The following is a 57,671-nucleotide window of genomic DNA, read 5'->3' as shown; positions in this document are numbered from 1 at the left end:
CGCGTCGTAGACATCCGGAATCCGTCGCCGGCTTGCGAACCGCATGCAAAAGAGCCGGCATCGCTGCCGGCCTGCTTCACTGAATGTCGAGAACGGAGGGCGTGTCCATTGCATGGGCAGCGCCGCTTCCGCATACCGCATGCCGGCACGGTTCGCGAGGCCGCAGGAGCGCTCCCGCGAACGGAGCGTGAACCGGGCGCAGTCGCTCAATACCTCCGCACCGACGGATCGACGTTGAGGCTCCACGCATCAATGCCGCCGACGACGTTCCAGACATCGGTGAAGCCGCGCTGGGTGAAGTACATCGCGGCCTGCGCGCTGCGGCCGCCGTGATGGCAGAGGAACGCGAGCGGCGTGTCCTTCGGCAGTTCGACGAGGCGCTCCAGGCCGCCGTCCTCCAGCGCCTGGAACGGCGCCTGCACCGAAGCGATGGCGCGTTCGTCCGGCGGACGCACGTCGACGAGGGTCACGGCGCCGGAGCGGGCGCGGGCATCGGCATCGGCGACGGAAAGATTGCGGAAGGCCATGGCGGTCACGGGTCGGGAGACGGGCATGGCATCATGCCGCGATGCCGCCCGTCCCCGCCAGTCCGCCCGTCGCGCCGCATCGCGTGCCGCGGCATCCGCATGCCTGGATCGGGATGCTGGTCGTCTCGCAGGCGCTGGTGATCGCGATCTGGTGGCGCTGGGGCACGGCCGCCGGGCTGCCGGCGATGCTGCTCAGCCACGTCCCGTTCTGGTGGGGCACGCTGTGGCCGCGCTCGCGCGTGTTCGGGCCGGCACTGGCGCGGCTCCCGACGGCGGAGCGCGTGGTCTGGCTGACGATCGACGACGGCCCCTCCGACGAAACGCCCGCGGTGCTCGATCTGCTCGATGCGCACGGCGCGAAGGCGACGTTCTTCCTCGTCGGCGAGCGCGCGGCGCGGCGTCCCGATCTGGTACGCGAACTCGTGCGTCGCGGCCACGGCATCGGGAACCACAGCGCGACCCATCCGGCGGCGTGGTTCTGGGCGCTGGGTCCGGCGCGGCTGCGCCGCGAGATCGCGGAGACGCAGCGCATCCTCGCAGGGATCACCGGCGAGGCGCCGCGCTGGTTCCGGTCGGTGGTCGGCATGACCAATCCGTTCGTGCATGCGGCGCTGCGTGCGCACGGGCTGGCGCGCGTGGCGTGGAGCGCGCGCGGGTTCGACGGCGTCGCCGGCGATCCGGCGCAGGTGGTGACCCGGATCGAACGCAACCTCGCGCCGGGCGCGATCGTGCTGCTGCACGAAGGCGCACCGCATGGCGGCAATCTCGCGACGCTGCGCCTGATGCTGCAGCGGCTCGATGCGCTGGGCTATCGCGCGGTGTTGCCGGTGGCGGGCTAAGGCGCTTCGCAAAGCTCGGCTGTGGTTCGTCGCGACTCCCATCGCTCCCACAGGATGTGTCGCCATGACCGAGTTCGCAGAGTGCGGCAGGCGTTTCCTGTGGGAGCGACGGGAGTCGCGACGGAATTTGCGGAAAGGCATCCGCAATCGGCATGCGCAACAGGCACCGGAAAGTCAGTCGCGTCGCGGCTCACGCCGCTCCCACAAAAGCGAGGCGCTTCTGCACGCACTCAACGCCGCGCGACGATCAGCCAGTTGTTGAACGGCGTGCGGCCGTACAGCGGTGTGCAGTCAACGTGCAGGCCATGCGCTTCGAGCATCGCGCGCAGACCGTCGAGGGTCGGGTAATCCTGCGGCCGCGTGCGCATCCAGCCGATGCGATGCGCGAGGCGATCGGCGAGGCGCGTGGTGCGCGAGCGGCCGCCGTCGTCGGCCACCGGGCTGCGGATCACCAGCACCGCATCGGGCACCAGCATCGCCGCGACGCCCGCCAGCAGCGTGCGCTGGGTGTCGGCATCGAGGTACTGCAGCACGTCGAGCAGCGCGACGCTGCCGCGATGTGCCGGCAGCGTGCGCGCGAGATCGACCACCTCGAACGCGACGTCGGGGAGTGCCGCACGTTGCGCGGCGCGTGCGGCACGCGTGATCTTTGCCGCGTCGGTGTCGACGCCGCGATACGCCATCGCCTGGCCGTCATCGCGCAGCGCGTGCGCGAGCAGGCCGAGGCCGCAGCCGAGGTCGAGCAGCGGCGCGGTGCCGCCGCGCAGTGCGGCCAGCGCGCCGGGATACAGCGGATCGCTGCGCAGCTTGCCCTGCACGTAGTAGTAGTCGTAGCGGTTGCCGAGCGCGAAGTCCGGCAGGAAGGCGATGGCTATACGCTTCGCTTCGCCGGCCGCGAACGCGGGCGCGCTCACGGTGCCGACGCGTCCGTCAGCAGGCGGCGCACGACCGGCAGCGCTTCCCGTGTCCATTCGGCGTACAGCGCAGCGGACGGATGCAGGCCGTCGTCGGCCAGCATCGCCGGCTTGGCGCCCACTGCACGACTCACCGGCGCGATGTCGACGAAGGCGACGCCGCGTTCGGCGCACACACGTGCGGCCGTGGCGTTGTAGGCATCGAGCGTGCGCGCGATGGCGGCGCGGTCGCGGCCCGACGCCGCGGCGAACGGGGTGACGCCCCAGTCTGGGATCGCCAGCACCACCACGCGGTCGGCGCGGCCGCCGGCGTAGCCGATCGCGCGCTCGAGCAGCGCGGCGAACGCGGGCGCGTAGTCGTCGACCGGGCGACCGCGGTACTGGTCGTTGACGCCGATCAGCAGGCTGACGAGCTGCCAGTCGCGGCCGATCGGTTCGGCGGCGTCGAGGGCGGACGACAGTTCGTCCGTCGTCCAGCCGGTGGTGGCGACGATGCGCGGCGCGTCGACGGCGAGGCCGGCCTCGCGCAGGCGCGCGGCGAGCTGCGCAGGCCAGCGCCCGTCGGCGGGCACGCCTTCGCCGATGGTGTAGCTGTCGCCGAGGGCGAGATAGCGCAGCGGCGGCGACGCGGCGCGGCCGTCGTCGTCGCCGGTCGGCGCGGCGGCCGCCAGCACCGCGGCCAGCAGCGCCGGCACCGCGCCCACGGCTCAGGCCACCGCGACGCGCGCGGCGCGGGCCTGTTCGGCGCGGCGCGACAGCACGCGGTCGATGCGCGCGAACACTTCGCGCAGCACCGGCGCTTCCGGCAGCAGGGTCACGCGGAAATGGTTGCGCTCGGGCACGTTGAAGCTGGAGCCCGGCACGATCAGCACGTCCTCGGTTTCCAGCATCTCCAGCGCGAAGGCGTGGTCGTCGAAGCCCTTCGCGGCGTCGCCGACGACGGCCGGGAAGCCGTACAGCGCGCCGGCGGGCGCGACCAGCGACAGGTGTTCGCTGGCGTCGCAGCATTCGATCAGCGCGCGGCGGGTCTCGTACAGCCGACCGCCGGGCGCGGTGAGCGCGCTGATGGTGTCGACGCCGTGCAGCGCGGCATGGATCGAGAACTGGCCGGGCACGTTCGCGCACAGGCGCAGCGCGCCGAGCAGGTCCATGGCGTGGTGGAACTCGCCGCTGGCGAGCGGATCGCCGCTGAGCACGGCCCAGCCCACGCGCCAGCCGCAGGCGCGGTGCACCTTCGACAGGCCGCCGAACGACAGGCACGGATGGTCGCCGGCCAGCGGTGCCAACGGCTGGAACGACGCGCCGTCGTACAGGATGTGGTCGTAGATCTCGTCGGCCATCAGCAGCAGGTCGTGCTTCTGGGCGATGGCGACGATGCGTTCGAGGATCGCGCGCGGGTAGGTCGCGCCGGTCGGGTTGTTCGGGTTGATCAGCACGATCGCGCGGGTGCGCGAGGAGACCAGTGACGCGATCTCGTCCGGGTCCGGCAGGAAGCCATTCTCGGGACGGCAGCGGTAGTACACCGGGCGGCCGTCGTTGAGGATGGTCGCGGCCGACCACAGCGGGTAGTCCGGCGACGGCAGCAGCACTTCGTCGCCCGGGTTGAGCAGCGCGCGCAGCGACAGGTCGATCAGCTCGCTCACGCCGTTGCCGACGAACACGCGCTCGGGCGACGCGTTCGGCGTACCGCGCTGCTTGTGGAAGGCGGCGATGGCCTCGCGCGCGGCCGGCAGGCCCTGCTGGTGGGTGTAGGGATCGGTGGCGGCGATGTGGTCGGCGATCGCGCGCTGGAGATGCTCCGGCGCGCGGAACCCGAACGCGCCCGGGTTGCCGATGTTGAGCTTGATCAGCTGCCGGCCCTGGCCTTCCAGCTCGCGGGCTCGCCGGGCCAGTTCGCCGCGGATCTCGTAGCGGACTTCGGACAGGCGTTCACGGGTCTTGAGACTGGGCTTGGGGCTGGAAGGCGACATCACGGCGGGCACGGAAAAAAGTGCGGAAAGACTAGCGGAAATCGCCCGGCGCCGCCTGTCTCCGGCGGTGCGCCACGCCCGCCTGATCCCCTCGACGGCCCGGTGCGGCATAGAATCCCCCGATGCCTGCCCGCCCCCGCACCGCTTGACCGCCCCCGCCCCCGGCCCGGACGCCCTCGGCGCGATCGGCTGGCCCTTCGCCGGCCCCGGCGCGGGCGCCGTCGACGACCCGGCCTGGGCCGCGGTCCTCGCCGCCCACCCGCAGGCCCGCCCGGCCCGGGTGATCGAACAGCACCGCACCGGCTACGTGGTGGCCGAGGCCCCCGGGCACGCGCTGGCGGTGGAATCGCCGCCGGAATGGGCCCGCCGCCGGTTCCCGCCGCAGGACCGCGCCGCGGTCGGCGACTGGGCGCTGGTCGAGGACGCCAGCCCGAAGCCGCGGATCGTCGCGCTGCTGCCCCGGCGCACGGCGATCAAGCGCGCCGCCGCCGGCGAGCACTACCACCAGCAGCTGATCGCCGCGAACATCGACACCGTGTTCGTGGTCTGCGGGCTGGACGCCGACTTCAACCCGCGCCGGATCGAGCGCTACCTGCTGCTGGTCGGCGGCGGCGGCGCGACCCCGGTGGTCGTGCTGACCAAGGCCGACCGCGACGGCAGCGACGCCAGTGCCGGCCTCGCCGCACTGGCCGAACTCGCCGCGCAGGGCATCGTCGCGGTGGCGGTGAACGCCAAGGACCGCGCCAGCGTCGCCGCGCTCGACCCGTGGCTGGGTCCGGGCCGCACCGCGGTGCTGGTGGGCTCGTCCGGCGCCGGCAAATCGACGCTCACCAACACCCTGCTGGGCATCGAGAAGATGAAGACCGGCGAGGTGCGCGAAAGCGACGCCCGCGGCCGCCACACCACCACGTTCCGCACGCTGATCCCGCTGCCGTCCGGCGCCTGCCTGATCGACACCCCGGGCATGCGCGAGCTGAAGCCGACCGGCGAGGAAACCCTGGCCGACGGCGGCTTCGCCGACATCGAGGCGCTGGCCGGCACCTGCAAGTTCCGCGACTGCCGCCACGCGAAGGAGCCCGGCTGCGCCGTGCGCGCGGCGATCGAGGCCGGCACGCTGGATGCCGCCCGCTTCGCGAACTACCTGAAGCTGCGCGACGAGGTCGCCGGCGCGGCCGACCGCCTCGCCACGCGGCTCGCGCAGAAATCCGACGCGCGGGTGCAGGGCAAGGCGCTCAACAAGCGGCTGGACGACAAATATGGCCGGCATTGACGCCATGCGTCCTTGCCGTTGTCATCCCGAGCGCAGCGAGGGACCTGCTTCTGCTTTTCCGCAAGCGCAAGGACCAAGCAGGTCCCTCGCTGCGCTCGGGATGACAGGAACATCAGCATGACCGAGGCGGACGCCATCGCCCACCACGTCGCGCTCGACGCGCGGCTGGTCGCGGCGGTGCGCGGCATCCGCCTGCTCGACACCGTCAGCTGGCCGGCCAGCGCGCAGGAGACCTTCCTCGCGGCGTGGAAGATCGGCCGCATCCACCTGCCGAGCGTCGCCTACGCGAAGACCGACTTCACCGACGTGCGCGCCGAGCTGGAGGCGATCGCGCAGGCCGCCGACGCCGACCATCCGCTCGGCCGCTACCTGCTCGCCACCGCCGAGAGCTGGCGCATCGCCACGCGCCTGCTCGATGCCGCCGGCACCTACCGCATGACCGCGTATTCGACGCGGCTCTACGGCCGGCCGGTGGAAATGCTGCCCGGCGACGGCCCGACCAACCTCGAAGCGGCACAGCATTTCATCGGCCTCGCCGACGACATGGACCAGGAGCTGCGCGACATCGAACCGGAAGCGGTGATGTCGGCCGAGGCCCTGCGCGACCTGCTGCAGCCGGAGATCGACGCGTTCTTCGTCGACCATCGCATCCAGGTCGAACTCGACCCCGACCTGATCGCGAAGGCCGCCGCCAGTTCCACGCGCATCCGCATCCGCACCAACACCGGCTTCAGCGACTACGACCACCAGCAACTGCTGGTCCACGAAGCGTTCGTGCACACGCTCACCGGCCTCAACGGCCGCGAACAGCCGCAGCTACCGTCGCTGGCGCGCGGTTCGCCGCGCACGACCGCCACGCAGGAAGGGCTGGCGACGTTCGCCGAGCTGATCTCCGGCTCGATGGACATCGAGCGCATGAAGCGCATCAGCCTGCGCATCGTCGCCATCGACATGGCGATCAACGGCGCCGACTTCGTGCAGGTGTTCCGCTTCTTCCTCGACGCCGGCCAGACGCCCGAGGACAGCTTCTCGTCGACGCAGCGCGTGTTCCGCGGCGCGCCGCTGGGCGGCGGCGCGGCGTTCACCAAGGACACCGTCTACCTGCACGGCCTGCTCAGCGTCCACACGTTCTTCCGCTGGTGCCTGCGCCACCGCAAGCTGTCGATCGCGCGCCAGCTGTTCGCCGGCAAGCTGGCGCTGGAGGACGTGTTCGCGCTGCAGCCGATGTTCGACGCCGGCGTCGTCGCGCCACCTCACTACGTGCCGCCGTGGATGCGGCGCGCGAACGGGCTCGCCGGCATGCTCGCGTTCTCGCTGTTCGCCAACAAGATCCGGCTGGACCGCGTCGACGCCGATGACCTCGTGCTGGGGCTCGGCGTGTGATGCGCAGTGCATGCCGACACGGAGTCCGGCCCTCATGACCGCCACCGCATCCTCCGCAGCGCCCCGCGCCGGCCGCCTCTACCTCTGGGTGATCGCCGCGATAGCAATAGGCGGCACCATCGGCCACGTCGCGCCGGCGACCGGCGTCGCGCTGAAACCGCTGGGTGACGGCTTCATCGCGCTGGTGAAGATGCTGATCGCGCCGATCATCTTCCTCACCGTCGTCGCCGGCATCGCCGGCGCGTCCGACCTGCGCGGCGTCGGCCGCATCGGCGCCAAGGCGATCCTCTACTTCGAGGTGGTCTCGACCTTCGCACTCGCCATCGGCCTGCTGGTGGTGAACCTGTGGAAGCCCGGCGCCGGCTTCGGCGTCGACCCGGCGACGCTCGACGCCGCGGCCGTCGCCGACTACGCGCAGAAGGCGCACGAGCAGACCACCGTCGGTTTCCTGCTGCACATCATCCCGAAGACCTTCGTCGACGCCTTCACCGGCGACGGCGACCTGCTGCAGGTGCTGCTGCTGGCCTGCCTGTTCGGCTTCGCGATGAATGCGCTGGGCGAACGCGCGCGACCGGTGCACGCGCTGCTGGACGCGCTGTCCGAAACCTTCTTCCGGATGATGGCGCTGATCATGCGCCTGGCGCCGATCGGCGCCGGCGGCGCGATGGCCTTCACCATCGGCAAGTACGGCCTCGACAGCCTCGGCCCGCTGGCGAAGCTGATGCTCGGCTTCTACGCCACCTGCGCGCTGTTCGTGCTGCTGGTGCTGGGCACCGTCGCGCGGCTGACCGGCTTCTCGATCCTGCGGTTCCTGCGCTACATCCGCGACGAACTGCTGCTGGTGCTGGGCACGTCGTCGTCGGAATCGGCGCTGGTGCCACTGATGCAGAAGCTCGAGCGCCTGGGCTGCCCGAAGCAGGTGGTCGGCCTCGTGGTGCCCAGCGGCTATTCGTTCAACCTCGACGGCACCAACATCTACCTGACGATGGCCGCGCTGTTCGTCGCGCAGGCGATGAACATCGAGCTCACGCTCGGCCAGCAGCTCAGCCTGCTGCTGGTGGCGATGCTGACCTCCAAGGGCGCGTCGGGCGTCACCGGCGCCGGCTTCATCACCCTCGCCGCGACACTGGCGGTGGTGCCGTCGGTGCCGGTCGCGGGGCTGGCGCTGATCCTCGGCATCGACCGCTTCATGAGCGAGGCGCGCGCGATCACCAACCTCATCGGCAACGGCGTCGCCACGCTGGTCGTCTCGCGCTGGGAAGGCGGGCTGGACCTCGCGCGGCTGCGCGCGGAGCTGGCCGCCGGCCCGCCGCCCGCGGGCGCGCTGCCGCCTGCGCCGGAGCCGGCCTTCCATACGCCGGCGCAGCGTACGCTCGACGACGAGGATTGACTGCCTCCACGCCCGACCCCTTCCACTAGAATGGCCCCCCGGCCCCTGGATCCACCGCGATGTCCGACCACGACGCGTCCCAAGACCTGAAAGAATCCGCCCTCGAGTACCACCGCCAGGATCCGCCGGGCAAGATCAAGGTCGCGCCGACCAAGCCGCTGGTGACGCAGCGCGACCTGTCGCTGGCCTACTCGCCCGGCGTGGCCTACGCCTGCGAGGCGATCGTCGCCGACCCCAACGCCGCCAGCGAGATGACCGCGCGCGGCAACCTCGTCGCGGTGATCACCAACGGCACCGCAGTGCTGGGCCTGGGCGACATCGGCCCGCTCGCCGGCAAGCCGGTGATGGAAGGCAAGGGCGTGCTGTTCCAGAAGTTCGCCGGCATCGACGTGTTCGACATCGAAGTGAACGAGCGCGATCCCGACAAGCTGGTCGACATCATCGCCTCGCTGGAACCTACTTTCGGCGGCATCAACCTCGAGGACATCAAGGCGCCGGAGTGCTTCATCGTCGAGCGCAAGCTGCGCCAGCGGATGAACATCCCGGTCTTCCACGACGACCAGCACGGCACCGCAATCATCGTCGGCGCCGCCGTGCTCAACGCGCTGGAGGTCGTCGGCAAGCAGATCGGCGAGGTGAAGCTGGCCACCTCCGGCGCCGGCGCCGCGGGCATCGCCTGCCTCGACATGCTGGTCGCGCTGGGGATGAAGCCCGAGCACATCCTCGCGGTCGACCGCGACGGCGTGCTCTACACCGGTCGCCCGCACCTTGATCCGGACAAGGCGCGCTACGCCCGCGACACCGACAAGCGCACGCTGGCCGACATCGTCGCCGGCGCCGACATCTTCCTCGGCCTGTCCGCCGGCGGCATCCTCAAGGCGGAGATGGTCGCGACGATGGCCGAGCGGCCGATCATCCTCGCGCTGGCGAATCCCAATCCCGAGATCCTGCCCGAAGACGCCAAGCGCGTGCGCCCGGACTGCATCATCGCCACCGGCCGCAGCGACTACCCGAACCAGGTCAACAACGCGCTGTGCTTCCCGTACATCTTCCGCGGCGCGCTGGACGTGGGCGCGACGGAGATCAACGAGGCGATGAAGCTCGCCTGCGTGCGCGCGATCGCGAAGCTCGCCCGCATGGAAGCCTCCGACCTCGGCAGCGCCTACGGCGGCGAAGTGCCGCGCTTCGGCGCCGAATACATCATCCCGCGCCCGTTCGACCCGCGCCTGCTCACGGTACTGGCGCCGGCGGTGGCGAACGCGGCGATGGACTCCGGCATCGCGCAGCGGCCGATCGTCGACATGCCGGCGTACGAGGAGAAGCTGGCGCAATTCATCTACCGCACCGGCCTGCTGATGAAGCCGGTGTACGACCGCGCCCGCCGCGATCCCAAGCGCGTGGTCTACGCCGAAGGCGAGGAAGAAACCGTGCTGCTCGCGGTGCAGACCGTGATCGACGAAGGCCTGGCGCGGCCGATCCTGATCGGCCGTCCGGACGTCATCGACGCGCGCATCCAGCGCCTCAGCCTGCGCATGCGCCCGGGCGTCGACTTCGACCTCACCAACATCCACGACGACCCGCGCTTCAACGAGTACTGGCAGCAGTACCACGCGCTGACCGAACGCCGCGGCGTCACCCCGGCGGCGGCGAAGAACCTCATCCGTTCGCGCTCGACGCTGATCGCAGCGCTGATGGTCGAACGCGGCGAAGCGGACGCGATGATCTGCGGCCTGGTCGGGCGCTTCCACAAGAAGCTCGGCTACCTGCGCAGCATCTTCAACTTCGACCGCGGCGTGTCCGGCACCGCGGCGATGACCGGCGTCATCAACAGCCAGGGCGTGTGGTTCTTCCTCGACACCCACGTGCAGGTGGACCCCAGCGCCGAACAGATCGCCGAGGCCACGCTGATGGCGAGCTACCGCCTCAAGCTGTTCGGCATCGAACCGCGCGTCGCGCTGCTGTCGCACTCCAACTACGGCAGCCACGACAACCCCAGCGCGGCGAAGATGCGGCAGGTCTACCAGATCGTGCGCCGCCGCGCGCCGAAGCTGGAGATCGACGGCGAGATGATGGCCGACACCGCGTGGGACGAAGGCCTGCGCCGCCGCATGTTCCCGCACACCACGCTGAGCGGCCGCCCCAACCTGTTCGTGATGCCCAACCTCGACGCGGCCAACATCACCTACAACATGGTGCGCGTGATGACCGACGGCGTCGCCATCGGCCCGATCCTGATGGGCCTCGACCAGCCCGCGCACATCCTCACCCCCGCCTCCACCCCGCGCCGCGTGGTCAACATGACCGCGATCGCCGCCGTCGACGCCCAGATCCGCCAGCAACGCGGCGACATCGAAGCCTCCAACCGGCGGGCGATGCGGGAGGATTGAGGGGCCGGCGAGCAAGCGATACCTGCAACCTGTCGCGGCTTACGCCGCTCCCACAAAAAAGCGCCATCACGAGTGGCGTGCCATGGAAGTCCTTCCTCTGTGGGAGCGGCGTAAGCCGCGACAGCTCTTGCCGCCCCTCGCCATCGCCCGACATCCCGATCGGCTTTTTCCGAATCGGGAATGCGATCGATTCCGACTGAAGCGCGATGCCGGCTTCCGGACGCTTGCCGGCGCGATGCGAAAGAATTGAGGCAATACTGGCAATCAAGCGATGGCAGCAGCCTGTCGCGGCTCACGCTGCTCCCACAGGAACACCAGCACCGTGCACTGTTCCGCCGCAGCGTTGTTTGTGGGAGCGGCGTGAGCCGCGACAGCTTTTTGCCGCCCCTCGCCATCGCCCGACATCCCGATCGGTTTTTTCCTAATCCGGAATGCGATCGTTTCCGACTGAAGCGCGATGCCGGCTTCGTCATGCTTGGAGCATGACAGTTCCGCTTCACGATCCCGGCTATCGTCGCCTGCGGGCGGGACGACGCTCACTTCCACACCATGCCTACCTGATCACGACCGTGACCACGGGCCGTGAACTCCGCTTCGCTCACCATGCGACCGCGATTGCCACGGTCGATGCGCTCATCCAGGAAGGCTTGTGGCTGGAATCTCGGCTTCTTTGCTGGGTCCTGATGCCGGATCACCTGCACGCCCTCATCCATCTCGGCGCCACCGAGTCGCTCTCCTCCATTGTGCGGCGGATGAAATGCATCACCGCCACCGCAGCGAATCGGGTCGACATGCGCCGAGGGGCGGTCTGGATGCCCGGCTTCCACGACCGTGCTGTCAGACATGTGGATGACCTCGACCGCATTGCGCGGTACGTCCTCGACAATCCGGTACGAGCGGGGCTGGTCGCCGAGGCCTCCGACTACCCGTACCTGAGTTACGCACGGGAGCAATCTGCGGCGCGCGGCCCGTGAGCACGACAGCATCTCAATACGCGCCCTGCAATCGAATTCCCGCAACCACCCGCGCCCACCGCACGCCCCCGTACGGAGCGGGGCCGGATGCCGCTGATAGAATCGATGCTCTAGACGACGAACCCAACAGACGATCCCCCATTCGGCGGCCCCGGGCCGCACGCGGAGCTTCCATGAGCTGGTTGAACGAACTGCTGCAGAACGACCCCGATCCGACCGAGACCCGCGAGTGGATCGAGTCGCTGAAGGCCGTCATCGACGCCGACGGCGCCGATCGCGCGCACCAGCTGCTTGAAGGCATGGTCGAGCTGACCCGCCGCGCCGGGGCGCACCTGCCGTTCGCGCCGACCACCGAGTACATCAACACCATCCCGGCGCACCTCGAACCGCGCATGCCGGGCGACCCGCACATGGAGTGGCGCATCCGCTCGATGATCCGCTGGAACGCGATGGCGATGGTGGTGCGCGCCAACCGCAAGCCCGGCGACCTCGGCGGCCACATCGCCTCGTTCGCCTCGTCGGCCACGCTCTACGACGTCGGCTTCAACCATTTCTGGCGCGCGCCCAGCGCCGATCACCCGGGCGACCTCATCGGCGTGCAGGGCCACAGCTCGCCCGGCGTGTACGCCCGCGCCTTCCTCGAAGGCCGCCTCTCCGAATCGCAGATCGACCACTTCCGCATGGAAGTCGACGGCCGCGGCATCAGCTCCTACCCGCATCCGTGGCTGATGCCCGATTTCTGGCAGTTCCCGACCGTGTCGATGGGCCTGGGCCCGATCGGCGCGATCTACCAGGCGCGCAACTGGAAGTACCTCGAAGCCCGCGGCCTGATGCCGAAGTCCGACCGCAAGGTGTGGTGCTTCATGGGCGACGGCGAGTGCGACGAGCCCGAGAGCCTCGGCGCGATCTCGGTCGCAGGCCGCGAAGGCCTGGACAACCTCGTCTTCGTCATCAACTGCAACCTGCAGCGCCTCGACGGCCCGGTGCGCGGCAACGGCAAGATCATCCAGGAACTGGAAGGCCAGTTCCGCGGCGCCGGCTGGAACGTGGTCAAGACCGTGTGGGGCAGCTACTGGGATCCGCTGCTGGCCAAGGACAACACCGGCCAGCTCAAGCGGCTGATGATGGAAACCGTCGACGGCGAATACCAGAACTGCAAGGCCTTCGGCGGCGCGTACACGCGCGAGAACTTCTTCGGGAAGTATCCCGAGACCGCGGCGATGGTCGCCAACATGAGCGACGAGGACATCTGGCGCCTCAACCGCGGCGGCCACGATCCACACAAGGTCTACGCCGCGTACCAGAACGCGGTCGAGACCAGGGGCATGCCCACCGTCATCCTCGCCAAGACGGTGAAGGGCTACGGCATGGGCGCCTCGGGCGAATCGCTCAACCCCACGCACCAGACCAAGAAGCTCGACGACGACGCCGTGCGCGCGTTCCGCGACCGCTTCAAGATCGACATCCCGGACGAGCAGTTCAAGGACGGCGCGGTGCCGTTCTACCACCCGGGCCCGAAGTCGCCGGAAGTCGAATACATGCTGTCGCGCCGCGGCGCGCTGGGCGGCTTCCTGCCGCAGCGCCGCCGCAAGGCCACGCAGTCGCTGGAGACGCCGAAGCTCGAGGTCTTCGACCGCCTGCTCAAGAGCACCGGCGACCGCGAGATCAGCACCACCATGGCGTTCGTGCAGGCGCTGAACGTGATCCTGCGCGACAAGGCCGTCGGTCCGCGCTGCGTGCCGATCGTCGCCGACGAAGCCCGCACCTTCGGCATGGAAGGCCTGTTCCGCCAGATCGGCATCTACGCGCCGCACGGCCAGAAGTACAAGCCGGTCGATCGCGACCAGCTGATGTACTACCGCGAAGACGCCGCGGGCCAGGTGCTGGAGGAAGGCATCACCGAGGCCGGCGCGTTCTCGTCGTGGATGGCTGCGGCCACCAGCTACAGCACCAACGACCTGCAGATGCTGCCGTTCTACATCTTCTACTCGATGTTCGGCTTCCAGCGCATCGGCGACAGCGCGTGGCAGGCGGCGGACATGCGTGCGCGCGGCTTCCTGCTGGGCGCCACCGCCGGCCGCACCACGCTCAACGGTGAAGGCCTGCAGCACGAGGACGGCCACTCGCACCTGCTCGCGGGCGCGATCCCGAATTGCCGCGCCTACGACCCGACCTTCGGCTTCGAGGTCGCCGTGATCCTGCAGCACGGCATGCAGCGCATGCTCAACGAACAGCACGACGAGTACTACTACCTCACCCTGATGAACGAGAACTACGCCCATCCGGACATGCCGGAAGGCGCGGCCGACGGCATCATCAAGGGCATGTACCTGCTGAAGGACGCCGGCAAGCCGAAGAAGGGCGAACTGCGCGTGCAGCTGCTGGGCAGCGGCACCATCCTGCGCGAAGCCATCGCCGCGGCCGAGCTGCTGGACAAGGATTTCGGCGTCACCGCCGACATCTGGTCCTGCCCCAGCTTCACCGAACTGCGCCGCGACGGTTTCGACGCCGAACGCTGGAACCGCCTCAATCCCGAGGCCAAGACGCCGCGCAAGCCCTACGTCACCGAACTGCTGGAAGGCCGCCAGGGCCCGGCCGTCGCCGCCACCGACTACGTCCGCGCCTTCGCCGACCAGATCCGCGCCTTCGTCCCGATGCGCTACACCGTCCTCGGCACCGACGGCTTCGGCCGCAGCGACACCCGCGCCAACCTCCGCCGCCACTTCGAAGTCGACCGCTACTACATCGCCCAGGCCGCGATCGACGCCCTCGCGAAGGAAGGCAAGATGACCGGCAAGGACGTCGCCCGCGCGATCAAGCTCTACAAGATCGACGTGGAGAAGGGGAATCCGCTCGGCGCTTGATGCGAGCGATTCTCGCGAATCGATGTGCGACATGAGGAAGGCGGCCGAAGGGCCGCCTTTCCTTTTGTCGGCTTGCCTCGTTGCAAGCGCTCCGCGCCTTTCCATCGCCCGCGCCGACGCGCTAATGTCCCGAAATATCCGGCCGCCGCCACGGCGTCGTGGCCGATGCCCCATTCGTCAGGATGTGACGGGAGAGCGCGATGTCACGAAGACACCCTACCGGCTGGGCGCTGTGCCTGACGGCCGCCATCGCCGGCCTGTCCCTGCCCTCCTGCGCAGGCATCGCGTCGCAGCGCGAAGCGCCGACGCAGAACCGAACGATGGATCAAGGAGTTCGTCCCATGCTGGAAGAGATCTACGCCTCCCGGAAACCCGTGCGTTTCGAGCAACTCGACGTCAGCGGCATCGTGCTGCAGCACATTCCGCTGGGAACGGACAAGGCCGCGGTCGCCGCCGCCTTCGCGTCGTCGCCGACGACCAGGGTCATCGAGGACACGCCGACCCGACTTGTGCTGCGCGACGACAAGGGCCGGGCGATGCTCGACCCGGACGCACGCTCGGTCGTGATGACCTTCGAGTTCGACCTCGCCGGCAGGCTGGCCGAAGTGAAAGCGCTCCACCTCAAGAACCAGTAAGGAGCCGGCCATGGACGAGCAAGGCAGCGACAAGGCGAACACGCCGCGGCAGGAAACCATCGAAGTCGGCTATCGCAACATCGGGTCGGTCATGGGGCAGGACTATCACCACAAGTTCCTGCTCTACACCGACCGCAACGGCGAGCAGCACACCATCAGCGGCTGGACCGGGGACGAAAAGCCCGGCCTGCCCTACGGCAAGATGCACGTCGAAACCGACCTGCCCTACGACGCCACGAATCCGGATCACCCGGACAACGCCAACGCCAAGGGCCAGCGCCAGTACCGCGAGCCGATCGCCGCCGGCGACGACCTGTCGCAGACGTGGCAGAAGATGATCGACAACGCGAAGACCAAGGACGACCGCTACCCCTACGACCCGCAGGTGCAGAACTCCAACACGCTGGCCGACAGCGTCCTGCGCGACGTCGGCCTGCCCGAGCCCAAGCAGGACGGCATGACCGGGCACTGGGCGCCGGCCTCGGGCCGACAACTGGACGAGACCATCAAGCCGGAAGTCCCGGGCATCGGCAATTCCAGTCGCACGCTCAGCACCTCCGACAACGCGCCGGACACCCCGAAGGAAGCGCCGAAAGCAGCCCCGCCTGCCGACACCACGCAGGACATCCGCAACCCGGAGCACGTGGGCCACGCGCGCTACCAGCAGGCGCTCGACGCGATCGAACGCTCACCGAACATCCCGCCCGGCACCTTCACCGGCGACCGGCTGGAGCAGTCCGCCGCGAACCTCGCCAACGCCAGCCTCGCCGGCGCCGAGCGCCCGCAGGGCGGCCAGAACGAAGCACTGGACCGCATCGACTTCGTCGTCTTCAACACCCAGCGCGACGGCCTGGTGGCCGGCCAGGGCGCCCTCGGCGACCCCGCCGCGAAACTCGCCTTCCTGCCCGCCGCACAGGACAACGCCACCTCCCTGACGACCGCCTCGCAGCAGGTCAACGACACGATGCAGCAGACGCAGGCGCAAGCCATGGCGGCGCCGGAGCAGACGCAGCAGCAGACGCAGGACGTGGAAGTGAGGAGTATCGGGGCGCGGGTGGGGTGAAGCAGGCGACGATCGACGAGCGGCAGGAAGGCACGATGACCGGCAAGGAGGTTGCCCGTGCGATCAAGCTCTACAGGATCGACGAGGAGAAGGGGAATCCGGTGGGGTTTGATGGGATCGATTCTCGCGAATCGATGTTCGAAAAAAGCGGCCTCAGGGTCACCTTTTTTATGTTCTGCAAAACTGTATAGCAGGCCCCATCCACCCCACGGCTTTCAACCTGTCTAAAATTACAGGTTTCTCGTTCCGCTTTTTTTACAATAGTGAGTAGATTGAGCGCTCCATAAAAGTCCATACGAGAATGCACACAACGAAGGAAGGGGGATGATACGTGGCGACATTTAGCGTCCATTTTGATGGGCCAATAACCATCGAGCATCGAGTAACCATTCGCGTTTTATCCAAGACCTATGAACACATGCAGCGCGCAATTGATCGCGCATACCTAATAAACGCTTATGGCGAGGTCTGGAAGCATGCTCGCTTAAAAAATGAACAATACCCGGAAACCGAATTTATAGCAGCCTACCCTAGAGAGGGCGGAATATTCCTTGATGCCATCCGAGATGGAGCAGACAAGATAATAGACAGAGTGGCTCAAGCTATTAGACCCGTATTTGAGAACGCGGCAAATCGGGCAATTGATCAGTTCGAAGGAATAGAATCACAATTTAATAGCAGACAACTATACGCGCAGCAAATAGGGCATGATATCGCCACTTATGATGACATCGCTCAAAATCCACCTTCTCACTGGGCAACAGCATATTCAAATCGCGCAATAATCAAAGAAATCGATCAATTGGTTGGCCTTATTACTCCGGATAGAATCAAAGGAAGCACAGTCGACATAAGACTAAACGGCACAGGGCCATACCTTCCATTTGAGTTCACGCAAGAGATTGCAAAGCGATTTCATTCCTTAGCTGCTCGTAAAGAACTAGGACCCGCTATGGCTATACGAGCGCGAATTCGCGCGCTGGACAGAGGAAACAAATTCGCAAAACCAAGCGCTAAAATCGAGAATCTTTCAACAGGAAGAGAAGTGAATTTACTTCTGCATAACCGCGGAGATGTAGATGAACTTCACCCGCACCATGATGGAAGCGAAGTTTTGCTTATAGTAGCACCGGTTGTTGAGGCGATGGGTTTTGACCTTAAAGGTGGAGACCTCATGTTTCTGAGCGTAGCCTAAAAATATGTCCTTGCTCGAATCAGCAACATCATCATATGCAGATACCGTAACAAGTGCGGTCCCTTTCCACAGGGCTGCACTCTTTCTTATTTCATCTCTTCTGTTCCTCGCAAACAGAGAAAAAAACAAAGATAGCCTATTTGTTTTTTTATGGTCGACACCAACGAGTGAGATAACCTCGACCTCCAGCAAGCTCCTCAGCCAGTCCATCATCGGCGATTTTATTTTCGCATCTGTCGTTGTTGTCGCATCAGTAATATTCACAAGACTATTTTCATACTTGATATTTTCTATAGCACTTCGATCCACCTCTCTGCTCGCAAGGCTGGAATTGACAAAAAAAACATGCTCAATGAGCACATCAAGCCGAAAAGAGGCCATTGATCTAACAAGATCGAGTCTTGAAATTCCTGGCAAGAGAATAAGGTCAACAAATCGTCTTACTGAGTTTCTTTGTGGTATCGGATTTCAAATATTATCTATGGCGGCTTCCAACACGACGCTTGAGATATCCATTGGCATCACGCTCATCCTTATTTTCTTTTTTTTACAAATTTATTCCGTAAGGTTTTTTTTATCAGATTATTTTGGATTGGCCATGTACCTAGCCAATCTCGAGGGAAAGCCGACTCCAACTCCCAACAGCATCAAATAATCCACACAACAAAAGTCGAGGCGGGCTTGAGCCCGCCCTACGCGTGGTGTTGGACGTAGGGCGGGCCTTGGCCCGCCGTGGTCGGAGCGGAAACCCGCAAGCTGACGTCGTGCGCGACTACGTCGCCGGTTCGATCACGATGCGGTGCTTGTGGACTTTCACGCGGACGCGTTGGCCGATGGCGAAGCCGGCCTGTGCGAGCCAGGCACCGCCGAAGCGGAGGACGGGGAAGCTTTGCGACCTGACCCAGAAGCCGTCGTCGTAATAGTCGCGGTGGGTGTACGTGGTGGTGAGGTGCCGCTCTTTACGCGGCTTGCGGGTACGTGCGGGCATGTCGGTTTCCTAGAGAGTGTTCGATTGCGCCCCCTGTTCAGAGGGGCGGCCGGGTGCTTGAACACCGCTCTAGGACGGCCCGCAGTTTTCCCCTTTCGGGTGTTGTATGGCTGCGCGCCACCCGGCCATGGAGAGGCGTCGCCCGAATCCGGGCAACGCGAATCCTGTGGACGCAAAAAAACCGCCTGACTGACGAGGGCGGTTGGCCGCCTAGAGAGAGGTGTGTTCAGCACCGCCATCGACTCTACGCACGCCCCTCCGGACGGTCAACCGGACCGAATCCGCCACCCGTGCGATGCGCGCCGACCCGCCGCCGCCTGTGGACGGCGCCCGCTTTCGACGCCACTCGCTCCTTCCCTGCCCCGCCAACCGCCCGGCGGCAGCGTTGCCCCTCGAAGTGCCACCGTTGCCCTTCGACCGGCAGCGATGGCGAAAAAAGCGGCATCGATGCCCTTCGAAGCGCCGACGTTGCCCCTTTGACCGGCAACGATGGCGAAAAAAGCGGCATCGCTGCCCCTCGAAGTGCCGACCTTGCACCAAAAAGGGGCATGCGAGGCCGTCGAAGCGGCATGCATGGCCCTCGGAGGGGCAACAATGCGGGTCGAAGGGGCATCCACATGCCGGTCGGAGGGCCATCGTTGCCGGTTCGAGGGGCAACGCTGGCGAAAAAAGCGGCACGCTCGCCCCTTCGTGCCGCAAGCGCGGCCGTCCGCGGGCCGACGTTGCACCAGAATGGGGCATGCATGGCCGTCGCAGGGTGGCGGTGAGCGCAGCGAACCCCACCATCCGGCGTGACCGCATCGGTGGTGTCAGCGAAGCCCCGGGCATGGTCGGTGCGATGCCCACGGAACGGGCGTTGCTTCGTTCCGGTGGGGTTCGCTGCGCTCACCGCCACCCTACTCGGGACGCTGCGAGGTGATCGAGCCATCGACGCTGCGGCGTGATGCAGAATGGCCGCCATGTCGACCCGGGATGCGATCACAGGCCAATTGCTGGACGCCTGGGGCGTCGTGCATCGGTTGCAGCATGCAGGCGCGGTCGTCCTCGAACGCATCGCACGCGGCGGTGGCGATACGCGCTGGTACTGCTGCGACAACGTGGCCGCACTCACGTCCATCCGCGATCGCTTCAGCCCCGGCAGTGTCGTCAGCTTCCATTTCGACGACGGCATGAAGCGCTGCCTGGTCTGCGATCTGCCCATGGACGAGATCGACGCGATCATCGCACGGGAAGGCGAATGCATCGTCGGCAGGATCGGGCACGACGGCATCGACATCGAAACCCAGGTCATCTGCGCATCGGCCGAAATCCCGGCGGAATTCCCGGACTTGCGCGACGGCGAACGCCTCGTCTACGGCCCGTTCCCCGCGCCGAGCAACGACGGCGTGAACGCGATCACCTTCATCCTGCCGGACGACGACGGCGTCTTTCGCGCGCATCCGCATTGATCCGAAGCGCGGCGGCAGCGGCAGGCCTGCGCGCCATCGCGACAGCGCTAAGATGACCCGCGCTCCCATCCGCCGACGTCCGTCATGCCCCTCACGCTCGACCATCTGCGCCGCCATGCGGTGGCGCGCACGCTGTTCAGGCCGACGACGCTGATGCGGGCGATCGAGCGGCTGGGGTTCGTGCAGGCGGATCCGATCCGGGCGCCGGCGCGGGCACAGGACCTGACGCTGCGGCATCGGGTGAAGGACTACCGGGCCGGCGATCTGGAGCGCCGTTATCCGACGCTGCCGGTCGAGGAAGATTTCTTCGTCAACTACGGGTTCCTGCCGCGCGCGCACCACGCGCTGATGCATCCGCGCACGGCGCGGACGGCATGGACGCCCACGCGCTGGAAGCAGGCGCGCGCGGTGCTGGCGTTCATCGCCGAACGCGGCACCGCGCATCCGCGCGAGGTCGACGCGCATTTCGCGCACGGCAAGGTGACGAACTGGTTCGGCGGGTCGTCGAACGCCAGCACGCAGTTGCTGGATGCCATGCACCATCGCGGCCTGCTGCGCGTGGCGCGGCGCGACGGCGGCACGCGCGTCTACGCGCCGCGCGAGGGCGATGCCGCGCCGGTCGGCGGCGACGACGCGGACGCGCGCATGGACGCGCTGGTCGACGTGATCGTGCGCAAGTACGCGCCGCTGCCGGCGCCGAGCCTGGCGCAGCTCGTGCGCTTCCTCGCCGGCGGCGTGCCGCAGTGGGAAGCGCGGCGTGCGTCGGCGCTCACGCGCGCGAAGCAGCGGCTCGGCACCGCGCGCGTGGACGGCATCGACTGGTACTGGCCGGCGGACGAAACGCCATCGTCGAAACGTTGGGCACCCGACGACGCGGTGCGGCTGCTCACGCCGTTCGACCCGATCGTCTGGGACCGTCGCCGCTTCGAGCTGCTCTGGGGCTGGACCTACCGCTTCGAGGCCTACACGCCCGCGCCCAGGCGCAAACTCGGCTACTACGCCCTGCCGCTGCTGTGGCACGACCGCGTGATCGGCTGGGGCAACCTCTCGCTGCGCGACGGCGCGCTGGCGAGCGACTTCGGCTACGTCGCCGGCAAGGCGCCGCGCGATGCCGCGTTCAAGGCGGGGCTGGAGGCGGAGCTGGCGCGGATGCAGGCGTTCCTGGTGCCCGGATGACGTGTGCGCGGGCCTCGCGCACGCCTCCTGCTTGCCGGGGATTCGGCGTCGGCGCGCCCGCGCTTGACAGCCGCGATTGACGAAACCGATGATCGGCCGCCGGCCCGCAACGGGCCCGACATCGGATTCAACCATCGCACGGAGACTGCAATGAACGACGTCCTGGACAAGAAGGCGGCCTTCCGCCTGAGCGATCTCGACACCAAGCTGAAGGCGCTGATTCCGGACAAGGAATCGCTGATGCAAGGCTTCTACTACTGCTGCGAGTGCGTGGGCAATCCGGAGTGCCCGGCCAGCTACTGAGCCTGTCGAACGGCCCGGCATCGATGCCGGGCCGTTCCAGTCGATCGACGAACACGACTCCGACGCCCGCCGCACGCATGGCCGCCGCCGCTTCGCGATCCGCCGCCGTCCTCGCGCGGATCGACGCGGAACTTGCCTCGCTCGATACCGCCGACGCGGCGTTCGCGAACGCACTCCACATCGCCGACGCCAACCTGCGGCATTTCTTTCCGTCGCTGGATGCGGCGCAGACGCATGCGCTGATCCGCGGCCTGCTGCACCACCAGCGCATGAGCGCGCTGGACCAGAACGATTTCGGCATGCTGCGCGACGCGCACATCACATCGGAGTGCGGCGACCTGCCTTGGCGCGCCGGCGCACCGAAGATCTTCTGCACCTACCACTTCGGGTCCTACAAGTTCCTGTTCCAGGCGCTCGCGGCGCGCGGCGTCGACTGCCTGCTGTTCGTCTCCGGCCGCACGCTGGAGCGGCAGGCCGACGATTTCCTCGCCGCGTCCGTGCGGGCGCGCGCGGCCTGCGGCTGGCACGGCAGGCTCGACATCCTCGATGCGGAGAAGAAGCACAGCGTGCTGCAGGGGCTGCGTGCGCTGAAGCGCGGCACGCCGCTGGTGCTGTACGTCGACGGCAACACGGGTACCGGCAGCGGCGACGACCACCTGCTGCCGGTGACGTTCTTCGGCAAGACACTGTCGGCGCGGTCGGGCACCGCGTATCTCTCGCACGCGGCGGGCGCGCCGATCATCCCGGTCACGTGCCTGCGCCGTCCCGACGCCTCGCTGCACTTGCGCTTCCACGCGGCGATCGTGCCCGGTTCCGCCGGACGCGAAGCCTATCTCACCGAGGCGATGCAGCGCGTGTACGACGTGCTGGCCGCCGTCCTCGCGGACGACCTCGCGCAGTGGGAAGGCTGGCTCTACGTCCATCGCCATCTCGCGAAGGCGTCGCTCGATGCCGTCGACGCGGACGCCACCGTGTCGGCCGCCGACGCCGAGGCGCGGGTGCGCGGCGACGACCGCTACGCGCTGCTGCGCTTCCCCGGCCTGCGCATCCTGCTCGACAAGGCGCGGTTCACCTGCACGCTGGTCGAGGACCACTGCGACGGCAAGGCATCGCGCACCTGACGCATCAATCGGCCGGCGACTGCATCTGCTGTTCGAGCGTGGTCACGAGGAATTCGGCGGGCCTCATCACTGCCACCTGTGCCGTCAATCGCATGTAGCCGTCGAGCAGGTCCTGCGCGGTCATCGTGGTGCCGAGCCCCGTCGCCACCGTGAAGGCGTCCGACGCGGTGGCGCCCACCAGCCCGCCCTGCCGCCACAGCTCGGTCAGGAACGCGGCGGCCTGCATGTTCACCAGCGACCAGGTGTTGGCGTCGTTCGGCATGAACACGCAGGCGCGCATGATCTCGCACAGGGTCGCATTGATGTAATCCATGGTGCGGCGCACGTGGATGTAGCGCCAATCCTGGCTGTTGCCGTCCAGCGTGCGCGCGCCCCAGACCACGATGCCCCGGCCGGTGAACGCGCGGATGGCGTTGATCGATTTGCCGGTGACCGGATCGACGTTCAGGCCGGCCTGCTGCGCGTCGTTCAACAGGAACGGCAAGTCGGTCACGCCGACGATGCCGGTGTTGGCGGGCGCGGTCCACACGCCCTGGGTGTTGTCGTTGTTCGCGTACACGCCGGCCATCGCGCCGCTGGCGGGTACCGTGGCTGCGGCGATCTGCACGACCTGCACGATGCTTGCATACGTGCGGCTGGCCGCGAGCAGCTTTGCTTGCAGGGCGGCACGGTCGGCCGGCGCGGCGGTGCCGATGGCGGCGAGGATCGACGCGACGGCGGGATCGGGGCCATCGCCGAGTTCGAGCAGCGCTGCGAGGCGTTTGGTGTCGCCGCCGAACAGATGCGTGAAGTCGATGGCGTCGTCGAGTGCGGCGTCGATCAGGCCGTTCGTGACGATGAACGGGTAGTAGCACGCGCCGCGGTCGAGCCCGACGTTGCCGGTCGCCTGCCGGAACGCCGCGATGTCCTGCGTGTAGCCGTCCGCGGTCGGGTGGTCGCCGTTGATCACGTCGAACAGGCACAGGGCCGTGCCCAGCGCGTCGGCCTGCGCCAGCATGGCCTGCATCAGCGTGGCGTTGTCCTGCGGCGACAGCAGCGTGGCATCGGGGCAGACGTACAGCGTCGGCTCGGTCTGGTCGCGCAGCGCGTCCAGCGCCTGCAGCAGCGCGGCGAGCGAGAGGTTCGGATTGACCGGTGACGTCGACGCGGTCTCGACCGGCTGGCCGGTGGCCGGGCCGCAGAGGCCGGCGGAGACGATCCACGCATCGCCGCCGCCGTTGGCGTAGAACAGCGCGACGCTGCGATGCAGGCGGTAGAGCGTGCCGGGATCCGGGAGCACGGCGAAACGCTGATTGCCGATGACGAGCTGCGCGGCGGTCTTCGGCGGCGTGCCTTCAAGCGGCATGCTCTCAAGCGGCACGCCCTGCGGCACCAGGTGGTACTGCGGGCGTGCCGGCGCGGACGCGGCACCGGCTTCCGCGAAGTACGCCAGGAATTCGGCGTGGGACGTGATCCTGACCGGCGTGCCCACAAGCGACCGTCCATGCCCGTCATCGGCGCGCTGCGTGCAGCCGATGAAGGCGGGCACCGCGGTGGCGACCGGCGGCACCGCCTGCGGACCGGAAGCATCGACGGGCAGCGCGATCGCGGGTTTCGACATCGGTGTCACGGCGGGACCTCCTTGTGGGGATGGGGCGATGGCGGGATGTCCCCTGCGCGGAATCGCGGGTCCGCATCGGCTTCGCGACTATACCCGGCGGCCCTGTCGTCGCATGGCGCGGTGCGTGGCTTCGTGGCGGACACGATGGCGCTCCCCCCGAAACGCAGAAAGCCCGGCCGAAGCCGGGCTTTCCGAAGATTCACGCGTGGGCGCTGATCAGATCACGGTGACCTGGTCGGCCTGCATGCCCTTCTGGCCCTGGGTCACGATGAACGAGACGCGCTGGCCTTCCTGGAGGGACTTGAAGCCCGAGCCCTGGATCGAGCGGAAATGCACGAAGAGGTCGGGGCCGCTTTCCGGGGTGATGAAGCCGAAGCCCTTGGCGTCGTTGAACCACTTCACGGTACCGGTCTGTTTCTGGGACATGTTCTTTTCCTTGGAGCAGGATTGAGTGGAGCCGCACGAGGCGGCAGGAGCTGGCGGCAAGGAAGGAAACGATGGAAACGACGCAGGGACGATGAAGCTCGGTCTACAGCGACAGGCCACGATTCACGGTGACCCTTGACATTCAGCGGACGACACTATGGGGCCAGCGGGCCCGCAATGCAAATCGGCCGTCCCGGGCCGGCCCCGCCGGCACCCCCGCGGGCGGGCCGGCGCCCGCCCCCGAGGCCCGTTCAGGGCAGCGATTGCACCTGCAGCGTGATCACCCAGACCTGCTTGCCGTTGACCTGCTGCGGTTCGACCGATTGGACGAGGAAGCCGGTGCCCGGCGCGAAGGTGTACTCGATCTTGGTGGGATCGTCGGACAACGGCGTGATGTAGCTCGCCGCTTCCCACACCGAGCTGCCGGGCGCGGGGTTGGCGACGAGCACGATGCCGTTCTGGTACTGCATGGCCTCGTCCATCGAATCGCCGAAGCTCCAGACCATCTTCGTGGTGAGGGTCGCGCCCGGCACGATGTAGGTGGCGATGGCGTCGGCGAACGGGATCTCCAGCGGCACGCCCGCGGGGCCGGCGTTGAGCGGGCACTGCAGGAACTCGATGCCGAAGTGCGCCATGCCCAGCTGGTAGATGTCCATCTGCCCGCTGTACAGCTGCGGCTTCGCGACGACGCTGGTGCGCGGCATCGAGGCGAACGCGGCGGCGAGCAGCGCGTTCTCGGTCTGGCTGAGCCGGTACAGCGACGGCCACACGCCGTTCAACTGCGCCTGCACGTCGGCCAGCGACGACGCCGGCACCATCATGAAGGAATGCATGTAGTCCGCGTTCTGCGGGGTGTAGGTGCCCCAGTTCGATTCCCAGATCGCATCGGCGATGCTGTCGAGGTCCAGCGGATACGGCGCGGTGCCGATGTCCGTGTACTGGAAGATCTTCATCAGCACCATGCGCGTGAAGGAGGCCGTGGTCCAGTCGTACAGGCACATCGCGAGCTGGAAGCTGCTGGCGGTGTACGGGAAATACTGCAGGCCCAGCGCCTGGATCTGCTGCACGGTCTTGCCCGGCGCGTCCGGGATGTCCTGGTAGGGAATGTACTTCTCCGCGATCATCAGGTCGACGAACGCGACGTCGTCGGGATCGATGACCGGGAACGGCTTGATCGTGCCGGAGACGACGACATCGTTGGCGAGATTGGTGGCGGTGAAGCTGCCGTTGCCCGGCAGCGTCAGCCCGATCGCGATCTCGGGGTTGGGCGTGTAGTCGAGCGTGGCGTCGTTGAGGTTGACGAAGTCCATCACCGGCCCGGTCGGGAAGCCGTTCTGGAAGTCGGTGAAATCGATGAAGCCCTGCCCGCCGACGATCAGCCGCGACGAGGTGCCGCTGCCGCCGCGCGTGGCGTTGATGGGCGCGCCGTCGCTGAACCACAGCGGGGCGGAGGTGGGGTTGTCGACGGATTGCAAAGTCCACATGACGGTCGTCCTTGCGTGGGCGTGGAAGGAAAGCGATGCCGGTTCCATGGCATCGATCCCAGCGTGCGACAGGCGGCGACGTCCCGCAAGCCCCGGCGCGCAGGGCTAGAATCCCCGGCATCACCTGACCGGGGGCATCGCGATGATCCGTGCGGCGTGGGGATTGCTGGCACTGTGTCTGGGACTGTTCGCGGGAGTCTTCGCCCTGCCCGCGCATGCGGACGATTTCGGGCAGTGCACGGACGCGACGTATCTCGGCCATTTCGACGATCGCCTGTCGCCGCAGGACTGCGACACGATCGAGACCGCGGAGATCCACTGGCGCGGGGGCAGCGCCACGCTGCGCGCGGTGCATCCGCACGGCATGCCGATCACCGACAGCCCGGCGCTGCCGGGACGCATCCGCGAACTCGCCGCTGCGGTCGGCACGGCGATGGACGCGATGGGCGGCGACATGCAGCTCGGCAACGTGACGATCATGTTCACCAGCTACGTCTCGCCGCAGGAAGACGGCCCCGACGGCGGCCTCGACAAGGGCGCCTACAGCGCCGCCGCGCACTCGGTCCGCGCGCCGGAATGCCCGGTCGCCTACTACAAGGAAATGCACCGCGCCGGCGGCAACGATCTGGTGTTCGTGCTGTCGCACGAGATCTTCCACTGCGTCCAGTACCGCACCTGGCCGCGGATGCCGGAGGAAGGCTGGCTGACCGAAGCCAGCGCGGAGTATTTCGCGTACCTCGCGAAATCCGGCATCGGCCCGGGCTACATCCCGAATTTCGATGCGGAGATCCAGAGCATTGCGCTGGACCGTATGACCTACGAAGCCGTGCCGTGGTACCTGTGGCTGGGCGAGACCGAAGGCCCGGAAGCGGTGCGCGATTTCATCGCGTCGGCGCGCGGCATCGAAGCGATCGACGCCGCGCACTGGGGCGATTTCGCGCTGGCGTATTTCGATGGGCAGATCCACATGCCCGACGGCCGCACGATGCCGTCGACGCCGCGACTGGGCGGCACGATCGCGATCCACGGCGACGACCACCTGCGCATGCCGCCATCGACGCCGTACACGATCGGCAACGCCGTGTTCGCCTTCGATCGCGGCAAGGTCTACACGCTGACCCACGCACCGCTGCCGGACGATGCGCGCCATCGCTGGCGCAAGGCGGAGCGCGGGGCATGGGGGCCACCGCTGACCACGGTCTCCACCTGCGACGGGCCGGCGCGCTATCGCGCGCTGTGGACGACGACGCGCACGCGCCAGCTGGGCGACATCGTCATCACCGCGCAGCCGGCGACGACGAGCCTGTGCGCGTGTCCCGCCGGACGCTGGGAAGAAACCGAGGATTCGCTGCGCCGCTATTTCGAACAGAGCGCCACCGGCGCGGGCGATCCGCCACGCTACGTGTCCGGTACGCGCGTGCTCGCGCTGAATCCGGACCACACCGGTTCGCTGACGTATCTCGACGTGGTCACGCAGACCGACCCCCACGACGGCGTCTGGCTGCGGCAGACCAAGAACGGTGGCACGCGTTTCACCTGGCGCACGGTCGGCGGGCGGCTGCTGACCACGTACACGGGCCACGACAACCGGATCACGCTGCACAACGAGTTCCACACCCCGGGCCACGTGACGGTCGAAACGCGGCAGGCCGGCGCGCAGTCGATCGGACACGCGTACCACTGCGATGGTGACGGCCTGCACCTGACCCAGGCCGGCGACCCGGCCGCGATGCTGCAGTCCCCCGAGATTCCGCCGGAGATGCGCGAAACGATGACGCGCGCCTTCGCCCGCTTCAGCGTCGACATGGATTTCGCTCGCGCAGGGGATGCGGGCGTGCCCGAGCCCGAGCCGGAACCCGAGCCAGAACCTGATCCTGCGCCGTGAGCGCGGCGCGGCGTCTCAGCGCCTGTGACGCGCCGCCACTAGACTGCCGCCGCGCTTCCGCCTGCGCATGCTCCGCGTGCCTGCCGGCGCCCGGGGATGGCGGGACGCGCATCCCACCGCCTCTGCAGGATCCGACATGACGTCTTCCACGTTCACTCCCCGCGCCGTGCACTTCCGACTGCGCGCCCTCGTCCTCGCCTGCGCCGCGACCTTGTTGCCGGCGTCCGCCATGGCCTTCCCCGCCGACCGTACGGCGACGTTCGCGCACGGCTTCAGCCCGGCCATGGGCCAGGCCTGGACCGGCGCGATCCAGCCCGACGGCAAGATCCTGTTCGGCGGCTGGGTCGGCAACGCGCCGCCCGGCACGCTGGTGAACACCGACGCGATGCTGGCACGCCACCTGTCCGATGGCAGCGTCGACACCGCGTTCGGTACCGGCGGCACCGGCACCGCGCGCACCGATGTCTACGGCTACGGCGACGCGGTGCTCGACATGGTCGAGACCGACGCGGGCGTCTACGCGCTGGGCTACGCCAATGACTACACGGTCTTCCACAACGTGCTGTTCCGCTACACCGCCAGCGGCCAGCTCGACACCACGTTCGGCAATGGCGGCAAGCTGGTGCTCGCGCTGCCGTCCACCGATCGCCTGCAATCGCTCTCGGTGCAGGAGGACGGCAAGCTGGTGCTCGTCGGCACCGCGCAGGTCGGCAGCAGCCTCGACTACCTCGTGCTGCGCCTCAATCCGGACGGCACGTTCGATCCCGGCTTCGTCAACGGCGGCCGCATCACCTATTCGGCCAGCAGCGGCAACGACGTGGGCTACACCTCGACGATCCAGACCGACGGCCGCATCCTGGTGGTCGGCGAGACGGGGATGAACGAAGCCGCGGTCATGCGCCTGAACACGGACGGCAGCACCGACACGACCTTCGGCAGCTACGGCATCGCGCGCCTGTCGATGCCGACGCGCCGCCTGATGGGCCGCTTCATCGTCCACGTGCCGGAAGGCCTCGTCCTCGTCGGCTCCGACACCGTGAACTACGCGAACGGCACCGGCGGCACCTGCGTGTCGCGACTGCGCAACGACGGCAGTCTCGACACGATGTTCAACGGCACCGGCCACCAGTGCGGCGCGTATCCCGCCGGCACCGGCAACCAGCTCTCCGGCATGCAGTTGCTGCCGACCGGACAGGCGCTGGTCGCCGGCATGATCACGATCGACTACGGCGGCGGCAACGGCAACCGGGTGATGTTCAGCGGTCGCTATACCGAAGGCGGCGCGATGGACACGAGCTACGACAGCGCCGGCAACGGCATGTCGATCGGCGGCTTCGGTTCGGCGCTGAACGTGTCGACGGGCGTCGGGCACCTCGGCCTGCTGCCGGATGGCCAGTTCCACGTCGGCGGCTTCAGCGGCGGACTGCTCTACGGCATGCGGTTCCAGGGCACGCCGATGGATCTCGTTCCCGATGCGCCGACGGTGCCGACCGTCGAGAACGTCGCGCGTTCGACGGTGCAGACCAGCTCGTTGTTCTACGTCAGCGGCCTGAGCCAAGGCGCGGTCGTGCCGTTCACGGTCAGCAACGGCAGCTACATCCGCAACGGCTTTCCCGCCACCAGCCGCATGGGCTACGTGGCCAACGGCGACTGGATCAAGCTCGTCCACACGTCGGCATCGACCTACAACACGAGCGTGACCACGACCGCACGCTTCGGCGGCGTGTCGCCCGCGAACAACCGCACGCGTGCGATCGGCCCGCAGGCAACGGCGAGCTTCACCTCCACCACGCTGCCGCTGCTCTCGCCGCCGCCGGGCCGCGACCCGGGCAACGAACGCTGAGCGCGCGACGTCCCGATCGCCGAGACACCTTCGCGACAAGGACGGGACACCCCGCATGGCGCGCCTCCGGGCGCGTCATGCGTTTCCGGGCCTGCGTCAGAGCCGATTCACGCGGAACTTGCGGCCCTTGATCTTGCCGCTGCGCAGGCGCGCAAGCGCGGTGTCGGCCTGTCCGCGCGCGATCGCGACGTACGAGCGCGTGGGATACACGTCGATCTTGCCGATGGCATCGGCCTTCAGGCCCGCTTCGCCGGTCAGCGCACCGACGATGTCGCCGGGGCGCAGTTTGTCGGTGCGGCCGGCGTCGATGCGCAGCGTGACCATCGCCGCGGCGGGCACGTGCGGTGGCCGGCCGGCGAGCGGTTCCATGCGCTCGTAGCGCAACGACTTGCCCATGCGCTCGCTGATCGCCTTCTCGCGCGGCAGGTCGGTGGGCACGCACAGGCTGAGCGCGAGGCCGTCGCGACCGGCGCGGCCGGTGCGGCCGATGCGGTGCAGATAAGTGTCGGCATCGCTGGGCAGATCGAAATTGATGACGGCGCCGAGGTCCTCGACGTCGAGTCCGCGCGCGGCGACGTCGCTGGCGACGAGCACGGTGCAACTGCGGTTGGCGAAGCGCACCAGCACTTCCTCGCGATCGCGCTGCTCCATGTCGCCGTGCAGCGCCAGCGCGGTGAAGCCGTAGTGCGACAGCGAACCGACCACTTCCTCGGTGTCCTTGCGCATGTTGCAGAACACCACGCACGACGCCGGCTTGTAGCGCAGCAGCAGCGCGGCGAGCAGCGGCATCTTGCGCGCGGGTTCGACCTCGAAGAACAACTGTTCGATCGTCGCCGGTTCGGCACCGCCTTCGATGCTGATCTCCACCGCGTCGCGCAGCATCGCGTTGGCGAGCGTGCGGATGGCGTCGGGGAAGGTCGCCGAGAACAGCAGCCCCTGCCGGTGCTTCGGGATGCGCTTGACCAGGTCGCGGATCGCGTCCTCGAAGCCCATGTCGAGCATGCGGTCGGCTTCGTCCAGCACCAGCGTGCGCACGCCGTCGAGGCGCAGCGCCTTCTGCTGCACCAGTTCCTGCAAACGGCCGGGCGTGCCGACGACGACGTGCGGCTCGTGCGCCAGCGAGGCCAGCTGCGGCCCCAGCGGCATGCCGCCGCAGAGGATCGAGATCTTCAGGTTCGGGATGCCGGTCGCGAGCTTGCGCAGCTGCTTGCCGACCTGGTCGGCGAGTTCGCGCGTGGGACACAGCACCAGCGCCTGGGTGCGGGTCGATGCGGGATCGAGCCGGTGCAGCAGCCCGAGGCCGAACGCGGCGGTCTTGCCGCTGCCGGTGGGCGCCTGCGCGATGACGTCGCGGCCATCGAGGATGGGCGGCAGGGCCTGCGCCTGCACCGGCGTCATCGTGGTGTAGCCCAGTGCGTCGAGCCCCTGCGACAGGGCGGGCGACAGCGGCAAGGTGGCGAAATCGGCGGGCGTGGTCATCCCGACATGATCGCAGACCCCGGCGGAGAAGGCGCGCCGGCGTGACCTCGGGCAGGTCCTGCGGCCGTGCGGGAGGGGCTAAGATCGGGCCACACCCTGGTCCCCGGAACGCCCGCATGCGCATCGCCCTGCTCGCCCTGGCCCTCGTGGCCGCCGTCCCGTCCGCACACGCCCAGGCGTCGGGCGATCCCTGGCACGCGAAGGCGCGCGAACTGCTGGGCCACGCGATCGCCGTGCCCACGGTCGCCGGGCGCGGCAAGGTGCCGGAGCTGGCGCAGTACCTCGCCGACCAGTACAAGGCCGCGGGCTGGGCCGCCGGCGACATCCACGTGCTGCCTTACGACGCCACGCCCGAGAACCACACCGCGGCGCTGGTCGTGCGTTGGCCGGCGGCGGGCAAGCCGAAGGCGAAACCCATCATGCTGATGGCGCACATGGACGTGGTGGAGGCGAAGCCCGAGGACTGGTCGATGGACCCGTTCGCGCTGGTCGAGAAGGACGGCTACCTCTACGGCCGCGGCACCAGCGACATCAAGCAGGGCGTGGTCGCGGTGACCGCCGCGCTGCTGAAGTTGAAGGCACAGGGCTTCAAGCCGAAGCGCGACATCATCGTGTTCTTCAGCGGCGACGAGGAGACCGGCGGCATCGGCGCGCTGAAGGGCGCCACCGACTGGCGCGCGCTGCTGAACGTGGAATACGGCCTCAACGCCGACGGCGGTGGCGGCGGTTTCGCGCCGGACGGCAAGCCGATCGGCTTCACCTTCCAGACCGCGGAGAAGACCTACGCCGACTACGCGTTCACCGCGCGCAATCCCGGCGGCCACAGCTCCAAGCCGCGGCCGGACAACGCGATCTACCAGCTCTCCGACGCGCTGGTGCGGCTGTCGCAATACCGCTTCGAGCCGAAACTCAACGAGACCACGCGCGGCTACTTCGACGTGCGCCAGCGCAGCGAACCGGGCGCGCTGGGCGACGCGATGCGCGCGTGGCTGAAGAATCCCGCCGACGGCGCCGCGGCCGACGCGATCGAAGCCGATCCGGGCGAGGTCGGCCTCACCCGCACGCGCTGCGTCGCGACCATGCTCGCGGGCGGCCATGCGCCCAACGCGCTACCGCAGCTGGCGCGCGCGACGGTGAACTGCCGCATCCTGCCCGACGTCTCGCCCGACGCCATCCGCGACGAACTGCAGCGCATCGCCGGCGACAAGGTCGAGGTCACGCGCCTGGACCAGGAAGCCGCGTCACTGGCTTCGCCGGTCCGCCCCGACGTGCTGAAGGCCTACAGCGACAGCGTGCACGCGATGTTCCCCGATGCGCCGATCCTGCCGGAGATGAGCACCGGCGCCAGCGACGCGCGGCCGTTCCGCGTGCACGGCATCCCGGTCTATGGCGTCGACGGCTCGTGGGGCATCGTGCCCGACGACATGCGCGCCCACGGCCGCGACGAACGCCTGCCGGCGAAGGCACTGGACGACGACATCGAGCACTGGGTCCGCATGCTGCGCGCGCTGGCGGGCTGAGCCACATCCGCCACGAGCGCAATGCCGGACACGGGCGATTCCGGAATTTCGACGATCTCAGGGGCAGCGCCGGTTCGCAGCGCGCGCCCAGTTCGCAGTGCGCAGTGCGCCTGCGGAGAATGACGACGCGCTCGCGACAGCGAGCGCGTCGACGGAACGATGGAAACACCTTATCGCCGGCGGTCGGCCGATACCGCTGCCCGAACGCATCCGGGCAGCGGCAGCGGCGGACAACGCATCAGGTTCTGCCGAAACCCATCAGCCGCGCCGCATTTTCGGCCAGCATCAGCGTCGGCGCCTGGATGTTGCTGGCCGGCAGTTGCGGCATCGCCGAGGCGTCGACCACCCGCAGGCCGCGGACACCACGGACGCGCAGCTTGGGATCGAGGGCGCTGCGGTGGTCGAGCCCCATCGCGCAGCTCGACGTCGGATGGTCGGACGTGAACGACGCATTGCGGATGTAGGCGATGCGCTCCGCGCGCGAGAGACGGCCCGGGAACGCGACGCCGTTCGTGATCGACGACAGCCGCCGCGACAACCCGATCTCGGTGGTCAACTGCAGGCCACGGGACAGGGTTTCCAGATCCTCGGGGGCCGAGAAACAACGCGGATCGATCCTGGCCGGCGCACGCGGGTCCGCGCTCGTCAGTCTGATTTCGCCGCGACTGTGCGGTTTGATCAGGCACGGAATCAGCAGGAAGGAGGCGCCGGACTCGGCCCCGGTCCCGAACTGCGTGCTGATGATCTGGAGATTCGGCCCTTCCGAGACCGGATTGGTCCGCGCGTAGAAGAAGCAGCCCAGCCCGTTACCGACCGAGGGCGGAAGCAGTTGCCGGGTCTGGAATTCGACGCCGGTGACCGACACGCCATCCTGCAGACCGCGGCCGACGCGAGGCGAGTCGGCATGGACCGTGATGCCGAGCGCACGCAGCTCGTCCGCCGGTCCGACGCCGGACTGGAGCAGGAGCTTCGGGCTGCGAAGCGCGCCGGCGGACAACACGACTTCGCCATCGGCACGGAACGTCATGGGCGTGTCCCCGGCGACGGCGCGGACGCCGCGGCACACCCCGCCTTCGATGATCAGCGACATCACCTCGACGCCGGTCAGCAAGGTCAGGTTCGGGCGCGACAACACCGGAAGCAGATAACCCTGCGCAGGGCCGGACCGACGGCCATCGCGGATGTTCAGATCGGACGGACCGACGCCATCGACCAGCGGCGCGGCATTGAATGCCACTTCGGGCAAACCGAACTCGCGTCCCGCCTCAATCAGCGGCCGGGTCAACGGGTGGCCACCCACGAGCGACGTGGTCCCGATGGGGCCATTGCGGCCACGGCGCGGATCGGGTGCACCGGCATACGATTCGATGTGATGGAAATTCGAAATCATCCGGAAGGCGCCCCACTCCGGTCCCGCCATCCGCTCCCACGCGAGATATTCGCGGGCGTCGCCACGCACCCAGGCCAGGCCATTGATGCTGGCCGAACCGCCGATCACGCGACCGGCCCCGAGCGGCAGCTCCCTGCCGTTCAAGCCGGGCTGCGGCGCGCTGGTGAAGGCCCAATCGGTCTCGCTGCCCAGATTCAGCGACCACAACGCCGGGTCGTACAGTTTCGGCTGGTCCACATCGGCCGATCCGGGTTCCAGCAGCAGGACGTTCACTGCCGGATTCGCGGAGAGCCGGTTCGCCAGCACGCAGCCGGCGGCACCGGCACCCACCACGATGTAGTCGTAACTGGCCAGCAGATTCGTGCGACGCGTACGCTGGTTTTCGGCCGCCATCGCGGCGTGATCCGACAGTTCGGCGGCAAACACCGCGGAGACACCCGCGGCAAGCAAAGTCTTCAGAAAACTGCGGCGATCAATCGCGCCCAGATGGGCAGCCAATGTCAAACGATCGAGCTGTTTTTCTTCTTCCCCACGGAATTCCATATCGCGCTCCCTGTGTTGGTTTCATGTCTGGCCGAAGCGGCCGCTCGGGCTGTACCCAGATGAGGTTGACTCCCGACCTTCGTATCTTCGGTGTTTATCGATCCGGCCTCAACCAAATCGAATCAAGCGGCATGACGACCGGGGCCATCTCGATCAGCCGGATTTTCACCGGATTATGTCGTCAGCATCCTGTCCGCGATCGGCCTCGATTTCCGTTTCGCCTCCGCTTCGATATCGACGACCGGCCGCCGCAACGCGCAACGCCTCGGCGCCGCGCTGCGCACGGCGCTGGCAGAAGTCGAAGACGCGGGTTTTGCGCATCGCGGGATGCTGCGGAATCTGCAGACAGCGGAAGCGGAATCTGCAGACAGATGTCGCCCGCTTCGCGCAGGCGAATGACCTGAAGCAGGTGTTCGTGCCGCGCAGCGCGCGGCAGACGTCCCATGCCGGTGGCGCGCATCGCCGCCGGGCATCGGGATGGCATGCACGCCGCAGGCCGTCAGGGCCGGCGCCATGGCCGGCAGGTCACGCGGGCGCCAGACAGCGCCCGCGATCGTCAGGGCTTGCGGTAGAACCGCATCAGCACCGACTGCATCTGCGCGATCGCCGGATCGCCGCCGTAGGCCAGGCGCGACAGGCGCTCGGACACGGAGTTGCGATCGTTGCAGCGCTGCCCCGGGTTCACCTGCAGCTTGGCGAGCGCGACGAAGCCCTTCACGTTCTTGGTCGCGGCCGCGTAGCACAGCGGCGTGTCGCCGAGCAGCGACGGCTGCGGGCTGCTGAGCACGATCGGATCGCCCGCCGTCGAAATGACGCGCAGGATGTCGATCCGCTGCCAGCGCAGGGCGCACACGGTCAGCGCGGTGGACGTCGCCTTCACATTGGTCGACGCATCGACGTACATCTGCGCGAGTTTGGCGTCGATACCGGCGCGGCAGATCGCCTCCGCCAGCGTGTTCGGATCGGGGTTGATCGCGATCGCGCGCTTCATCGCGGCCAGGCTGTCACCCACCGGCGCATCGGTCTTCTTGTCCAGGCGCTCGCTCGACTTGCGCACCAGCGCGGCCGACAGCACCGCGAACTTGCGCGCCGGCAGCCAGGTGTCGGGCACCGGATCGACCACGGCGACGATGCGGTCGGACTTGATGCCGGGCGTCGCCATCAGGAAGTCGGCGTAGTCCAGGCGGACGTTCCAGTACTCCGGATGCTGGGCGAGGAAGGCGTCGGCCACGCGCGGGAAGTCGGACGCGCGGTTGCCGCGGCGCATGGCGCTCATCAGGTGCGCCATCGTCGTGTCGTAGACGAACGGCAGGCCTTCGGGCTTGGCCAGCGCCGCCTGGTAGTAGCGCATGGCCTTGGTGTAGTCGCCGGTCTCGAAGATCAGGTCGGCGTTGAAGAGATTGAGGTACGGGTGCTCCTCGTTGATCTCGGCGGCGCGCTGGTACAGCGGACCGGCGTCGGCGTCGCGACCCTGCAGGTAGCGCAGACGGCCCAGCCACATCAGCGCGTCGGCATCGTCGGGCGACATCTCCAGCGACTTGGTCAGCTCCTGCTCGGCGACGTAGTAGCTCGGGGCGTCGATCACCGCGCGCAGCTGGTCCTGCGCCAGCGGCATCGGCGGCGCGCTCTTGATCGCGGCCTCGCCGATGAGCCGGCGCACCAGCGCGTTGCGCGGGTCGATGCGCTCCACTTCCTGCAGCATGCCCAGCGCCTGGGTCGCGGCGGCCTGGGTGCCGACGTTGGTAAGCAACTGCCGGGCCTGGGCGATCACCGCGTCCTTGCCGCCCGGCGCGCCGCCGGGCAGCTCGCCGGGCGCCGCGGCTTCGCGCATCGCCTGGTAGAGCTGGCTGTACCAGTCGCCGTTGCGGAAGTCGTAGGCCGCGGCCAGGGCGACGTAGTAGTCGGCGCCGGTCGGGCTTTCGGCGAAGTTCATGAAACTCTCGATGTCCTCGTCGGACGTCTTCACCAGTGCCGGCAACAGCCACTTGTCGAGCAGGATCTGGCGATCGATGCGCTCCTTCGGCGCCGCGGCGGGCAGGCTGAGCACGGCCGCGTCCAGCGCGGCGACCAGCGCGGCGGGTTCCGGGCCGAGGCCGGCGTTGCGGTTCACCTGCACCTGCTCAAGCGCCATCGCGGTGTAGATGTCGCGCATGCGGTCGGTGCGCCTGGGCGTGTTCGGCACCGGATCCTCTTCGGACGGCACCGGCGCGCGGTTCCAGATCGAGACGTTCACCGCGTGCATCTCCGGCGACTTCGACCAGGCGTCGATGGCGCCGACGGCACCGCCCCTGGCGGCGATCGCGGCGAACCCGCAGGCCGCGCGCGCGCGCAGCGCGTCCTGCGAGAACTGCTTGTCCAGCACCGGCTTGAGCTTCTGCACCAGCGCGGGATCGCGCTTGGCCAGCTGCGCCTCCAGCGCCTTGCGGTATTCGAGGAAGGTCTGCGTGACCGCGGGCAGGTCGCCGGCGCGATCCATGGCGTGCACCAGGCGCGTGAAGGACTTGACCCCTTCTTCCGGAATCTCCTTGCATTGCGGGATCGGCAGGTTCGGGGTCTTGGGCGCTTCCGCCCGCTTGCAGCCCGACGCCAGCAGGATCGTCGCGATCCCGACGCACACCAACACTGAACGCATCACTTCCCTCCGGTTCCCTGCCGAACCGTGAGGATACGGGGAAATGCCGGTCCGATCAGCTTTTCCCGGGCATCGACCGTCCCGGTGGCCGGGAAAAGCGTGACGGCTGCCAGCGGCCGGGGCGCCGCCGCACGCGCCCGTCGGCCTTCCGGGCCTCGGGTATGCTGCCGGCATGTCCGATCCCGTCATCGCCGCCAGCAAGTTCCTGGCGCTGGTGCTGCGCCACCGGCCGGCATCGATCGGCCTCGCGCTCGACGATGCCGGCTGGGCCGACATCGACGATCTGATTGCCTGCGCCGCGCCGCACCACCCGCTGACCCGCGCCCTGATCGAACGCGCGGTCGCCGGGAACGACAAGCAGCGCTACGCGATCAGCGACGACGGCCGCCGCATCCGCGCCCGCCAGGGCCATTCCATCGACGTCGACCTCGCCCTGCCGGCGGTGACGCCGCCGCCGGTGCTGTACCACGGCACCGCGACACGGTTCCTCGACGCGATCCTGCGCGAAGGCCTGACGAAGCAGCAGCGCCACCACGTGCACCTGTCGGCCGACGCCACCACCGCGACGCAGGTCGGCGCGCGCCACGGCCGGCCGGTGGTGCTGCGGGTGGACGCCGCGGCGATGGCGGCCGCGGGCCACGTCTTCCATCGCTCGGAGAACGGCGTGTGGCTGACCGACGCGGTGCCGGCCGCGTTCCTTTCGACCGACACCGCGACCTGACGCCTGAACCATGCGGCCGCGCGGCCGCACGGGAATACGTTTTCACCGTGCCCGCTGCGTCTTGTCCGCGGGGGCGCGATCGCCGACAGTGCATCGCCCGTCGCGCCGGGCATCGCGAAACCGCTGTTTTTCCGACGTTTTTTGCTGCATCGCAGCATCCTCGTGCCGGCGCGATCTTCCCGATCGGACTCTCCCGGAGGCCAGGATGCGTACGCTCTTCTCCCGATGCCATCGCGCGCTGCCCGCGCTCGCGATGTTCGCGCTCACCCTGCTGCTGGCCGCCTGCGATCCGCCGTGGAAGGCCACGCTGACCGGCGACGGGCTCGAAGCGACGGTCGGCAAGGTCGACGCCGCCGGCCTGCTCGCCAAGCACGGCAAGGGCGACAACGACGATCGCAACCATCCGGGCGGCGCCAGCGACATCTGCGACGCCAGCAACACCAGCCTCGTCCTGACGCCGGTGCCGTCGCCCCCGCGCGACGGCGCGCCGGTCGACGTGCGCGTGCACTACCACCGCGACGACGGCAACTACGCCGACTGGGGCCTGCACCTGTGGCAGGTGAACGCCGCCGGCCAGTACCTCGCCGACTATCCCGGCGTGAGCTGGGGCGCGCCGTTCGCGCGCACGGGCCTCGACGCCTACGGCGCCTACTTCGATCTGCCCGCGACCGCGTTCACCGATCCGAACGCATCCGGCTTCGGCTTCATCGTGCATCCGCCGGGCGGGAACGGCGATCCCGGCGTTGACCGGATCTGGAATTTCGGCGACGGCGGCGAGTTCTGGCTGCGCTCGGGCGATGCGACCGTGTACCGCAGCAACCCGACCGGCGTCGTGCCCGACATCGACACGGTGCGCGTGCACTACAAGCGCTTCGACAACAATTACGCGCCGTGGGGCCTGCACCTGTGGACCGGCAGCGGCCTGGACACCGCGCGCCTCGCCGGCCTGACGATCGAACAGTGGGGCGCGCCGGTGCCGTTCGCATCGATGCCCGGCTACGCCGCCGGCAGCGGCGAGATCGTGTTCGACCTGCCGGTGCTCAATCCGCGCGGCGACGCCGCGCGCACCGGCGTGGAGTTCATCATCCACGGCCTGCCGTCGAATCCGAACGGCGGCGTCGACAACAAGGATGGCTGGAACGCGAACATCCGCGTGAGCTACGCGGCGCTCAACATCGACCAGCGCGTGGGCCAGGTGTGGCTGGTGCAGGGCACGCCGACGGTGTTCACCGCGCCGCCGGACACGCGCCGCGTCTCCACCACCGATGCCCGCGCCGCATGGCTCACCCGCTCGCTGCTGAAGTGGCCGCTGGTCGACGCCTTCGGCACGTTCAAGCTGTACCACGCCGCGACGGGGCAGATCGTCGCGCAGCGCGGCCAACCGGTGCACGGCGCCGACGGCGCGCTGGCGCTGTCGATCGGCGGCAGCGTGCCGGCCGATGCGGCCGAGCGCTTCAAGTACCTCGACGCCGGCGTGGTGCTGGCGGTCGCGCCGGCCGACATCGCGGCGCTCGACGGGCTGATGAAGGAACAACTGGTGCTGGTGCAGGAGGACGCGCAGGGCCGCGTGCTGGGCGCGACCACGCCGCAGCTGGCCGGCTTCCTCGACGATCGCTACGCCGCGGCGGACGGCGTGCACGACCTCGGCGTCACCGTGAACGCCGGCAGCACCGGCTACGCGCTGTGGGCGCCCACCGCGCGCAAGGTCACGCTGTGCACCTACGGCGCGCGCGGCATGTCGCACCAGACCATCGCGATGACCGCCGACGCCGCCACCGGCGTGTGGCGCGCGCAGCCGCAGGGCGACGGCCGCGGCCTGTACTACCGCTACGCCGTCGAGGTGTTCGTGCGCGGCGTCGGCGTGGTGCGCAATCTCGTCACCGACCCGTACTCGATCTCGCTCAACGCCGATTCGCAGCGCAGCTACGTCGAGGACCTCAACTCGACGCGGCTGATGCCGTCGGGCTGGACGCACCGCACCGCGCCTGCGCCGGCCGAGGCGCCCGAGGACATGACCATCTACGAGTTGCACGTGCGCGATTTCTCGGCGAACGACCACACGGTCAGCCCGCGCCGCCGCGGCAAGTACCTCGCGTTCGCCGACGACGAATCCGACGGCATGCGCCACCTGCGCGCACTGGCGCGCGCGGGCGTGACCGACGTGCACCTGCTGCCGACGTTCGATTTCGCCAGCACGCCGGAAGACGACTGCATCACCCCGGTGATCCCGGTGGCCGCGCCGGATTCCGACGCGCAGCAGGCCGCCGCCAACGCCGGGCGCGGCACGGACTGCTTCAACTGGGGCTACGACCCGTGGCACTACACCGCGCCCGAAGGCGGCTACGCCAGCGATCCCGACGACGGCGCCGCACGCATCCGCGAGTTCCGCGCGATGGTGATGGGCCTGAACGAAGTCGGCCTGGGCGTGGGCATGGACGTGGTCTACAACCACACCAGCGCCTCGGGCCAGAACGCGAAGTCGGTGCTCGACCGCATCGTGCCCGGCTACTACCACCGCCTGAACGCGGCCGGCGAGATCGAGCGTTCGACCTGCTGCGAGAACACCGCCACCGAGAACCGGATGATGGCGAAGCTGATGATCGACTCGGTGAAGACCTGGGCGACGCAGTACGGCATCGATTCGTTCCGCTTCGACATCATGGGCCACCAGCCGCGCGTGGTGATGGAGAAGCTGCGCGACGACCTCGCGGTCGCCGTCGGTCATCCGGTGCCGCTGATCGGCGAAGGCTGGAACTTCGGCGAAGTCGCCAACGGCGCGCGCTTCGTGCAGGCCTCGCAGCTGTCGCTCAACGGCAGCGGCATCGGCACCTTCAGCGACCGCACCCGCGACCACGTGCGCGGCGGCTCGGGCTTCGACAACGGCGTGTCGCTGCTGCGCAACCAGGGCTACATCAACGGCCTGTGGTACGACGACAACGGCAGCGGCGGCGGCAAGACCCGCACCGACCTGATGTGGTCGGCCGACGTGCTGAAGGTCGGGCTCGCGGGCTCGGTGCGCGACTACGTGATGACCACCCACTGGGACGCCACGCTGCGGCTGGACCAGATCGACTACGGCGGCCAGCCCGCCGGCTACGTCGTCGATCCGCAGGAAGTCGTGAACTACATCGAGAACCACGACAACGCGACGCTGTTCGACAACGACGTCTACAAGCTGCCGCTGTCGACCAGCGGCGAGGACCGCGCGCGGGTGCAGATCCTCGGCGCGGCGATCGACGCCTTCAGCCAGGGCGTGGCGTATTTCCACGCCGGCATCGACACGCTGCGCAGCAAGTCGCTGGATCGCAACAGCTACGACAGCGGCGACTGGTTCAATCGCCTCGACTGGACGTACCGCGACAACGGTTTCGGCGCGGGCCTGCCGCCGCAGAGCGACAACGGCGCCAACTGGGACGTGATGCGCCCGCTGCTGGCGAACGCGGCGATCAAGCCGACCGCCGCCGACATCCGCTGGACCCGCGATGCCTTCCGCGACCTGATGCGCATCCGCGCCAGCACGCGCCTGTTCCACCTGCGCACCAGCGACGAGATCCGCCAGCGCCTGGCGTTCCACAACACCGGCAGCACGCAGGTGCCGACGGTGCTGGCCGCGCATCTCGATGGCCGCAACTACGCCGGCGCGAACTACAACGACGTGCTGTACTTCATCAACGTCGACAAGGTGGCGCAGACGCTGACGATCCCGCAGGAAGCGGGCAAGGCGTACCGGCTGCATCCGGTGCACCTCGCGGTGAACGCCGCCGACCGCCGCGCCGCGCAGGCGACCTGGGACGCGGCCAGCGGCCGCGTCAGCCTGCCGCCGCGCACGGTGGTGGTGTTCGTGGTGCCGTCGACGGTGAAGCGCAGCGCGCGCATCGAACGCGACGACCGGCGATGAGCCGGTGACGTGCGGCCTCCGCCACCGGCGGGGGCCGCACGCGGGTGACGCACGGCGTGCGGGTCAGGCGACCTTCGGCGCGCCGCGCGCGGGTTCGCCCTGCTGCTGCGTCGGCGCCTGCGCGGCCTGCTGTTCGGCACTGCGTGCGTTGGCGCGATCCACCTGCTCGGTGCTGACCGCCAGCGGCTGCTGGATGCCCTGCTGCACGCCGGTGAAGGCGACGCGCTGGTGCGCGGCGGCGGGATCGGGCGTATCGACGGCGAAGATGCGGCTGGCGTCGCGGCTCAGTTCGACCCGGCCGATCTGGGTGAAGCCGGCGTTGTGCGCCTCGGCGGTCAGCGCGCCGGCGAGGCGGTCACTGCCGGCGTCCGGGGCGCGGTTGAAGCGCTGGTCGATGGCGTGCACGCCCTTCTGCGCGTCGCGGAACAGCGCGTGGTTGGGATGCGCGGGATCGTCGAGCAGCGGCGGCGAGGAGATCGGCGCGCGCGGCGGCGCGACGCCGTCGGGCTGGCGCGCGGCGGGCGCATGCGCATCGGGCTGCTGCGGATGCGCGGCCAGCGCCTTGCGCGCGGCCTGTTCCTGCTGCTGCACCGAGGCATCGAGGCTGGGGATGACCGAGCCGACCATGCCGTGGCGGAACACCGCCTCGCCCGCGACCTCCTTGCCGTTCTGCAGCACGGTGATGGTGTTGTAGAGATTGACGGTGTTGTGCACGTTCACCGGCAGGTGGGTGGCGACGGTCGACGTCACGCCGCCCACGGTGCCGCCGACCACGGTGCCGGCCAGCGGCGCCTTGTCGGTGACGCCACGGATGGTGTGGCCCGCGCCGTCCGCGTTCTGCTGCAGCCACGCACCGGCCTGGCGGCCGCCTTCGCGCTGCGCGTCGGCGATGACGGTGGCGCCGTGGTCGATGCGGGCAGCCACGCCCTGCGTGCCCTGGCGGATGGTGGTGGCATCGCGCTGCGCGGCGTCCTGCGCCTGGCGCGCCTGCTGCTCGTTCTGCTGCATCGCCTGCCGGCCGTAGCTTTCGATGCCCTGCGCCTGCTGGCCGACCCACTTCTCCGCGCCTTCGGGCAACGGCTTCGCCAGCCAGCGCATCGCGCTCGCGGTCCACGACGTCGCGGTCTCCTGCGCCTTGCCCTGCACGTGATCGATGCCGGCCGACACGTTGCCGGCCTGCAGCCGCACCTGCGCGGTGAGTTCGCCGCCCGTCTGCACGGTGCCGCTGACCACCTTGCCAGTGGTGCCGGTGACGAAGGCGTTGGCCTGCCCGTGCAACTGCGCGGTGTAGTTCAGGCCCTGGCCGACGACGTGCAGCCCCTGCTCGGTCATCTGGCCCTGCGCCTTCACCACTTCGCCGACGTTGCGGCCGACGCGCGCGCTCATCGCGGTCGCGCTCAGCACGTCGGTCAGCGGGCCGGCGTAGGCGCCGAGTTCGCTCAGCGCCATCTGGTCGGGACGATTCACCAGCCGGCCCTGCTCGTCGCGGGTCTTGGGCGAGAGCAGCGGTTGCAGTTCGCCGGCGGCGGTCGGCAGGTTCTTCAGCGCCTGGTTGCCGGAATGGGTCGACAGGTAGTCGATCGCGCCCATCGCCGACTTCTGCGCCTCCGCCGGCAGCATCCCCGACAGCTTGCCGGCGACGAACTCGCGCGCGCCGGGCTGCGCCATCAGCGAGGTGACGTCGTTCGCCAGCCGGCCGGCTTCGACACGGCGGGCCGCGTCCATCTTCTGGATGCCGGTCTGGCCGTCGGTGAGCATTTCGCCGCCGACCTGGTAGGCATCGACGTTGCGCCTGGTGTCGTAGACCTGCAGTCCGTGCTCGTCGGCGTAGCGCTTGGCGGTGTTCGCGTGCAGGCCGGCGGCGTTGAACGTGGTGGTCTCCACGCCGGTGACCGCACCGGCCGCCGAGGCCATGCCGCCGCCCAGCGAGTGGCCGGCGATCTCGAACTGGAAGCCCTGCACGCCCTTCAGTCGGGTCGCGGCGTCCATCGCGCGATCGTAGTAGTCGGTCTTCAGGCCCAGCCCCTGCGGGACGTTGTTGGCCAGGAAGTCCTCGGCCGCGCTCTCGCGCTTGCCGCCGGGGGCCGCCGGATCGACGATCATGCCGGTCGAGCCCTTGAACACGAGGACGGGTTTCGCGTCGGGGCCGAGCACCGACTTGTCCGGCAGGTAGACCTCGGCGCGGTAGCCGGAGCCTTCCGGATGCAGCATGTTGTCGATCTGGCGGCGATCGAGCCCGGGCGCGAGCGCCTGCAGCATTTCCGGATGCTCGCTGGCGCGGGTCCAGCCCACCGGCGGCTTGCCTTCGCCACGGGCGGAGACGTAGACGTCGGCGGCCAGATCGGCCATCCGCTGCGCGTGGTAGCCACCGGCCAGCCGGTCGGCGCGGCCGGTCTCGCCGGCGCCACGCAGGTCGGACACCAGCTTCTCCTGCGCCTCGCGCTCGGCGCGGACGCTCTCCCGGGTGGGCTCGGTCATGGCTTCGGTTCCCTGAACGCTTGGTTCACCATCCTCGCAAAGCCCTTCCCGGCCGACAAGCCGGCCGATACCGCCGGTCGGGGTTTTCTGCTATCTAGGCCGCATCCCCCGATCCGATGCCGCCATGTTCCCGTCTTCCGTCCGCCGGGCACCGCCCCGCTGGGCCGCCTCGATCGCCCTGTGCCTGGGGCTGTGCGCCTGCTTCGGCCCGCTGCCCGCGGCCAACGACGCCAGCCGCTCGCAGCACGGCGCCGAGCACTATTTCGACGGCAAGGCGCTGGACCTGGCCATCGCCGCCGAGCACGGCGAGACCGACGCCATCCGCCGGCTGATGCGCGACGAGAAGGTCGATCCGGACACGATCTTCGCCAAGGGCGAGATGGGCGAGGGCATGCCGCTGGTCGCCTGGCCGGTCTTCACCGAAAACCCGGAAGGCCTGAAGGCGATGCTGGAGAACGGCGCCGACCCCAACGCGCGCCGGCCCGAGCGCATCGACAAGCGCTACGACGACGGCACCGAGAGCCACAAGTTCCGCTACAACAACGCCCTCGTCTACGCGGCGCAGGCCGAAGACCCGATCTACCTGAAGCTGCTGCTCGACCACGGCGGCGACCCGAACACGGTCAACACCAACGACGAGCCGCTGACCTTCGTCGCCTTCCTGCACCAGAACCAGTGGCAGAACGTGAAGCTGCTCATCGAACGCGGCGCGAAGGTGAACGACGATTCCGTCTACCCTGGCTCGCCGCTGGACTGGTACGCCGGGCGCGGCGGCTTCGAGCAGACCTACTGGCTGCTGCAGCACGGCGGCGACCCGACCAAGAAGGTCCGTGGCACCGCGCTCGCGCCGACCGACGCCAAGGGCACGCCGCTGCCGCAGCCGAATGCGCCGGCCGACGGGTTCGCCTGGGTCAAGTACGGCAAGGACGGCAAGCCGGTCTACGTCGACGGCATGCCCATCGTCGAGAACATCTACTGGCATCCCGGCAGCCCGAAGACAGTCGAGTGGCAGCGCAAGTGCCAGCACTGGCTGCGCGACCACGGCATCGCCCGCCCGCCGATGCCGGCGAGCCTGCGCACGATGCGCAAGTCGTTCGGTTTCCCGACGGAGGAAAAGGACATCCCGCTGCTCTGAGCGCGGCACGCGACCGACACCGACCTCGCACACGCACGAACGGCGGCCATCGGGCCGCCGTTCGCGTATCGACATCCGTTGCGCTCAGTGGCCGCAGAACTTGCCGCAGTCGCTCGGCATCTGCGGATTCGGCAGGTCGGGCCGGGTTTCCGGCTGCGCCTTGTCCACGCGCGGCAGGTCCTGGACGATGCCGCCGTACTCGCCGTATTCCGGATCGATCAGCACGATGAGGTCGCGCGGGTTCTCGATGCCGTCCGGATCGACCGTCGGCGGCTCGTGGCCCTGCACGGTCAGGATCGTCGCGCCGTGCACGCGCGCCCAGGCCTTGATCTGCTCGTCCGTCGGCGGGTCGCCCGCACCGGTGTCGGCATCGGGATTGACGTACCAGTCGTCGAGGATCTTGCCGTCCTTGTCCTGGCGCACACCGTGGCCGTCGGCGCCATCGTAGATCCAGTCGCCGTTGGTCAGCAGGTAGCCGGTGGAGCCGTCGTCGTAGTTGTAGATCTCCTTCACTTCGGGCGAGGTCAGCGGCTCCCAGCCGCCGTCCTCATCGTCTCCGGCGCTGATCAGGCTGATGTCCATGCCGCCGACGCGGCGATACGGCGCGCCGCCCTTGGTGTCGAATTCCTGCACCAGCGTGAAGCCGTCGCCCACCTCGATACCGTGCGCGGCCATCAGCTCGGCGGACAGGCCCAGACGCGTCATCGCGTCCTTGCGCTGCCCCACCGGGAACGTGGCGAACGGGTCCTGCTGGCCGGCTTCGATCGTCTCCTGCAGCTTCTCCGGATACAGGATCACCTTGCCGAGGCCGAACTCGAAGCTCGGCAGCATCTGCTTGCCGACGAGCGTGGCGATGATCTCCGGCGCGGGGCGGCTTTTGGCATCGTGCGGATCGGTGCCGGCGACGAGTTCGTCGGCATCGCAGACGCCGTCGCCGTCGGAATCGACGACGTTCCAGGCGTAGTAACAGTACGAAGCGTCGCACAGGCGCACGTGGCGCAGGGTCTCTTCCTTCGCCTGGGCAGTGCCGGCGAGTGCGGTGAGGGCGATGGCAGCCGACAGGGCGGCCGACAGCGTGGCATGTCTGGTCATGGTCCTTGGTCTCGATCGTTGCGGAAGATGTGCCGCCCCCTGCGACACCCCAACGCAAACGACGAAGCCGCGATGCGCAGGCCACCTCGACGCACGATTGCCGCAGGGAAGGCGATCGTCGTCACATCGCCGGCGATCGCATGCGGAAGCGTGTCCGCGATCGACGTCGCCTGCCGTTGTGCGCGGGCGCGCGGTCCCGCAGTGACGGCAACGAGGCGACTATCGGTGCGGACGTGCCGCGCGGCCCGGGATGACACGCCCGGGCAACGCCCTGGGCATCGGCTTGCCGGCGCGACAGGCCTGGAACTCCCCGCGATCACGGTTCCACACGTCGACATCGGGGATCTCGCCGATGCGCGCGGCCAGCGCCTGCGCCTCCGCGCGATCGCCCGCGAGGCAAGCGAAGCGCGCGAAATTGTTGAGGTTCCACGCATCTGGATAGCGCGCGAGCACGTCGTGGATGCCGCGCTTCATCGTCGGCCAGTCGACCTTCGACTGCCGGAATAGTTCGTCGCGATACTGCACCTGCGCGGCGTACCAGTAGATGCGTGCATACATGCCCTCGCCCTCGGTCTTGCGCGTGCGCTTCACCGCCGCGCGCGCGAAATCCTCGACTGCCTGCGCGCTGCCGCCCGACCGCGGCGCGTAGTAGGCCATGGCCTTGAAGTAGAGGTCGTAATACTGCGGATGCCGGGTGAGCCCCTCGTCGAGCATCCTGTCGAATTCCGCGCGCGGCCAATGCTGGTAGCCCGCGATTTCGGCCATGTATTCGTACCAGCGCGGGTCGACGGCCGCGATCTTCTTCTGCGATTCCAGATAGCTGCGCGCATTCTGGATCGCGACGAGGAAGGCCTTGCGCTCCGCCGGCGCGGCATCCTCCGGACCGCCGCAGCCGCAATGCGTCCACGCCCGCTGGATCATCATCCGCGCCTGCGCCAACCGCGGCGACGGATCCTTCGGATAGGCGGCAATCCACGCCTCGACGTTCCTGCGGCGCGATTCCCAGATCGCGAGGCTCTGCGTCCTGCCGGTGAACGCGCTGTCGATGCCCGCGTCGAAGATCGCGAGCTTCCACACGCCGCTGGAGGTCCGGGCCTGCGTCGCGCGATAGCCCTCGGCCTGCTTTTCGAGATCACCATACCGTCGCTCCATGAACGCCTGGAACGCGGTCGAACTGATGACGCCGCGGTCACGATGTTCTTCGCCGCGCCCGACAACGGGCAACGCCAGCAGGACCAGCACGCAACACAGGCAGGAAATGCGCTTCATCGTCGGTGTCTCGCCGCCGCGGGAGGAGTCCGGCAAGCGTAGCGCCATGCGCCGCGACAGGCCAATCGATTCACTCATCGGCTTGCACATCGATTCGCCGATCGCACGCAGCTGCGCTAGAGTCCGAGGCTCCCCGGCAGCGACCCGCCCGCGATGCGCATTCCCTTCCTGATCGTCCTCTCGCTGCTCGCCGCCTTCGCCACCGCCCACGCCGCCGAGCCCGACCGCCGCATCGCAGTGACCATCGACGACCTGCCGTGGCAGCGCATGGACAGCACGCCGCCGGTGCGGCTGCACAGCGGCCACGCGGCGCTGATCGCGCAGCTGAAGCAGGCCGGCGTGCCGGTGACCGGCTTCGTCAACGAGGACAAGCTCGAAGTCGACGGCGTGGTGCAGCCCGAGCGCGTGGCGATGCTGCGCGACTGGCTGGACACCGGCGCCGATCTCGGCAACCACACGTACGGCCACGTCGACCTGCACGTGGTCGGCATTCCCGCGTTCGAGAACGCGATCGTGAAGGGCGAACGCGTGCTGCGGCCGATGATGGCCGAGCGCGGGCAGGCGCCGCGCTGGTTCCGCCATCCCTACCTGCGCGCCGGGCAGACCGATGCCGACAAGCAGGCGATCGTCGATTTCCTCGGCGCGCACGGCTATCGCGTGGCGCCGGTGACGGTCGACAACGGCGAATGGGTGTGGGCGTTCGCATACGAACGCGTGCTCGACGGCCAGCCCGACACGCCCGAACGCGCGGCGCTGCTCGAACGCCTGCGCCTGGGCTACGTGCCGTACATGCTCAACAAGCTCGACTACTACGAAGCGCAGTCGCAGGCGCTGCTCGGCTACGCGCTGCCGCAGGTGCTGCTGATCCACGCCAATGCGCTCAACGGCGATGCCTACACGGCGCTGGTCGGCGGTATCCAGCGCCGCGGCTATCGTTTCGTCACGCTCGACGAAGCGATGCGCGATCCCGCCTACGCGCGGCCCGACGGCTACCACGGCCGCTACGGCCCGAGCTGGCTGCACCGCTGGGCGATGGCCGAGCACAGGCCGAAGACGTTCTACGCCGGCGAACCGGAAGTGCCGAAGTGGGTCATGGACCTCGCTGGCGTCGACAGCGAGTGATCAGCCCAGCACCTCGACCGCGTCGCCCGTGCGCACCGTGCCGGTGCCGCGGGCGATGAGGTTCATGCCGAAGGTGACGCCCGCCGGCGTGCGGCGGTAGGCCTTCAGTGTCTCCAGCGGCTCGCCGTCGTCGCGACGCCGGCCCCGCGCGGGATCGACCGTCGTGAACACGCAGCGCGTGCACGGCTTCACCGCGTCGAACACGACCTCGCCGATGCGCAGGCGCCGCCAGCCGTCCTCGGCATGCGCTTCGGCACCGGCGACGACGAGGTTGGGACGGAAGTGCGCCATCGTCACCGGCGGCCGGCCGGACGCGCCGAGACGTGCGTTGAGGCCGTCCACCGCGGCCTGCGAGATCAGCAGCAGCGGATAGCCGTCGGCGAAGCTGACTTCGTCGCCGTCGCGACCGTACGCGGGATCGACCGGCCGCTGCACCGCGGCGTCCATCCACACCAGCCGGACCTCGCGCTGCAGGCAGGCCGACAGCCACGCATGCGCCGCGGCATCGGCGAGCGGCGCCTCGACGCAGTCCTTCCACACAGTGACGGCGATGCGCGGCGCGCCGGGCGCGGGCGGCGCGACCGCCAGCGGCGGCAATCCCGGCGCGGATAGCCGCAGGCCGTCGCCATCGGGCTCGGCGCGGATCAGCACCAGTTCCGGCACCGCGCGGGCGGTGACGAAGCGACCTTCGGCGTCGACCACCAGCCAGCGCCGATCGAAGCGCGGACCGCGCGGCTCGATCGCGAGCGCGTCGACCGTCAGGCCGGCGGCGGATTTCAGCGGATAGAGATGGAGCGAGTGCAAGTGCAGCGACTGCAGGCGCATGGCGGTCTCCGGTGGCCGCGCATTGTCGCGCGAACGCGCCCGCGGCGCTGCATCCGGACGGCCGCCGCGTGCGTACCGTCTCAGCGGCTGAGACGACCGCGCCGATAGAATCCGCCCATGCAGCTGTCCCGCAAACTCGCCGTCCTGGCCGACGCCGCCAAGTACGACGCCTCCTGCGCCTCCAGCGGCGCCAGCGGCCGCAATTCCCTCAAGTCCGGCGGCATCGGCAGCACCGAGGGCATGGGCATCTGCCACTCGTACACGCCCGACGGGCGCTGCGTGTCGCTGCTGAAGATCCTGCTGACGAACTTCTGCATCTACGACTGCGCCTACTGCATCAACCGCGCCAGCAGCAACGTGCCACGCGCACGCTTCACGCCCGACGAAGTGGTGCGGCTCACGCTCGATTTCTACAAGCGCAACTACATCGAAGGCCTGTTCCTCTCCAGCGGCATCATCCGCAACGGCGACTACACGATGGAGCAGCTGGTCGAGGTCGCGCGCAGCCTGCGCGAGGACCATCGCTTCGCCGGCTACATCCACCTGAAGACGATCCCCGAGGCCTCGGCCGAACTGCTCGCGCTGGCCGGGCGCTACGCCGATCGCCTCAGCATCAACATCGAACTGCCGACCGAGGCCGGGCTGAAGGCGCTGGCGCCGGAGAAGCACCTGCCGGGCATCCACACGGCGATGGGCACGGTGCACGCGAAGATCGAGGAAACGCTGGACGCGCGCAGACCGGCGAAGGCGAGCAACGCCACGCCGAAGCGCAGGCGTCCGCCGCGCTACGCGCCGGCCGGTCAGAGCACGCAGATGATCGTCGGCGCCGACGATGCCGACGACCGCAGCATCCTGCACACCGCGCACGGTCTGTATGACGCCTACCGCATGCGCCGCGTCTACTACTCCGGCTTCAGCCCGATCCAGGATGCCTCGTCGCGACTGCCGGTGCAGGCGCCGCCGCTGCTGCGCGAGCATCGCCTGTACCAGGCCGACTGGCTGCTGCGCTTCTACGGCTTCGAGGTGGACGAGATCGCGCCGGCGCCGCAGAAGACGGGCAGCACGATGCTCGATCTCGACATCGACCCGAAGCTGGCGTGGGCGCTGCGCCATCCGGAGCGCTTCCCGGTCGATCTCAACACCGCGCCGCGCGAGGACCTGCTGCGCGTGCCGGGGCTGGGCACGCGCAACGTCGACCGCATCGTGCTGGCGCGTCGCCATGGCCGCCTGCGCATCGCGGACCTCGCACGGCTGCGCGCGCCGATGCAGAAACTGCTGCCGTTCGTGCAGTTGCTCGACCACCATCCGCGTCGCCGGCTCGACGATCCGGCGACGCTGCGCGCGCAGCTGGCACCGAAGCCGCGGCAGCAGGACCTGTTCGCGGCATGAGCCTCGCATGACGCTCTATCGCGCCCGCATCGATCCGCCGTGGGACCTCGACGCCTGGCGCGTGGCCGCGCGCGCCGGCCTGCGCGCGGGGCTGTGGCCGGAGGACATCGACTGGGACGGCGACGCGCAGGGCAGCCTGCTCGCCGCACCCGACCTCGCCACCGCCGAGGCGGTGCACGCAGCGCCGGAAGTCCCCGCGGCGCTGTTCGATCTCGCGGGCGCGGTGCTGTGCCATCGCGAGCCGCAGCGGCATGCGCTGCTGTATCGCATTGCGTTCCGCATCGCGCAGGGCGAGCGCCACCTGCTCGCGCGCGTGACCGATCCCGACGTGCGCCGCGCCGCGGAGCTGGCGAAGGCGGTCGGCCGCGACACGCACAAGATGAAGGCGTTCGTGCGCTTCCGCGAAGTGCCGGGCGAAGCCGATGCGTTCATCGCGTGGTTCGAGCCGGAGCACCACATCCTCGACCGCGTCGCGCCATTCTTCGCGCGCCGCTTCGCCGGCATGCGCTGGGCGATCCTCACGCCGTACCGCAGCGTGGCGTGGGACGGTCAAGCACTCGCGTTCGGCCCGGGCGCGCAGCGCGCCGACGCGCCCGCGGACGACGCGCGCGAGGACCTGTGGCGCACGTACTACGCGAACATCTTCAACCCGGCGCGGCTCAACCCGCGCATGATGCGCCAGGAGATGCCGCAGAAATACTGGAAACACCTGCCCGAGACGCAGCTGCTGCCCGAGCTGGTGCGCACCGCCGGCGCTCGTGTCCGCGACATGGCCGAGCGCGAGGCGCAGCCGCCGCGACGGCGCCGCCCAACGCCACGGGACACGCCGTAGACTGCGGCTTCCTTCCGCCATCGAGCCACCGCCATGCCCGGTCCCGCCCGCGCCGGCGTCCTGATCTACGCCAGCGACCGCGATCGCCTCGAACGCTTCTACTGCGAGGTCGCCGGCATGCGCCGGCTGCACGCCGACGAGCACATCGCGGTGCTCGAATCCGGTGACCTGCAACTCGTCCTGCATCGCATACCGCCGCACATCGCCGCGGACATCGTCGTCACCTCGCCGCCGCAGCGGCGCGAGGATGTCGCGATCAAGTTCTTCCTCACCGTGCCGGACCTCGACGTCGCCGCCGAACGCATCGCCGCCCTCGGCGGTGCGCTGTTCGACGGACGCTGGCAGGGCCCGGGCTTCACCGTGTGCAACGCGATGGATGCCGAAGGCAACGTGTTCCAGGTGCGAATTCCTTGCGAATAAGGACAGAAAAATAATCTACTTCAAATATCCCGCATATCTTACGAGCTTAAAATATCTTGCAACAGAAGGGAAGTCATCAAACCCGGCTCCCCCCAAATTATATTCCCTCATAAGCGCCTCAAGAACAAGATTTTGAGGGGAAATTGCATGGTACCCAGATTTGTATTCAAAAATATCCCTGTATTTCATTTTTGAAAAAAATGAATAGCAAGAAATTATTTCACTTATGCTTATATCTACATTTTGCCATACAGAGCTTCTTACGGCCCTGTAAGCGAACTTGATATTATTTTTAATCAAGTTTTTGCACACATCCTCTGCGCTCATGCCGCTCTCAAATTCGTTAAAAAACGCCTGACCAACCTGAGCAAGAGCACATAAAAAGAACATAAATACTGTATGGACAACATCTGCATTAAGTGATGCGACCGCACCATCCGCCATCTGAAAAACCTGCCTTTGAGATCGGGCATCTAAATCAAAAGCGCTAAAAATCCACAATATTGCTTCAATCGATTCATTTTTTCCGTATGAATCAATGCCAGGAATCGGAAAAAAACTCTGCTTTGAAGAAATTCCGTCAAAAAAATATTGGAGCTGCAAAATATGATTGCTCGATACGACAACAGGCAAGAAAATAGATTGATCAAAAAATCTCTTCAAATACATTTCAGAATTGAATTTCTGGCCATACACAGCACAAATCGAATGCCTGAGTTGTGACAAATTGGTCGACACTACAAAGCAAACTTTGTCCGTACCAAAGATGTGCTTGACCTCTTCAAGCATCGAGATTGCATAGGTTGGACGACATCGATCCAGTTCGTCGATGAACACGAACAGCGGGTACTTCGCATCTGCCTGCTCGTGAATCAGGTCGATGAGATCGACCAAAGCCTTCTTGAAGTCGCGAATGTCCGACTTCCGCCGTTGGTGCTCCTGGATCGAGACATCGAACACCTTGTCGAGGACGTCCTCTGCAGAGGACGCCAAACTTGTCTTGTCATTCGATTCGCCATTGCCGGCTTTGTCGCTGCTGTCGAGTATTTCCTGAAGGCCAACGCCGATGGCCTTCTGCAGCATGCCAGAAGCAACCACCTTGGCCACCGGCATCACGCTCTTCCTCAGCTTCCTGCCCGCATCAACGACCAACGCACGCGCTTTCCTCTCAATGGTTTTTGTCTTGGGCAGCTTGCCGATCCACTGCTTCATCTCTTCGTTGATTTCGGCCATCAACGCGACCGACGCCTCTTCACCGATGTCGTTCTCCCATGCATCGAAGAGCACGACGGGATAGCCTTGGCGCCGAAGGTCGTCGGTCCATCGTTTGACGAAGAAGCTCTTGCCGGCGCCCCATGCGGCATCAAGGGCAACCGTCCACCCGCGTTGTCCTTGCTTCGCAGAAATCAACTCCGTCCGCGCAACCAGCGCTTTCGTCAGGAAGTCGGCGAACTCGCGGCGACCAAGCAGGTCGTCGCCCCAGATGTCATCCTCGGTTTCGGTCATCGCGCTTCTCCCTGATCGCGGTTCGTCATTCCATCGTGAGCGCCGGCGGAACCGTTACGCCAGATACCCCCCATCCACCGTCAGGCAGGTGCCGGTGACGTAGCTCGCGGCCGGCGACAGCAGGAACAGCGCGGCGGGGGCGATCTCGTCGGGCTGGGCGCTGCGGCCCATCGGGATCAGCTGCGACATCATCGCCATCAGCTTCGGGTTGCCGGTGATGGCGGAGGCGAACTTGGTGTCCGTGAGGCCCGGCAGCAGCGCGTTGATGCGGATGCCGTGGGCGGCTAGTTCCTTGGCGAAGCCTTCGGTCATGTTGACGATGCCGGCCTTGGTCATCGAGTAGATGCCCTGCCCGTGCGCGGGGCGCTTGGCGTTCACCGACGCGACGTTGACGATGGTGCCGCCGCCGTGGTCCTTCATCCGCTTCGCCGCCTGCGCGGTGGTCCAGAAGTAGCCGCGCAGGTTCACTTCGACCGTCTTCTCGTAGCTGCCGAGGTCCATGTCGAGCATCGGCCCGAAGTAGGGATTGGCGGCGGCGTTGTTGACCAGCAGGCTGGCGACCTTGCCCTCGGCATCGAGCGCGGCGAACAGTGCCTCGATCGCGGCGGGATCGCCCACGTGCAGCGCGCGCGCCTCTGCGGAACCGCCGGCATCGCGGATGGCCGCGGCCACGGTCTCGCAGGCGTCGACCTTGCGCGAGGTGCAGACCACGTGCGCGCCGTGCGCGGCGAGCAGGTGGGCGATGGCCTCGCCGATGCCGCGCGAGGCGCCGGTGACGAGGGCGGTGCGGCCGGTGAGGTCGAACAGGGATTCGGGGGACGACATGCGGGGCTCCATGGCCGGAACCGCCGGCCTGTTAAGCTGGGGAGACTACCGCAGGACCCCCCTTCATGACCCAACGTCGCGTCCTCGTCACCGGTGCCGGCAGCGGCCTCGGCCTCGGCCTCGCCCTCGCGCAGCGCTACGCCCGCACCGGCGCGCGCGTGGCCTGCGTCGATCTCACCGTCGAGCGTGCCGAAGTCGGACGCGCATCGCTGACCGGCGACGGCCATCTCGCACTGGCCGCGGACGTGGGCGACGACGCGGCGATGCAGGCGCTGCACGACGCGGTGATGGCGACGTGGGGCGGCGTCGACGTGCTGGTGAACAACGCCGGCATCGCGTCGGCCGGCGCGCTGGTCGACACCACGATGGACGAATGGCGGCGGATCCTGGAGATCGACCTGCTCGGCGTGGTGCGCGGCTGCCGGCTGTTCCTGCCGCACATGATCGCCGCTGGCCGCGGCCAGGTGCTCAACACCGCGAGCTTCGCCGGCCTCGCCGGCGCGCCGGGCATCATGAGCTACGGCGTGGCGAAGGCCGGCGTGGTCGCGCTGTCGGAACAATTGCGCGCGGAGCTGCACGGCACCGGTGTGTCGGTGGGCGTGATCTGCCCGGCGTTCTTCCGCACCAACCTGATGGACACCGCGATCGCCGACGAAGCGACGAAGGCCAAGGTGCAGCGCTGGATGGACCGCTCGCCCGACAAGCCCGACGTCGTCGCCGACAAGGTCTTCGCCGCCGCCGAACGCGGCGATTTCCTGATCCTGCCGACGCAGCGCGAACCCGGCCGCTGGCGCATCAAGCGCTGGTTCCCCGGGCTATATTTCAGGATGCTGCTGAAGATGGCGGGGCAGCGCGCGCGCTGACGGCAGCGGTCGATGCGACGACGCCGATCTTTCAGCGACGATCCTTCATCGCCATCACCACGCCGAGGCCGGCGAGCAGCGACACGGCGGCGGTGCCGCCGTAGCTGAGCAGCGGCATCGGCACGCCGACGACGGGCAGCAGTCCGGAAATCATGCCGCCGTTGATCACGACGTACACCGAGAACGCGAGGCCGAGCGCGCCGGCGAGCAGGCGGCCGTAGGTGTCGCGGGCTTCGCTGGCGATCCACAGGCAGCGGCCGACGACGAACAGGTACAGCGCGAGGGTGATGCTCACGCCCATCCAGCCGAATTCCTCGGACAGCACGGCGAAGATGAAGTCGGTGGTGTGCTCGGGCAGGTAGTCGAGGTGCGACTGCGTGCCCTGGCCCCAGCCCTGGCCGGTCCAGTGGCCGGAGCCGATCGCGATCTTCGACTGGATGATGTTCCAGCCGGTGCCCAGCGGGTCGCGCTCGGGTTCGAGGAAGGTGAGGATGCGGTCCTTCTGGTACGGCCGCAGCAGCTTGAACCACGCCAGCGGCGCGATCGCGGCCACGCCGGCGCCCGCGGCCGCGAACCAGCGCCACGGCAGGCCGGCGAGGAACAGTACGAACGCGCCGCTGATCGCGACCAGCATCGCGGTGCCGAAGTCCGGCTGCAGCAGGATCAGCCCGGTCGGCATCGCGATGATGCCGCCGGCGATCAGCACCGTGGACACGCGCGGCGGCAGCGGGCGCTGGTGCAGGAACCACGCGACCATCATCGGCAGGCTGAGTTTCAGCACTTCCGACGGCTGGAAATAGAACACGCCGAGGTTGATCCACAGGTTGCCGTGCTTGCCCTGGCCGATCAGCAGCACCAGCAGCAGCGGCGCCAGCGAGCCCACGAACACCAGCGGCGTGACGCTGCGCAGCCCCGCCGGCGACACGCGCGAGAGCAGCCACATGCCGCCGAGCCCGATCACGTAGCGCGAGCCCTGCGCGATGACGAGCTTCGGGTTCTCGTTGCCGGCGCTGTACAGCACCATCAGGCCGATCACCATCAGCGCGAGCAGCGCGCCCAGCAGCGGCAGGTCGATCGTGCGCGTGAAGCGCAGGAACAGGTCCAGCAGCCAGCGGACAAAGGCCTTCATCGCGTCACCGCCGGCACGCGCGGGGGCGGCGGCAGCACCGGCGCCGATGCAGGCGCCGAAGCGTGTGCCGATTGCGCTGCGGCCGAAGGCGGTGCGGCCGCGGGCGGCGTCGCCGTCGTCGCTGCGGGAGGCGTCCCGGTCGCGGCGGGCGACGTCGCGGCATCGACGCTTTCGACGCCGTCCGGCATCTTGCCCAGCACCCACGCATCGAGGATCTTGCGCGCGATCGGCGCGGCGGTGCTGGCGCCGAAGCCGCCGCCTTCCACCACCACCGCCACCGCGATCGTCGGCGCCTCCGCAGGCGCGTAGCCGACGAACAGCGCGCGATGGCGCAGGTGCATCGGCAGCATGCGCGGGTTGAGGCTGACGTTGCCGCGGCGGCTGACCACCTGCGCGGTGCCGGTCTTGCCGGCGATGTGGTACGTCAGGCCGCCGCTGATGTTGCGCGCGGTGCCGCCGGGGCCGTGCACGACGCGCATCATGCCTTCGCGCACCACCTGCAGGTGTTCGGCGCTCTCGGTGATGCGGCGCGGCACCGGCTGCGGCACCATCGTCCACGGCTTGTCGAAATCGGCGCGCGTTTCCTTCACCAGGTGCGGCGGCCGCAGCTGGCCGCCGTTGGCCAGCGCGCCGATGCCCTGCGCCAGCTGCAGCGGCGTGACCTTCCAGAAGCCCTGGCCGATCGCGCTGATGACGGTGTCGCCGAGATACCACGGCCCCTGGCTCTTGGCATGCGCGCGCTTCCACGCCGGCGACGGCAGGATGCCGCTGGCTTCGCCGGCGAGGTCGATGCCGGTCGGCTTGCCGAAGCCGTACTTGTCCATGTACTGGTCCATGAGGTCGATGCCCATGTCCAGCGACAGCTTGTAGTAGTACGTGTTGACCGAATCGCCGATCGACTTGCGCATGTCGGTCCAG

At 68.3% G+C, this 57,671-nt stretch carries 47 protein-coding genes and 1 pseudogene (2 of these 48 cut by a window edge); 27 read left to right on the top strand and 21 right to left on the bottom strand.

Annotated elements, in window-relative coordinates; genetic code table 11:
- On the top strand, window positions 1-10 hold the 3' end of the coding sequence (locus ACT53Q_RS05100; RefSeq protein WP_476185577.1) for a hypothetical protein. Its footprint begins 344 nt before the window's first position; the window shows 10 of its 354 coding nt (coding positions 345-354); its start codon lies beyond the left edge, outside the window; its stop codon occupies window positions 8-10.
- A 196-nt stretch (window positions 11-206) separates the two neighbouring features.
- Here ACT53Q_RS05100 and ACT53Q_RS05095 read toward each other — a convergent pair whose 3' ends face one another.
- A complete protein-coding gene (locus ACT53Q_RS05095; RefSeq protein ID WP_476185576.1) occupies window positions 207-554 on the bottom strand; it encodes a rhodanese-like domain-containing protein in 348 nt (115 codons plus the stop codon).
- Window positions 555-568: 14 nt separating this feature from the next.
- On the opposite strand from ACT53Q_RS05095, the gene ACT53Q_RS05090 reads away from it, so the two are divergent.
- Window positions 569-1,366: a polysaccharide deacetylase family protein gene (locus ACT53Q_RS05090; protein ID WP_476185575.1), complete on the top strand. Its 798-nt coding sequence runs from the start codon at window positions 569-571 to the stop codon at window positions 1,364-1,366.
- A 230-nt stretch (window positions 1,367-1,596) separates the two neighbouring features.
- Here the strand turns inward: ACT53Q_RS05090 and ACT53Q_RS05085 are convergent, their stop codons facing one another.
- The 3 genes from ACT53Q_RS05085 to ACT53Q_RS05075 form a co-directional block, all read right to left on the bottom strand.
- On the bottom strand, window positions 1,597-2,337 hold the full coding sequence (locus ACT53Q_RS05085; protein WP_476185574.1) for a methyltransferase domain-containing protein: 741 nt from the start codon (window positions 2,335-2,337) through the stop codon (window positions 1,597-1,599).
- Window positions 2,277-2,897: an SGNH/GDSL hydrolase family protein gene (locus tag ACT53Q_RS05080; protein ID WP_476185781.1), complete on the bottom strand. Its 621-nt coding sequence runs from the start codon at window positions 2,895-2,897 to the stop codon at window positions 2,277-2,279. Before ACT53Q_RS05080 ends, ACT53Q_RS05085 begins: the two co-directional genes overlap by 61 nt.
- A gap of 90 nt (window positions 2,898-2,987) precedes the next feature.
- Window positions 2,988-4,250, bottom strand: a complete 1,263-nt coding sequence (locus ACT53Q_RS05075) for an aminotransferase class I/II-fold pyridoxal phosphate-dependent enzyme (protein WP_476185573.1) — start codon at window positions 4,248-4,250, stop codon at window positions 2,988-2,990.
- A 145-nt stretch (window positions 4,251-4,395) separates the two neighbouring features.
- Here ACT53Q_RS05075 and rsgA point away from each other — a divergent pair, with 145 nt between their 5' ends.
- From rsgA to ACT53Q_RS05055, 4 genes are all read left to right on the top strand, one after another.
- Window positions 4,396-5,520, top strand: coding sequence for a ribosome small subunit-dependent GTPase A (gene rsgA, locus ACT53Q_RS05070; protein ID WP_476185572.1), 1,125 nt, complete (start codon window positions 4,396-4,398; stop codon window positions 5,518-5,520).
- Window positions 5,521-5,637: 117 nt separating this feature from the next.
- Window positions 5,638-6,903 carry a flavohemoglobin expression-modulating QEGLA motif protein gene (locus ACT53Q_RS05065; RefSeq protein WP_476185571.1) on the top strand — a complete coding sequence of 422 codons (1,266 nt, stop codon included), beginning with the start codon at window positions 5,638-5,640 and terminating at the stop codon, window positions 6,901-6,903.
- Between the two features lie 34 nt (window positions 6,904-6,937).
- Window positions 6,938-8,293, top strand: a complete 1,356-nt coding sequence (locus tag ACT53Q_RS05060; RefSeq protein ID WP_476185570.1) for a dicarboxylate/amino acid:cation symporter — start codon at window positions 6,938-6,940, stop codon at window positions 8,291-8,293.
- 59 nt (window positions 8,294-8,352) lie between these two features.
- Complete coding sequence (locus tag ACT53Q_RS05055) at window positions 8,353-10,680, top strand: NADP-dependent malic enzyme (RefSeq protein ID WP_476185569.1); 2,328 nt, start codon at window positions 8,353-8,355, stop codon at window positions 10,678-10,680.
- A gap of 264 nt (window positions 10,681-10,944) precedes the next feature.
- Here the strand turns inward: ACT53Q_RS05055 and ACT53Q_RS05050 are convergent, their stop codons facing one another.
- The gene (locus tag ACT53Q_RS05050; RefSeq protein WP_476185568.1) at window positions 10,945-11,220 is read right to left on the bottom strand and encodes a hypothetical protein; all 276 of its coding nucleotides are present in this window, start codon (window positions 11,218-11,220) and stop codon (window positions 10,945-10,947) included.
- A gap of 29 nt (window positions 11,221-11,249) precedes the next feature.
- On the opposite strand from ACT53Q_RS05050, the gene ACT53Q_RS05045 reads away from it, so the two are divergent.
- The 6 genes from ACT53Q_RS05045 (at window position 11,250) to ACT53Q_RS05020 (ending at window position 17,411) form a co-directional block, all read left to right on the top strand.
- Entirely contained in the window at window positions 11,250-11,654 is a 405-nt protein-coding gene (locus ACT53Q_RS05045; protein ID WP_476185567.1) for an REP-associated tyrosine transposase, read from the top strand.
- 173 nt (window positions 11,655-11,827) lie between these two features.
- Window positions 11,828-14,518, top strand: a complete 2,691-nt coding sequence (gene aceE, locus ACT53Q_RS05040) for a pyruvate dehydrogenase (acetyl-transferring), homodimeric type (protein WP_476185566.1) — start codon at window positions 11,828-11,830, stop codon at window positions 14,516-14,518.
- Between the two features lie 341 nt (window positions 14,519-14,859).
- Window positions 14,860-15,153: a DUF6393 family protein gene (locus tag ACT53Q_RS05035; RefSeq protein ID WP_476185565.1), complete on the top strand. Its 294-nt coding sequence runs from the start codon at window positions 14,860-14,862 to the stop codon at window positions 15,151-15,153.
- Window positions 15,154-15,163: 10 nt separating this feature from the next.
- Window positions 15,164-16,216, top strand: a complete 1,053-nt coding sequence (locus ACT53Q_RS05030) for an XVIPCD domain-containing protein (protein WP_476185564.1) — start codon at window positions 15,164-15,166, stop codon at window positions 16,214-16,216.
- A complete protein-coding gene (locus ACT53Q_RS05025; protein ID WP_476185563.1) occupies window positions 16,213-16,407 on the top strand; it encodes a hypothetical protein in 195 nt (64 codons plus the stop codon). The genes ACT53Q_RS05030 and ACT53Q_RS05025 overlap by 4 nt, the downstream gene beginning before the upstream one ends.
- A gap of 140 nt (window positions 16,408-16,547) precedes the next feature.
- Window positions 16,548-17,411, top strand: coding sequence for a hypothetical protein (locus ACT53Q_RS05020; RefSeq protein WP_476185562.1), 864 nt, complete (start codon window positions 16,548-16,550; stop codon window positions 17,409-17,411).
- Between the two features lie 772 nt (window positions 17,412-18,183).
- On the opposite strand, the gene ACT53Q_RS05015 is transcribed toward ACT53Q_RS05020, so the two are convergent.
- A complete protein-coding gene (locus ACT53Q_RS05015) occupies window positions 18,184-18,399 on the bottom strand; it encodes a SymE family type I addiction module toxin (RefSeq protein WP_476185561.1) in 216 nt (71 codons plus the stop codon).
- Window positions 18,400-19,358: 959 nt separating this feature from the next.
- Between ACT53Q_RS05015 and ACT53Q_RS05010 the strand changes: the two genes are divergently transcribed.
- From ACT53Q_RS05010 to ACT53Q_RS04995, 4 genes are all read left to right on the top strand, one after another.
- Complete coding sequence (locus ACT53Q_RS05010; protein WP_476185560.1) at window positions 19,359-19,847, top strand: hypothetical protein; 489 nt, start codon at window positions 19,359-19,361, stop codon at window positions 19,845-19,847.
- An 84-nt stretch (window positions 19,848-19,931) separates the two neighbouring features.
- On the top strand, window positions 19,932-21,023 hold the full coding sequence (locus tag ACT53Q_RS05005) for a DNA glycosylase AlkZ-like family protein (protein WP_476185559.1): 1,092 nt from the start codon (window positions 19,932-19,934) through the stop codon (window positions 21,021-21,023).
- 150 nt (window positions 21,024-21,173) lie between these two features.
- Complete coding sequence (locus tag ACT53Q_RS05000; RefSeq protein WP_476185558.1) at window positions 21,174-21,326, top strand: hypothetical protein; 153 nt, start codon at window positions 21,174-21,176, stop codon at window positions 21,324-21,326.
- A gap of 77 nt (window positions 21,327-21,403) precedes the next feature.
- Window positions 21,404-22,447 (top strand): LpxL/LpxP family acyltransferase, encoded by a 1,044-nt coding sequence (locus tag ACT53Q_RS04995; protein WP_476185557.1) that lies wholly within the window; start codon window positions 21,404-21,406, stop codon window positions 22,445-22,447.
- 4 nt (window positions 22,448-22,451) lie between these two features.
- Here ACT53Q_RS04995 and ACT53Q_RS04990 read toward each other — a convergent pair whose 3' ends face one another.
- The 3 genes from ACT53Q_RS04990 to ACT53Q_RS04980 form a co-directional block, all read right to left on the bottom strand.
- Window positions 22,452-24,047, bottom strand: coding sequence for a phage tail sheath family protein (locus tag ACT53Q_RS04990; RefSeq protein ID WP_476185780.1), 1,596 nt, complete (start codon window positions 24,045-24,047; stop codon window positions 22,452-22,454).
- A 216-nt stretch (window positions 24,048-24,263) separates the two neighbouring features.
- A complete protein-coding gene (locus tag ACT53Q_RS04985) occupies window positions 24,264-24,473 on the bottom strand; it encodes a cold-shock protein (protein WP_476172729.1) in 210 nt (69 codons plus the stop codon).
- Between the two features lie 251 nt (window positions 24,474-24,724).
- Complete coding sequence (locus ACT53Q_RS04980) at window positions 24,725-25,957, bottom strand: hypothetical protein (RefSeq protein ID WP_476185556.1); 1,233 nt, start codon at window positions 25,955-25,957, stop codon at window positions 24,725-24,727.
- Between the two features lie 163 nt (window positions 25,958-26,120).
- Here ACT53Q_RS04980 and ACT53Q_RS04975 point away from each other — a divergent pair, with 163 nt between their 5' ends.
- The gene (locus ACT53Q_RS04975; RefSeq protein WP_476185555.1) at window positions 26,121-27,842 is read left to right on the top strand and encodes a hypothetical protein; all 1,722 of its coding nucleotides are present in this window, start codon (window positions 26,121-26,123) and stop codon (window positions 27,840-27,842) included.
- Window positions 27,843-27,978: 136 nt separating this feature from the next.
- On the top strand, window positions 27,979-29,685 hold the full coding sequence (locus ACT53Q_RS04970; RefSeq protein ID WP_476185554.1) for a hypothetical protein: 1,707 nt from the start codon (window positions 27,979-27,981) through the stop codon (window positions 29,683-29,685).
- Window positions 29,686-29,781: 96 nt separating this feature from the next.
- On the opposite strand, the gene dbpA is transcribed toward ACT53Q_RS04970, so the two are convergent.
- Entirely contained in the window at window positions 29,782-31,164 is a 1,383-nt protein-coding gene (gene dbpA, locus ACT53Q_RS04965) for an ATP-dependent RNA helicase DbpA (RefSeq protein WP_476185553.1), read from the bottom strand.
- A gap of 116 nt (window positions 31,165-31,280) precedes the next feature.
- On the opposite strand from dbpA, the gene ACT53Q_RS04960 reads away from it, so the two are divergent.
- Window positions 31,281-32,684, top strand: a complete 1,404-nt coding sequence (locus ACT53Q_RS04960; protein ID WP_476185552.1) for a M20/M25/M40 family metallo-hydrolase — start codon at window positions 31,281-31,283, stop codon at window positions 32,682-32,684.
- A 238-nt stretch (window positions 32,685-32,922) separates the two neighbouring features.
- Here the strand turns inward: ACT53Q_RS04960 and ACT53Q_RS04955 are convergent, their stop codons facing one another.
- The 3 genes from ACT53Q_RS04955 to ACT53Q_RS04945 all read right to left on the bottom strand — a co-directional run bounded on the left by ACT53Q_RS04955 (window position 32,923) and on the right by ACT53Q_RS04945 (window position 37,249).
- Window positions 32,923-34,617, bottom strand: coding sequence for a GMC family oxidoreductase (locus tag ACT53Q_RS04955; RefSeq protein ID WP_476185551.1), 1,695 nt, complete (start codon window positions 34,615-34,617; stop codon window positions 32,923-32,925).
- A gap of 165 nt (window positions 34,618-34,782) precedes the next feature.
- Window positions 34,783-34,938, bottom strand: a complete 156-nt coding sequence (locus tag ACT53Q_RS04950) for a hypothetical protein (RefSeq protein ID WP_476185550.1) — start codon at window positions 34,936-34,938, stop codon at window positions 34,783-34,785.
- 235 nt (window positions 34,939-35,173) lie between these two features.
- On the bottom strand, window positions 35,174-37,249 hold the full coding sequence (locus ACT53Q_RS04945; RefSeq protein ID WP_476185549.1) for a hypothetical protein: 2,076 nt from the start codon (window positions 37,247-37,249) through the stop codon (window positions 35,174-35,176).
- 172 nt (window positions 37,250-37,421) lie between these two features.
- Between ACT53Q_RS04945 and ACT53Q_RS04940 the strand changes: the two genes are divergently transcribed.
- Together ACT53Q_RS04940 and ACT53Q_RS04935 are read left to right on the top strand one after the other, a co-directional pair.
- A complete protein-coding gene (locus ACT53Q_RS04940) occupies window positions 37,422-37,970 on the top strand; it encodes an RNA 2'-phosphotransferase (protein WP_476185548.1) in 549 nt (182 codons plus the stop codon).
- A gap of 205 nt (window positions 37,971-38,175) precedes the next feature.
- Window positions 38,176-41,868 (top strand): alpha-1,6-glucosidase domain-containing protein, encoded by a 3,693-nt coding sequence (locus ACT53Q_RS04935; RefSeq protein ID WP_476185547.1) that lies wholly within the window; start codon window positions 38,176-38,178, stop codon window positions 41,866-41,868.
- Window positions 41,869-41,931: 63 nt separating this feature from the next.
- On the opposite strand, the gene ACT53Q_RS04930 is transcribed toward ACT53Q_RS04935, so the two are convergent.
- Window positions 41,932-44,346 carry a Tle-like phospholipase domain-containing protein gene (locus ACT53Q_RS04930; RefSeq protein ID WP_476185546.1) on the bottom strand — a complete coding sequence of 805 codons (2,415 nt, stop codon included), beginning with the start codon at window positions 44,344-44,346 and terminating at the stop codon, window positions 41,932-41,934.
- A 124-nt stretch (window positions 44,347-44,470) separates the two neighbouring features.
- Here ACT53Q_RS04930 and ACT53Q_RS04925 point away from each other — a divergent pair, with 124 nt between their 5' ends.
- On the top strand, window positions 44,471-45,481 hold the full coding sequence (locus ACT53Q_RS04925; RefSeq protein ID WP_476185545.1) for an ankyrin repeat domain-containing protein: 1,011 nt from the start codon (window positions 44,471-44,473) through the stop codon (window positions 45,479-45,481).
- Between the two features lie 84 nt (window positions 45,482-45,565).
- Here the strand turns inward: ACT53Q_RS04925 and ACT53Q_RS04920 are convergent, their stop codons facing one another.
- Complete coding sequence (locus tag ACT53Q_RS04920) at window positions 45,566-46,573, bottom strand: thrombospondin type 3 repeat-containing protein (RefSeq protein WP_476185544.1); 1,008 nt, start codon at window positions 46,571-46,573, stop codon at window positions 45,566-45,568.
- Between the two features lie 219 nt (window positions 46,574-46,792).
- Complete coding sequence (locus ACT53Q_RS04915; protein ID WP_476185543.1) at window positions 46,793-47,842, bottom strand: DUF4034 domain-containing protein; 1,050 nt, start codon at window positions 47,840-47,842, stop codon at window positions 46,793-46,795.
- A 153-nt stretch (window positions 47,843-47,995) separates the two neighbouring features.
- Here ACT53Q_RS04915 and ACT53Q_RS04910 point away from each other — a divergent pair, with 153 nt between their 5' ends.
- Window positions 47,996-48,964, top strand: coding sequence for a polysaccharide deacetylase family protein (locus ACT53Q_RS04910; protein ID WP_476185542.1), 969 nt, complete (start codon window positions 47,996-47,998; stop codon window positions 48,962-48,964).
- Here the strand turns inward: ACT53Q_RS04910 and ACT53Q_RS04905 are convergent, their stop codons facing one another.
- Window positions 48,965-49,789 carry an MOSC domain-containing protein gene (locus ACT53Q_RS04905; RefSeq protein ID WP_476185541.1) on the bottom strand — a complete coding sequence of 275 codons (825 nt, stop codon included), beginning with the start codon at window positions 49,787-49,789 and terminating at the stop codon, window positions 48,965-48,967.
- 117 nt (window positions 49,790-49,906) lie between these two features.
- On the opposite strand from ACT53Q_RS04905, the gene ACT53Q_RS04900 reads away from it, so the two are divergent.
- From ACT53Q_RS04900 to ACT53Q_RS04890, 3 genes and pseudogenes are all read left to right on the top strand, one after another.
- Window positions 49,907-51,178, top strand: coding sequence for a putative DNA modification/repair radical SAM protein (locus tag ACT53Q_RS04900; RefSeq protein ID WP_476185540.1), 1,272 nt, complete (start codon window positions 49,907-49,909; stop codon window positions 51,176-51,178).
- Between the two features lie 7 nt (window positions 51,179-51,185).
- Window positions 51,186-51,989: pseudogene (locus ACT53Q_RS04895) on the top strand (TIGR03915 family putative DNA repair protein); the annotation flags it as partial.
- A gap of 54 nt (window positions 51,990-52,043) precedes the next feature.
- Entirely contained in the window at window positions 52,044-52,430 is a 387-nt protein-coding gene (locus ACT53Q_RS04890) for a VOC family protein (protein ID WP_476185539.1), read from the top strand.
- A gap of 15 nt (window positions 52,431-52,445) precedes the next feature.
- Here the strand turns inward: ACT53Q_RS04890 and ACT53Q_RS04885 are convergent, their stop codons facing one another.
- Window positions 52,446-53,936 carry a KAP family P-loop NTPase fold protein gene (locus ACT53Q_RS04885; protein WP_476185538.1) on the bottom strand — a complete coding sequence of 497 codons (1,491 nt, stop codon included), beginning with the start codon at window positions 53,934-53,936 and terminating at the stop codon, window positions 52,446-52,448.
- Between the two features lie 54 nt (window positions 53,937-53,990).
- Window positions 53,991-54,761 carry a glucose 1-dehydrogenase gene (locus tag ACT53Q_RS04880; RefSeq protein WP_476185537.1) on the bottom strand — a complete coding sequence of 257 codons (771 nt, stop codon included), beginning with the start codon at window positions 54,759-54,761 and terminating at the stop codon, window positions 53,991-53,993.
- A gap of 65 nt (window positions 54,762-54,826) precedes the next feature.
- On the opposite strand from ACT53Q_RS04880, the gene ACT53Q_RS04875 reads away from it, so the two are divergent.
- Window positions 54,827-55,624, top strand: coding sequence for an SDR family NAD(P)-dependent oxidoreductase (locus ACT53Q_RS04875; protein WP_476185536.1), 798 nt, complete (start codon window positions 54,827-54,829; stop codon window positions 55,622-55,624).
- A 31-nt stretch (window positions 55,625-55,655) separates the two neighbouring features.
- Here ACT53Q_RS04875 and rodA read toward each other — a convergent pair whose 3' ends face one another.
- Window positions 55,656-56,753 (bottom strand): rod shape-determining protein RodA, encoded by a 1,098-nt coding sequence (gene rodA, locus ACT53Q_RS04870; protein WP_476185535.1) that lies wholly within the window; start codon window positions 56,751-56,753, stop codon window positions 55,656-55,658.
- Window positions 56,750-57,671, bottom strand: the final stretch of a protein-coding gene (gene mrdA / locus ACT53Q_RS04865) for a penicillin-binding protein 2 (protein WP_476185534.1). 1,109 nt of this gene lie beyond the right edge of the window; 922 of the gene's 2,031 nt are visible here — the last part of the coding sequence; the start codon falls outside the window, past its right edge; it ends in the stop codon at window positions 56,750-56,752. Before mrdA ends, rodA begins: the two co-directional genes overlap by 4 nt.

This window comes from Lysobacter sp. DMC97 (genome assembly GCF_056313745.1).
The sequence above is the reverse complement of the archived record's forward strand: the minus strand, read 5'-3'. Positions and strand labels throughout refer to the sequence as shown.

What these genes read in the sequence shown, in the direction of transcription:
- ACT53Q_RS05085 (WP_476185574.1), bottom strand. Translation starts at nt 2,337, where the DNA reads ATGGACACGGGAAGCGCTGCCGGTCGTGCGCCGCCTGCTGACGGACGC.
- ACT53Q_RS05030 (WP_476185564.1), top strand. Translation starts at nt 15,164, where the DNA reads ATGGACGAGCAAGGCAGCGACAAGGCGAACACGCCGCGGCAGGAAACC.
- ACT53Q_RS05090 (WP_476185575.1), top strand. Translation starts at nt 569, where the DNA reads ATGCCGCCCGTCCCCGCCAGTCCGCCCGTCGCGCCGCATCGCGTGCCG.
- ACT53Q_RS04910 (WP_476185542.1), top strand. Translation starts at nt 47,996, where the DNA reads ATGCGCATTCCCTTCCTGATCGTCCTCTCGCTGCTCGCCGCCTTCGCC.
- ACT53Q_RS05000 (WP_476185558.1), top strand. Translation starts at nt 21,174, where the DNA reads ATGAACGACGTCCTGGACAAGAAGGCGGCCTTCCGCCTGAGCGATCTC.
- ACT53Q_RS05065 (WP_476185571.1), top strand. Translation starts at nt 5,638, where the DNA reads ATGACCGAGGCGGACGCCATCGCCCACCACGTCGCGCTCGACGCGCGG.
- ACT53Q_RS04875 (WP_476185536.1), top strand. Translation starts at nt 54,827, where the DNA reads ATGACCCAACGTCGCGTCCTCGTCACCGGTGCCGGCAGCGGCCTCGGC.
- ACT53Q_RS04920 (WP_476185544.1), bottom strand. Translation starts at nt 46,573, where the DNA reads ATGACCAGACATGCCACGCTGTCGGCCGCCCTGTCGGCTGCCATCGCC.
- ACT53Q_RS04900 (WP_476185540.1), top strand. Translation starts at nt 49,907, where the DNA reads ATGCAGCTGTCCCGCAAACTCGCCGTCCTGGCCGACGCCGCCAAGTAC.
- ACT53Q_RS04915 (WP_476185543.1), bottom strand. Translation starts at nt 47,842, where the DNA reads ATGAAGCGCATTTCCTGCCTGTGTTGCGTGCTGGTCCTGCTGGCGTTG.
- dbpA (WP_476185553.1), bottom strand. Translation starts at nt 31,164, where the DNA reads ATGACCACGCCCGCCGATTTCGCCACCTTGCCGCTGTCGCCCGCCCTG.
- aceE (WP_476185566.1), top strand. Translation starts at nt 11,828, where the DNA reads ATGAGCTGGTTGAACGAACTGCTGCAGAACGACCCCGATCCGACCGAG.
- ACT53Q_RS04960 (WP_476185552.1), top strand. Translation starts at nt 31,281, where the DNA reads ATGCGCATCGCCCTGCTCGCCCTGGCCCTCGTGGCCGCCGTCCCGTCC.
- ACT53Q_RS04990 (WP_476185780.1), bottom strand. Translation starts at nt 24,047, where the DNA reads ATGTCGAAACCCGCGATCGCGCTGCCCGTCGATGCTTCCGGTCCGCAG.
- ACT53Q_RS04980 (WP_476185556.1), bottom strand. Translation starts at nt 25,957, where the DNA reads ATGTGGACTTTGCAATCCGTCGACAACCCCACCTCCGCCCCGCTGTGG.
- ACT53Q_RS05055 (WP_476185569.1), top strand. Translation starts at nt 8,353, where the DNA reads ATGTCCGACCACGACGCGTCCCAAGACCTGAAAGAATCCGCCCTCGAG.
- rodA (WP_476185535.1), bottom strand. Translation starts at nt 56,753, where the DNA reads ATGAAGGCCTTTGTCCGCTGGCTGCTGGACCTGTTCCTGCGCTTCACG.
- ACT53Q_RS04880 (WP_476185537.1), bottom strand. Translation starts at nt 54,761, where the DNA reads ATGTCGTCCCCCGAATCCCTGTTCGACCTCACCGGCCGCACCGCCCTC.
- ACT53Q_RS04995 (WP_476185557.1), top strand. Translation starts at nt 21,404, where the DNA reads ATGGCCGCCGCCGCTTCGCGATCCGCCGCCGTCCTCGCGCGGATCGAC.
- ACT53Q_RS05015 (WP_476185561.1), bottom strand. Translation starts at nt 18,399, where the DNA reads ATGCCCGCACGTACCCGCAAGCCGCGTAAAGAGCGGCACCTCACCACC.
- ACT53Q_RS04985 (WP_476172729.1), bottom strand. Translation starts at nt 24,473, where the DNA reads ATGTCCCAGAAACAGACCGGTACCGTGAAGTGGTTCAACGACGCCAAG.
- ACT53Q_RS05075 (WP_476185573.1), bottom strand. Translation starts at nt 4,250, where the DNA reads ATGTCGCCTTCCAGCCCCAAGCCCAGTCTCAAGACCCGTGAACGCCTG.
- ACT53Q_RS05005 (WP_476185559.1), top strand. Translation starts at nt 19,932, where the DNA reads ATGCCCCTCACGCTCGACCATCTGCGCCGCCATGCGGTGGCGCGCACG.
- ACT53Q_RS04890 (WP_476185539.1), top strand. Translation starts at nt 52,044, where the DNA reads ATGCCCGGTCCCGCCCGCGCCGGCGTCCTGATCTACGCCAGCGACCGC.
- ACT53Q_RS05035 (WP_476185565.1), top strand. Translation starts at nt 14,860, where the DNA reads ATGCTGGAAGAGATCTACGCCTCCCGGAAACCCGTGCGTTTCGAGCAA.
- ACT53Q_RS04935 (WP_476185547.1), top strand. Translation starts at nt 38,176, where the DNA reads ATGCGTACGCTCTTCTCCCGATGCCATCGCGCGCTGCCCGCGCTCGCG.
- ACT53Q_RS05060 (WP_476185570.1), top strand. Translation starts at nt 6,938, where the DNA reads ATGACCGCCACCGCATCCTCCGCAGCGCCCCGCGCCGGCCGCCTCTAC.
- ACT53Q_RS04905 (WP_476185541.1), bottom strand. Translation starts at nt 49,789, where the DNA reads ATGCGCCTGCAGTCGCTGCACTTGCACTCGCTCCATCTCTATCCGCTG.
- ACT53Q_RS05010 (WP_476185560.1), top strand. Translation starts at nt 19,359, where the DNA reads ATGTCGACCCGGGATGCGATCACAGGCCAATTGCTGGACGCCTGGGGC.
- ACT53Q_RS04885 (WP_476185538.1), bottom strand. Translation starts at nt 53,936, where the DNA reads ATGACCGAAACCGAGGATGACATCTGGGGCGACGACCTGCTTGGTCGC.
- ACT53Q_RS05095 (WP_476185576.1), bottom strand. Translation starts at nt 554, where the DNA reads ATGCCCGTCTCCCGACCCGTGACCGCCATGGCCTTCCGCAATCTTTCC.
- ACT53Q_RS04950 (WP_476185550.1), bottom strand. Translation starts at nt 34,938, where the DNA reads ATGCGCAAAACCCGCGTCTTCGACTTCTGCCAGCGCCGTGCGCAGCGC.
- ACT53Q_RS04955 (WP_476185551.1), bottom strand. Translation starts at nt 34,617, where the DNA reads ATGGAATTCCGTGGGGAAGAAGAAAAACAGCTCGATCGTTTGACATTG.
- ACT53Q_RS04925 (WP_476185545.1), top strand. Translation starts at nt 44,471, where the DNA reads ATGTTCCCGTCTTCCGTCCGCCGGGCACCGCCCCGCTGGGCCGCCTCG.
- ACT53Q_RS04930 (WP_476185546.1), bottom strand. Translation starts at nt 44,346, where the DNA reads ATGACCGAGCCCACCCGGGAGAGCGTCCGCGCCGAGCGCGAGGCGCAG.
- ACT53Q_RS04945 (WP_476185549.1), bottom strand. Translation starts at nt 37,249, where the DNA reads ATGCGTTCAGTGTTGGTGTGCGTCGGGATCGCGACGATCCTGCTGGCG.
- ACT53Q_RS04970 (WP_476185554.1), top strand. Translation starts at nt 27,979, where the DNA reads ATGACGTCTTCCACGTTCACTCCCCGCGCCGTGCACTTCCGACTGCGC.
- ACT53Q_RS04940 (WP_476185548.1), top strand. Translation starts at nt 37,422, where the DNA reads ATGTCCGATCCCGTCATCGCCGCCAGCAAGTTCCTGGCGCTGGTGCTG.